Consider the following 57,072-nt stretch of genomic DNA (forward strand, 5'->3'; position numbering starts at 1 on the left):
GACCCTCCGGGCCGTCGTCCCATGGCGACATGGTGCGTCGAACGGCTTGCCCGATGTGCCGCATCGCGCTACGCCGTTCTCCTGCCCTGTCGCCATGGGACGACGGCGCAGGACGCAACGAGTGTGAGAAATGCGGGCTGACATGAGCCTTGCCGTCGCCATCCAGATGGATCCGATCGAGACCATCGACATCGGCGGGGATTCGACCTTCGCCATGGCGCTGGAGGCGCAGGCGCGCGGCCACCGCCTGTGGCACTACCTGCCGCGGGCCCTGACCCTGCGCGACGGCCGGCTGACCGCCAAGGCCCGGCCGCTGACGGTGCAGGCGGTGCGCGGCGCCCATTTCACCTTCGGCGAATGGGAGACGGTCGACCTCGGCGCCGTCGACGTCATCCTGATGCGCCAGGACCCGCCCTTCGACATGGGCTACATCACCGCGACGCATCTCCTGGAGCATGTCGCCGACCGTGTCCTGGTGGTGAACGACCCGAAGGAGGTGCGCAACGCGCCGGAGAAGCTGCTGGTCACGCACTATCCGGAGCTGATGCCGCCGACCCTGATCACCTCCGACCGCGACGAGATCCGCGCCTTCCGGCGCGAGCACGGCGACATCATCGTCAAGCCGCTCTACGGCAATGGCGGCGCCGGCGTGTTCCGGATCCGGCCGGACGACGAGAACCTGGTCGCGCTGCTCGAGGTCTATGAGCGGATGTACCGCGAGCCGATCATGATCCAGCGCTATCTGCCGGAGATCCGCCAGGGCGACAAGCGCATCATCCTGGTCGAGGGCGAGCCGGTGGGCGCCGTCAGCCGCATGCCGGCCGAGGGCGAGTCGCGGGCCAACCTGCATGTCGGCGGCCGGGCGCAGAAGACCACGCTGACCGAGCGCGAGCGCGAGATCTGCGCCCGCATCGGCCCGGACCTGCGGGCCACCGGCCAGATCTTCGTCGGCATCGACGTGATCGGCGACTGGCTGACCGAGATCAACGTCACCTCGCCGACCGGCATCCACGAGATCAACCGGCTGGACGGGGTGAAGATCGAGGCCACCCTGTGGGACGCGATCGAGGCGCGACGCGCCGCGATGAAGGGGTAGGGGCGGCTGCGGCCCGGCTTCGCGGCGGGATATCGGCCGGGCGGCACCGGGCGCGGTGGAACGACAGGGTTCCGGGGCCGTTCTCTCAGCGGACCTCCGCAGAGCTGCCGATGGAAGCCTTCTTCCTCTTCCTGTCCGTGGGTTTCGTGGCGCAAGCGATCGACGGGGCGATGGGGATGGCCTACGGCGTCATCTCCTCCTCGGTGCTGATGGCCTTCGGCGTGCCGCCCGCGGCGGCGTCGGCCAGCATCCATGCGGCCGAGGTGTTCACGACCGCGGCCACCGCCACCTCGCACATGGCCCACCGGAATGTGAGCTGGCGGCTGTTCTTCCCCCTGGCCGCGTCCGGGGTGGTCGGGGCCGTCCTCGGCGTGACGGTGCTGACCGGCATCCCCGGCGACGCCGTCAAGCCGTTCGTGGCGACCTATCTCGCCCTCGTCGGGCTGTTCATCCTGGCGCGGGCCATCCGCGAGATCCGGCCCCGCCGCCTGCGTCCCGCCTGGACCGCGCCGATCGGGGCGGCCGGGGGCTTCCTCGACGCGCTCGGGGGTGGCGGCTGGGGCCCGATCGTCTCCTCCACCATGGTCGGCGCGGGGGTCGAGCCGCGCCGGGCGATCGGCAGCGTGGGGGCCTCGGAATTCATCGTCACCTGCACCGTCTCGGCCGCCTTCGTGGCCGCGCTGCTGTCGGGGCGGTGGGAGGAGGCGGGCGACCTCCGGCAGCATGCGGTCGCCGTCGCGGGCCTCGTCGTCGGCGGCCTGGCGGCGGCCCCGTTCGCCGGGCTGATCGTCAGGCGCGTGCCGGCCAGGCCGATGACATGGGGCGTCGGGGTCGTGATCCTGTGCCTCGCCGGCTACCAGTTCACCCAGATCTTCGGGATCGCGCCATCGGCGGGCTGATTCGGTTCCCTTGCAGGCGCTTCCTCAGCCGGCGATCGAACGGATGACCCGCGCCGGGTTTCCTCCGGCCAGGCAGTTCGGCGGAACGTCCCTGGTGACGACCGACCCCGCCGCGACGACGGAATTCTCGCCGACCGTGACGCCGCCGATGATGGTCGCGCCGGCGGCGATCCAGGCGTTTCGCCCGATCACGATCGGCTTCGCGGTGACGAAGGCGCGCCGCCGGGACGGCGCGATCGGATGGCCGGAGGTGATGAGGCTCACATTCGGCCCGATCATCACGTCGTCGGCGATATCGAGCCCGCCGAGGTCGTAGAAGGTGCAATTCTGGTTCACGAAGACATTGCGCCCGACTTCGATATCGGGTCCGCCGGTCGTGTAGAATGGCGGGATCAGCAGGAAGCTGTCGTCCACCTTCTTGCCGATGAGCTCGCTGAACAGGGCCCGGACTTCATCCGCATCGTCGAGCGTCAGGCGGTTGAGAGCGGCGGTGATCGCCATCGCCCGCTTGACGCTTGCCAGCATGGCCGCCGATTCCGGCGTCCGCCTGGGAATTGTCCTGGTGCGGTCATCATTCGCCATTCGCTGCTTCCTCCGGTCATGTCGAGCGGGCCTCCGGCGCAGGATGCCGCGCCGGGATTCGGGGAGTGTAGCCGCGGGGGGCGCCAAAAAAGGCGATGATCGGGCCGGCGCCTCGACACCGGATGACTTCCGTCCATCTGCCGTCCGGCCTACCTTCGATCCCGCCATTTCGGCAGACGGCCGTCACGGCATGCCTGCAATCTGACAGATCGGTGGCGCCGGCCTCGAGGCGCTCCGTGTCGCCCGTATCCAAGCCTGTGGGGAACGCAATGAGCTTGTCCGGCATCTTTGCCCGAGTGGTCGCGCTGGTCGGCGCCGGGGCGATCCATCTGCGGCACCGGCACGATGGCCCGCAGGGGCCGGCCTTCGGCAGCACGCCGGCGATCCCGCCGGCGAAGCCCCAGGGCAGCATCCCGACCCTGAAGATGCCGACCGCCAGGGGATGGACCGCGGGGCGGACGCCGATCGCCGCGCCGGGGCTGCGGGTGAACGCCTTCGCCGCCGGCCTGAAGCATCCGCGCTGGATCCACGTCCTGCCGAATGGCGACGTGCTGGTGGCCGAGGCGCTGAGCGCGCCGGGGGGCGTCAGGTCCGTCTTCGACTATGCCATGTACAGCACGATGAAGCGTGCCGCCGCGGTGGGAGAAAGCCCGAACCGCATCACGCTCCTGCGCGATGCCGATGGCGACGGCGTCGCCGAGACCCGCGAGGTGTTCCTCGACGGGCTGAACCAGCCGTTCGGCATGGCGCAGCTCGGCGATACGCTCTATGTCGGCAACACCGACGGCGTGGTGGCGTTTCCGTACGCGCCCGGGGACACCCGCATCGGCGCGGCGGGGCGGAAGCTGAACGACCTGAAACCCGGCGGGCACTGGACGCGGAGCCTGCTGGCGAGCCCCGACGGGCGGAAGCTCTATGTCGGCGTCGGCTCGCTCAGCAACATCGCGGAACACGGGATGGCGGCGGAGGAAGGCCGGGCCGCCATCCATGAGCTGGACCTCGAGAGCGGCCGGGACCGCATCTTCGCCTCCGGCCTGCGCAATCCCGTCGGCATGGCGTGGGAGCCGACGACGGGGTCGCTCTGGACGGTGGTGAACGAGCGCGACGGTCTGGGTGACGAGACGCCCCCCGACTATCTGACATCGGTGCGCGACGGCGGCTTCTACGGCTGGCCCTACTGCTACTGGGACAGGATCGTGGACGACCGGGTGCCGCAGGACCCGGCGCTGGTCGCATCGGCCGTCACCCCGGATTTCGCGCTGGGCGGCCACACCGCGTCGCTGGGTCTGTGCTGGGTTCCGGCCGGCACGCTGCCCGGCTTCCCCGATGGTATGGCGATCGGCCAGCACGGGTCCTGGAACCGCAGCAAGCTCAGCGGCTACAAGCTCGTCTTCGTGCCGTTCGCGAACGGCCGCCCCGCCGGGCCCGTGCGCGACATCCTGACCGGCTTCCTGTCGCCCGACGAGCGCGTTTCCTACGGGCGGCCCGTGGGGGTGACGATCGGCCCGGACGGCTCCTCGCTGCTGATGGCGGACGATGTGGGCGACGTGATCTGGCGGGTCACGGGGGCGCCATGACCGCCGCGCCCGGTTTCCTGGGCTTTCCCGCCCGCCTCGCCGGCGATCGCAGCCCGCGGATCGTGATCTTCGGGGCCGGGCATGGCAGCACCTATCCTGCCGGGGACAGCAGCGGCCATGCCCTCGCGCCCGACGCCATCCGCGCCGCCAGCCGGGACGATGCGGACCTCGTCGAGCATTGGGACTTCGATCTCGGCGGTCCGCTGTTCGACGGCAGGCCGGCCTCGTGCGTCGATGCCGGCAATATCCCGACCGTGATGCGCGACAATGAGGGGAACCGGGCCCGGATCGAGGAGAAGACACGGGGCCTGCTGGCATCAGGCGCCGTGCCGATGCTGCTCGGCGGCGACGATTCCGTCGTCATCCCCTTCCTGGCCGGCTTTGCCGATCACGGGCCGGTCTGGATCCTGCAGATCGACGCCCATATCGACTGGCGCGACGAGCTGCACGGCGAGCGCCACGGCTATTCCAGCCCGATGCGCCGCGCGAGCGAGATGGCGCATGTCGCCGGGATGGTGCAGGTCGGGCTGCGCGCGGTCGGCAGCGCGCGGACGACGGAGATCGAGGCGGCCCGGCGCTACGGCAGCCGTTTCGTGACCGCCCGCGAGGTCCACGCGCATGGCGTCGAGGCGGCGCTTCGGCATGTTCCGGAGGGCGCCAGGGTCGTCGTCACCCTGGACTGCGACGGGCTCGACCCCGGCATCATGCCGGGCGTGGCGGCGCGGACGCCGGGCGGCCTCGGCTACACTCAGGCGATCGACCTGATCGCGGGCCTCGGCAGGCGGGCCAGGATCGCCGGCTTCGACCTGGTCGAGCTCTATCCTCCCGCGGATGTCGACGGCCTGTCGGCCCTCACGGCCGCGCGCCTTCTCGTCAACGCGATCGGCGCCGTCGTCCGGCAGGGCTGAGCCCCCTCAACACAAAGGCCCCGGACGCGTCCGGGGCCTTTGCGCTGTCGATGCCGGAGAGGGCCGTCCGGCAGGCTCACGCCGCCTTGCGTTCCTTGAGGAAGCGGAAGAACTCCACCCCCTCGCGCAGGCGGCGCTTCATCATCTCCGGGCTGCGCACCATCTCGCCGACGATCGAGGCGATCTTCGGGGCGCGGAAGTAGAAGCGCCGGTAGAAATCCTCCACCGAGTGGAAGATCTCGTCATGGCTCAGATGCGGGTAGTGCAGCGGCGCGATCTGCACGCCGCGCTCATCCACCAGCTCGGCATTGGCCGCGTCCAGCCAGCCGTTCTCCACCGCCTGGTTGTACAGGAAGGTGCCCGGATAGGGCGCCGCCAGCGACACCTGGATGGTGTGCGGGTTGATCTCGGTGGCGAAGCGGATGGTCTCCTGGATCGTCTCCTTGGTCTCGCCCGGCAGGCCCAGGATGAAGGTGCCGTGGATCTGGATGCCGAGCTCGTGGCAGTCCTTGGTGAACTGCTTCGCGACCTCGATCCGCATGCCCTTCTTGATGTTGAACAGGATCTGCTGGTTGCCGGATTCATAGCCGACCAGGAGCAGGCGCAGGCCGTTGTCGCGCATCACCTTCAGGGTCTCGCGCGGCACATTGGCCTTGGCGTTGCACGACCAGGTGACGCCGAGCTTGCCGAGCTCGCGGGCGATCGCCTCGGCCCGCGGCGCGTCGTCGGTGAAGGTGTCGTCGTCGAAGAAGAACTCGCGGATCTGCGGCATCGTCTGCTTCGCCCAGCGGATCTCGTCGATCACATGGCCGACGCTGCGGGTGCGGTAGCGGTGCCCGCCCACGGTCTGCGGCCACAGGCAGAAGGTGCAGCGCGACTTGCAGCCGCGGCCGGTGTAGATCGACAGATACGGGTGCTTCAGATAGCCGATGAAATAGTCCTCGATCACCAGGTCGCGATGGTAGACCGGGCTGACGAAGGGCAGCGCATCCATGTTCTCGAGCGTCGCGCGCTCCGGGTTGTGCACCACCACGCCCTCGGCGTTGCGGTACGTCAGGCCGTCGATCTTCGACAGGTCGCGGCCGTCGGCGACCTCCTTGATGGTGAAGTCGAACTCGTTGCGGGCGACGAAGTCGATCAGCGGCGACCCGGCCATGCTGCCGTTCGGGTCGACCGCCACCTTGGCGCCGACCAGGCCGGCCTTCAGGTTCGGGTTCACCGCCTTCAGCGCCTCGATCATCTTGACGTCGGAGGCGAAGGAGGGGGTGGAGGTGTGCAGGACCGCGAGGTCGTAATCCTTGGCCTGCGCGGCCACCGCGGCCGGGCTGGTGCGCGACGGCGGGCCGTCGATCAGCTTCGACCCCTCGACCAGCGCCGCCGGCTGGGCCAGCCAGGTCGGGTACCAGAAGGACTTGATCTCGCGCTTGGCCTGGTAGCGCGACCCGGCACCGCCGTCGAAGCCGTCGAAGGACGGCGCCTGCAGGAACAACGTCTTCATCGTCATGGGGAGGGAGGCCTCCGATCCGTCACCAAGGTGCCGTCTGGAACGAGTTGATACAGATGCCCCCGCCAGTTCACGCCGGAGCCGAGATAGCTCACGACGAAAACCGCGAAGGCCAGCAGATCGCGCGCCGGAATCAGCCAGTAGGGCCGCGGCGGCAGAGAGTAGGCGCGTTCGAAGCGGATGCACAGGGCGATCCGCAGGGCCAGCGCCAGCCCGGCCACGGCCAGGGCTGGCAGCCCGCCGTCCAGCGCCCAGGCGATCAGGGCCAGCGGCAGGGGATGGGTGATCAGCGACCCGGCATAGCCCCGCGGATCGATGCTCTTGATGGTGCGGGCCCAGCGCAGCTCATGCGCCCACATCGAGGCGGCCGAGGCCTCGCTGCACAGGTGGCCGATCAGCTGGGTCGACACCGCGACCTTGCGGCCTGCCGCCCACACCGCGGCGCCGATCGCATGGTCCTCGGCCAAGAGGTCGGCGAAGGCCCCAAGCCCGCCGATCCCGGCCAGCATGTCGCGGCCCATCACGATGGTGGTGCCGATGCAGGGCCGCGCCAGGCGCAGGCCCAGGCCGACGATCACGCTCGGGATGAAATGCGTGTCCATGCCCAGGGCGATCAGCCGCGACCATACGCCGCCGGTCGGCACGCCGTGATACAGGCAGGTGACGCAGCCGATTCCGGGGGCCTGCAGCTCCGCCGCCATCCGGCGCAGATGGTCGGCCGGCACCCGCACGTCGCTGTCGGAGAAGACCACGACCTCGTGGCGGATCCGCTCCGCCATGTTGATCAGGTTCGACACCTTGCGGTTGGTGCCGTGCCGGCGCGAATCGACCACCAGCTCCAGCGCCGCCCGGGGGAAGGCGCGGCGAATCGCTTCGACCACGGCGATCGCCGGGTCGCGCGGGTCGGCGACGCCCAGCAGGATCTGCACCGGTCCGGGATAGTCCTGGTTGCAGAACGAGGCCAGGTTCTCGAACAGCCCGGGCTCGGCGCCGTGCAGCGGCTTGACCACGGTGATCGAGGGGAAGGCGCCCGATTCCGGCGCGCGCCGCCGGGCATGGCGGCCGGTCAGCAGGATGGCCAAGCCCAGATAGAGGCACCCGAGCACCGCCAGGACCAGGATCGCGATCGCCAGGACATCCACCATACGTTCCGTGCCCGCGCGCTTCCGTGCAGCCGGCGCGCTCGCCGCCGCCGGCCGGGCCGGGGCGATGGCGTTCCGATCGTCCACGCCGGACCCCGGACCAATGCTCCGGCATCCGGAAGGATGATGCGCAAGCTAGGCGGTCGGTTCCCTTTAGGGAATCCCAAAATCGCCACAGTCGTCATATCGGCGCAGAGACCGTTCGGAAATGCGCTGGCGTGAGTCGGCTGGCGGTGGTTTCGAGAACCGGCGCGCAGCGGACGTTTGGGTCCGTGAGCACCGGAAGCGCTCGAGTCCGCCGTCAGATGGCCGCGCCAGCAGCAGTACCGAGCGGTCTCTCAGTTGCCGGCGGCGACCTTGTAGTCAGGCAGGGCGCCGAGGTCGCCCTTGTAGACGAAGGCCGGGTGGCCCTTCATCAGCACCGGCTCCAGCTGGCCGTAATCGGCCGCCACCAGCCGGCCGCCGACGCCCAGCGTGCCGCCGATGCGGACGATGGCCAGCAGCACCTGGCCGTTCGGCGCGATCACGAAATCGGCGATCTCGCCGATCGGGCGCTGGGCCGAATCGAGCACGTCGGATCGGATCAGCCGGGTCGCCAGCGAGCCATAGGCTGGGTCCTGCGGGTTGGCGATGGCCTGGTCGATCGCCTTGGCGGTGTCCTCATAGCCCTGCTGCACCCGGCGGCCGGCCTGGTCGAGGGCCTTGCCGGCCTGATCCAGCAGGTTCTGCATGTCCTGGGCGGGGGCCGGGCCGGCCAAGAGGAGCGCGGCTGCGGCGATGGCCAGGGGCAGGGAACGCATGATTGTCCTCCAGTCTCGCGGTCGCGGATGTGCGGACCGAGATAAGGGTCCGAGGCCGGACAATGTTCCGGAAATGCGGCGGGAGATAGAGCTTTTGATGCAGGCTCACTCCGGCGCGGAACTGCCCTCCAGCCAGTCGATCCGGTCCATCGCGCGGTCGGCCAGGCACCGGCTGCGCGCGGGCTCGCCCGACAGGCGCGCCGCGATCACGCAGTCGCTCTCGGAGAACTGCGTCCATCTCCGCTGCGCCGCCAGGAAGGCGTCGCGCCAGCGTGCGGCCTCGGCATCATCGACCGGCGGGTTGTCCGCCAGCTCGGCCGCGAAGGCCTTCAGCTTGCCGGCATAGATCCGGTGCAGGGTCTCGAACGGGTCGTCCGGGTCCAGCGCGTCGTTGTCGGCATCGGACAGCAGCAGCACCGTTTCCGGGTCGTGATTGGTGAAGCTGTTGTAATCGACGCGCAGGCTGACCCGCCGTTCCCCCGCTGCAGCCGACGGCCAGGTCAGCAGCAGGAAGCTGTCGGTGCCGCGGGTCTCCAGGATGCGGTAGGAATAGCGCGCGACCGGCGCGCTGTTCTCGGCGATGGTCACGGCGTAGCAGCCGGACGAGGCCTCGCCGATCCCGGGCAGCGCGCTGTCGCACTGCCCTTCGGGGCGCAGCACGCCGATGCCGCTGTCGTCGACCAGGCGCAGCAGCACGTCGGTCCGGTCCGGCGCCAGCTTCGCCGACAGCACCTCCAGCGTCAGCACCTGCTCCGCCCGCGCCGGCAGGGCCGGGAGCAGCAGAGCCGCCAGCAGCGCCGCGGCCCGCCTCACGGCCCGGCCTCGGCCAGGCCGCGCTTCAGCGCCGCCAGCTGGTCGATCCGCACCACCGTGTGCAGCGTCCGGCACTGGTCCGCCTCCACCGGGGTCGGCGCCAGGGGCGTCGCGCAATCGGCCTCCTTGAGCGTGATCCAGTCGCGCTCGGCCTTGACGATCAGCCGGCGCAGCTCCGCGTCGTCCGCGACCTTCGGGCTCGAGATCACGCCGTCATAGATCGCGTTCAGCCGCCGGTCCTGGAAGGCGTGGAGCGGCGCCCAGGGGTTGTCCGGGTCGGCGAAGGCGTCATTGGGGATGCCCTCCATGGCGATCTCCGCCGGGCGGTTCCGCACCACCTCGTCCCCCAGCCTGAAGGAGATGTCGATCCGCAGGGCGCGGGCGAAGCGCGGCTCGACCGGCGTGCGATAGCGCAGCGCCAGGGTGGTCGTGGTGCCGCGGTTGATGAGATGGTCGTAGGACAGACCGCTGACGGGCTTGCCGTTCTCGGTGATCGCGATCCTGTAGCAGCCGATCACCTGCGGGTCGTCGGTGCGGGCATAGCCGCTGCCGTCGCAGCTTTCCGCATCGATCGGCAGGGCGCTCGGGTCCACCCCGTCGCCGGTGACCATCAGCACCATTGCGACGTCGTCCTGCGGGCCGGTCCGCGCCGCGACCACCTGGGCGTCGAGCGACGGTGCCTCGGCCGCGGCGGCGGGATGGAGCGCCGCCAGGCACAGCAGCGCGGCGACGGTCGCCCTCATGACGTCCGGTCGCGCCTCAAGCCACGCTGCGCGGCCGCGGGGTGTCGCCGACCCCCTCCAGGTCCGGCGCCTGGCCGTAGCTCATGCGCCGCATCTGCTCGATCACCTGCGCCATCTCCGCCTCGGTCAGCCGCGGCGGCTCGCCGATCGCCAGCGCATGGACGTACATCCTGGCCAGCACCTCGACCTCGGTGGCCCGCCACAGCGCCTGGGCGAAGCTCTCGGCCAGCACGATCAGCCCGTGATGGCCCAGCAGGCAGGCGGTGCGGCCCTCCAGCGCCGTCAGCGCGTGGTCCGACAACTCCTGGGTGCCGAAGCAGGCATAGGGCGAGCAGCGGATGTCGATGCCGCCGGCCACCGCGACCATGTAGTGGAAGCAGGGGATGCCCTTCTCGTGCACCGCCAGCGTGGTCGAGAACACCGAATGGGTGTGCAGCACGACGTTGACGTCGGTGCGGTTCTTCAGGATGTCGCGGTGGAAGCGCCACTCCGAGGACGGCATCCGGCGGCCCTCGTAGCTGGCGTCGAACGCCATCTCGACGATGTCCTCGGGCTGCATCTGGGCATAGGGCAGGCTGGTCGGGGTGATCAGCATGCCGCCCTCGATCCGGTGCGACACGTTGCCGGAGGTGCCCTGGTTCAGCCCGCTGGCGTTCATCTCGCGGCAGGTGTCGATGATGCCTTGCCGCAGCGTGAGATGGTTGAGGGCGGACATCGGGGTTTCCTCGGCTGGTTTGGTTGGTGGGCGGCGAATACGTCCGATCTATAGCGCCGCGACGCCCGGCGCGCCAGCCAGCGTCCTCCACCTGTCGGCATAGGCGGCGAGGCCGGGCAGGGCCAGGGGCTCTGCCGGCCGCAACGGCACCCGGGCGGCCGCGCGGCCCCGGTTGCGGGCCCACAGCAGAGCCGCGCCGATGGCGCTGCCGTCCGATTCCGCCGAGGTCTCGACCCGGTCGCCCGGCCGCAGCGCGGCCAGCAGCGGCGCGAAGATCGGGTTGGCGGCGACGCCGCCGTCGACGATCACCCGGCCGCGCGCCTCCAAGAGGTCGAGCGCCGTGGCGCAGCCGAGCGCGGTGTACAGCGTCGCCAGGGCGGCGCGGCCGGCAGGGTTCGCCGGCGGCGGGCCGGTGATCTCGCCGCGCCCGGCGCGGCCGGGGAACAGCCCGTCGCCATCGGCGAAGCCGGGCAGCGCCATGGTGCCGGCGGCGACCAGGGCGGCGAGGTCCTCGGGCGTCGCCTCGGCCCGGTCCGGGCCGGCGATCCGCTCCCACTCCCGGCCGCCCATATGCAGGGTGCAGCCGATCGGCCGGCCGTCGACATCGACATTCGCGACCATGCCGCGGCGCGGGTCCAGCCGGTCCAGCGGCAGCCCCGGCCGGAAGCCGATGATCCAGGTCCCGGTCGACAGCAGCGGCACGTCGCCGAGGCCGGCGGCCAGGAAACGGTGGTAGTTGGCGTTGCTGTCGTGCACGCCGCACAAGAGGGCCAGATCCGGCGGCAGCCCATGCGCCACGGCCAGGTCCGGCCGGATCGTGCCCAGCACATCCCAGGCGTTGCGGCGCGGCGGGATCAGCCGGTCCCAGCCGCGGCGCCGGACGATGCCGGTGAAGTCCCCGGCGGCCGGGTTCCACAGATGGGTCTGGGCGGCCAGCGTGGTGATCTCGCTGGCCGGCGCGCCGCCCAGGCGCCAGGCGAAGTACTGCGGCAGGGTCAGCAGCCGGCGGGCGCGGGCGAAGCCGTCCGGGAAGTCGCGCTCCAGCCACAGCATCTGTTTGGCCAGGCGATGCGCGCCGGGGTCGACCAGGCAGCCGGTCTCGGCGAAGCCCGGCCCCTCGGCGGCGTAGGCTTCGTCCAGCCAGCCCGGCGCCGCGGCCTCGTAATCCATCATCGGCAGCACCGGGCCCTGATCGTCGACCAGCACGCCGCTGGTGCCATAGCCGGTGGCGACGAAGGCGGCCAGGCGGTGGCGGCGGGCCAGGTCGCCCAGCGCGCCCAGCAGCCAGGCCTCCATCGCCGCCAGGTCGACATGCAGATAGGGCGGGCCGGGCCGCGACAGGTTGCGGGTGCGCACCGCCTCCAGCACCTCGCCCTCCGGCGATGCCGCGAGCAGCTTCAGATTGGTCTTGCCGACATCGAGCACCGCGACGACGGACATGCGCTTCCTGCCCTGCTTGTGGCTCTCCCTTCAGCGGGGATGCCGCGGCAGTGTTACGCAAACCGCGATCGGAAGAATAGGTCCGACTTAGATCCCTATTCCACCATCGACCAGGCGAAGGGCTCGCCGCGGGCGAGGTCGCGGGCGGCGTGGCGGCCCAGCACCTCCGGCAGGTGCTTCGGCGCCAGGCCGTAGCCCGGGCGGATCGACCGGACATTGGCCTCGGTCAGCGCCTCACCGGCCCTGACGTCGCGGGTGACGTAGAGCGAGCGGCGATAGACGATGTTGCCGGCCTCCGACCCCTTCAGGTCGTAGCGGATGCGGCCCAGCGCGGCCCAGGCGCCCTTGCAATCCTCGACCAGCCGGGTGAACTCCGCCGGCTCCAGCGAGAAGGCCGAATCCGGGCCGCCATCGGCGCGGGCCAGGGTGAAGTGCTTCTCGATCACCGACCCGCCCAGCGCCACGGCGGTGACCGAGGCGGCGGTGCCCATGGTGTGGTCGGACAGGCCGCTGATCACGCCGAAGGTCTCGGCCAGGTTCGGGATGGTGCGCAGGTTCGCGTCCTCCATCGGCGCCGGATAGGCGCTGATGCAGTGCAGCACCACCAGCCCGTCGGCGCCGCCCTTGCGCGCCGTGGTGATCACGTCCTGGATCTCGCCGAGATTGGCGAGGCCGGTGGAGATGATCATCGGCTTCCGCTTGCTGGCGATGTACTCGACCAGCGGCAGGTCGACGACCTCGAAGGACGCCACCTTGTAGGCCGGGGCGCCCAGCCCCTCCAGCAGGTCGACCGCGGTCTTGTCGAAGGGCGTGGAGAAGATGGTGATGCCCAGCTCCCGCCCCTTGGCGAACAGCGCCTCGTGCCAGTCCCAGGGGGTCGAGGCCTCCTGGTACAGGTCGTACAGGCGCCTTCCGTCCCACAGCCCGCCCTTGATCCGGAACTGCTCGCCGTCATGGTCGAGCGTGATGGTGTCGGCGGTGTAGGTCTGCAGCTTGACCGCGTCGGCGCCGGTGGCCTTCGCCGCCTCCATCATCCGCAGCGCCCGGGCCAGCTCGCCATTGTGGTTGCCCGACAGCTCGCAGATCACATAGGGCGGGTGGTCGGAGCCGATCCTGCGGCCGGCAATGGAAATCTCCTGCATTCGGGCAACCCTATACGGCTCGGCTGAAACGGCGCCAGTTGAGCCCAGTCGGGTCCCGAGGTCCAGCGTCGTCAATGCGCTCCGCCGAGGTTCAGCCCGACGATGCCGGCGATCACCAGGGCGATCGAGGCCAGCTTCAGCACGGTCAGCGCCTCCTGGAACCACAGCACGCCGATCACCACGGTCAGCGCCGTGCCGATGCCCGACCAGACGGCATAGGCCAGGCTCAGCTCCATGCGCTTCAGCGTCATGGTCAGGAGCGCGAAGGCGGCGGCGTAGAACACGAAGATCAGCACCGAGGGCAGCGGGTTGCGGAACCCGTCGGACAGCTTCATGCAGACGGTGCCGGCGACCTCGAAGCCGATCGCGGCAAGCAGCAGGATCCAGGCCATGGGAACGCCTCGTGCGACGGTAGGAGGGGTACGAGGGTCGCTCAGAATGCGCTGGTGCGAGTCGGCTGGCGGCGGTTTCGAGAACCGGCGCGCAGCGGACGTTTGAGTCCGTGAGCACCGGAAGCGCAGAAACCGCCGTCGGACGGCCGCACCAGTAGCATTCTCAGCGGCCCTCAATGCGGGGTGACGAGCTTCAGCCCGATGATCCCGGCGACGATCAGGCCGATGCAGGCCAGTCGGGCGAAGTCGGCGGATTCGCCGAACAGGTAGATGCCGAGGATGGCGGTGCCGACCGCGCCGACGCCGGTCCAGATGGCGTAGGCGGTGCCGATCGGCAGCGTCTTCAGCGCCAGGCCCAGCAGCGCGAGGCTGACGATCATCGCCGCCGCGGTCGCCAGGCTGGGCCACAGCCGGGTGAACCCCTCAGTGTATTTCAGGCCGATGGCCCAGCCGATCTCGAACAGCCCGGCGATGATCAGGATCACCCAAGCCATGACAGGAACTCCTTGGATTGAAGGTCAGGCGCCGCGCGTCATCGCGTCCAGGCGCTGCAGCACCGCCGCCCGGTCCGCCGGGTCGACGGCGCGGATGCCGAACACCTCGTTCAGCCACAGCCCGTCCGCCGCCAGGCGGACGATGGCGGCCAGGACCGGGTCGATCCCGTCCGCCTGCTGCTGCGCCACCCAGCCGGCATATTGCGCGGCATAGGGGGCCAGCAGCGCCGGGTCGTTGCCCAGGGCGGCGATCAGCGCCGCCTCCCGCGTCGCATCCCGGTCCTCCGGGGTGCCCGGCGGCGGGAAAGCCGCGCCGAGATAGGCGCGGGTGCGGGTGCCCGGCCGGCCGTCGGCGGCGGAGAGGCGATCCATCCGCTCCTGCATGCAGGCGCCGATCCGCGCGATCATGGCGCGGATCAGCGCCTCCTTGCTGGCGAAGTGGTAGATCAGCCCGCCCTTGCTCAGGCCGGCGGCCTCGGCCACCGCGTCCAGCGTCAGGGCCGAAACGCCGCGCTCCAGCACCACCTGCTCGGCGGCGATCAGGATCCGGGTCTTGGTGTCGGGCGTGCTCATAGATGAGACTATACCGACTGGTCGGTATAGTCGCAATCGCTGGCGGGTCATGGCGGCCATGCCATGATGCCGCATGGCCCATCGCAACCGCGTCACGCCTTTCGGCGAGATCGTCGCCGACCCCGCCCGCGGCACCATGCTGGGCAATCGCGGCGTGATCCACGATGCCGAAGGCCGCATCCGCCGGCCCTGGTCGACGACCCGCTGGATCTGCTGCCGGCTGGCGTTCAAGGGCCGCTGGCGGCCGGTGATGCAGCCGGGCCGCTGGACCCATCTGTTCTTCCTGGACGAGGCGGTGGCGATCGCCGCCGGCCACCGGCCCTGCGCCGAATGCCGGCGCGAGGCCTACAACGCCTGGCGCGCGGCCTGGGTGCAGGCCCATGGCCTGGCCGATCCGCCGCGGGCCGAGGCGATGGACCGGGTGCTGCAGGCCGCCCGCATCGACCCCGCCACCCGCCGGCAGCGCACGGTGTCCCATCCGGCGGCGGACCTGCCGGACGGGGCGATGGTGGCGCTGCCCGACGATCCGGGCGGCGCCTGGCTGGTGCTGGGCAACGGGCTGCGCCGCTGGTCGCCGTCGGGCTATGGCGACGGCCGGGCGCGGCCCTCCGGCCGGGTCGGGCTGCTGACGCCGCTGCCCAGCGCCGCCGTCCTCGCCGCCGGCTACCGGCCGCAGCTGCACCCTTCGGTGGCTGCGTCGCCCCCTTGACTTCAAATGTAATTCACCTCGAACATTTGTCCGATCTAAATCCCGGCGACCCCGCCGGATCAAAACAGGTCGATGGGAGGCCGCAACGTGACCAAGAAGCTCTTGAGATATGCCCTGCCGCTGGCTGCCGCGCTGCTCGCGGGCCCGGCCGTGGCCCAGGACAAGCCCGAGGTGGTGACGGTGGTGAAGATCGCCGGCATCCCCTGGTTCAACGCCGTCGAGCAGGGCATCCAGAAGGGCGGCGGGGAGTTCGGCCTCGACGCCTCGATGGTCGGCCCCAACACGGTCGACCCGGCGCAGCAGGTGAAGCTGGTCGAGGACCTGATCGCCCGCAAGGTCGACGCCATCGGGCTAATCCCGCTCGACATCAACGTGATGGAGCCGGTGCTGCAGCGCGCCGCCGCCGCGGGCATCCCGATCATCACCCATGAGGCGCCCGAGCAGAAGACCAAGACCTGGAACATCGAGCTGATCGATTCGAAGGAGTTCGGCGAGGTCCAGATGGAGCGGCTGGCCCAGTCGATGGGCGGCGAGGGCGAGTACATCGTCATGGTCGGCACGCTGACCACGCCCCTGCACAACCAGTGGGCCGACGCGGCGATCGCCTATCAGAAGGCGAAGTACCCGAAGATGAAGCTGGTCACCGACCGCTTCCCGGGCGCCGACGAGGTCGACAGCGCCTACAAGGTCTCGATGGACGCGATCACCGCCTATCCGAACCTGAAGGGAATCATCGGCTTCGGCTCGAACGGCCCGATCGGCGCCGGCAACGCGGTGCGCGAGCGCGGCATGCAGGGCAAGGTCTTCGTCACCGGCACCTGCCTGCCCAGCCCGGGCCGGGCGCTGATCGCCGACGACGTGGTGCAGGAATGCTTCCTGTGGAACCCGATCGACGCCGGCTACGCCATGATGGCGGTGACCCGGCTGGTGCTGGACAAGAAGGAGATCACCGACGGCATGGAGATCCCGGGCGTCGGCAAGGTCGCGGTCGACCCGGCGACGCACAACATCCGCGCCAACCTGATCCTGCACATCAACAAGGACACGGTGGACAAGCTGGTCGACGCCGGCCTGTGAGGCTGTGGGATGAACGAGTGACGCTGGTTCGTGTTGCCTCTCCCGCCCCGCGGGAGAGGCAACGCAAAAGGCCTCCTCTGATTGGATTCGGTCGCCCCGCATGACGGATCTGTTCCTCGACCTCCAGGGCATCGGCAAGCGCTTCGGCGGCGTGCATGCCCTGCGCGAGGTCGATTTCGATCTTGCCGCCGGCGAGGTGCATTGCCTGGTCGGCGAGAACGGCTGCGGCAAGAGCACGCTGATCAAGATCATCGCCGGTGTGCTGGCGCCGGAGCCGGGCGGCCGCATCGCCATCGGCGGCGAGGCCACGGCGCACCTGACCCCGGTCGAATCGGTGCGCCGCGGCATCCAGGTGATCTACCAGGACCTGTCGCTGTTCCCGAACCTGACCGTGGCCGAGAACATCGGCATCGGCCACCATGTCGGCCGCAGCTTCACCCCGGTGCGCTGGGCCGCGATCAAGGAGTCGGCGCAGGCCGCGATGGCGCGGATCGGCGTCCGGCTGGACCCCGAGGCGCTGGTCGGGTCGCTCGACATCGCCAGCCGCCAGCTGGTGGCGATCTGCCGGGCGCTGGCCGCCGACGCCAGGCTGGTGATCATGGACGAGCCGACGGCGTCGCTGACCCGGACCGAGGTCGACGCCCTGCTGCGCCTGGTGCTGGACCTCAAGGCGCACGGCATCTCCACCCTGTTCGTCAGCCACCGGCTGGACGAGGTGATGGAGATCGCCGACCGGGTCACGGTGATGCGCGACGGCCGCAAGGTCGGCACTTGGCCGGCGGCGCAGATGGACGCCGGGCGCATGGCCTTCCTGATGACCGGCAAGGAGTTCCACTACGACGTGCCCGACTTTGACGAATCTGGCCCCGGCGCCACGCGGGCCGAGCCGGTGCTGGAGGTCAAGGGGCTCAGCAAGGCCGGCGAGTTCGCCGATATCGGCTTCACCGTGCATCGCGGCGAGATCCTGGGCATCACCGGGCTGCTCGGCTCCGGCCGCACCGAGATGGCGCTGTCGCTGTTCGGCATGAACCCGGCCGATGCCGGCGAGGTGCGGGTCGAGGGCAAGCCGGTGCGGATCGGGTCGCCGCGCCAGGCGATCCGCCGGGGCATCGCCTATGTGTCGGAGGACCGGCTGACGCTCGGCCTGGTCCTGCCGCAGTCGATCGCGCGCAACGCCACCGTCACCATCCTCGGCCGGCTGACCTCGGCCCTCGGCCTGATCCGGCGCCGCGCCGCCAACGACCAGGTGCAGGGCGCCATCCGGTCGCTGAACATCAAGGTGTCGGACCCGGAGAACCCGGTGCGCACCTTGTCCGGCGGCAACCAGCAGCGCGTGGTGCTGGCGAAATGGATCGCGACGAAGCCGAAGGTGCTGATCCTGGACAGCCCGACGGTCGGCGTCGACATCGCCAACAAGGACGGGATCTACGAGGTGGTGAAGCGCTTGGCCGCCGAGGGCATGGCCGTGGTCATGATCTCCGACGAGATCCCCGAGGTGCTGTATCACTGCCACCGCATCCTGGTGATGCGGCAGGGGCGGATCACCGGCGAGTATCGGCCGCACCAGACGTCGGAGGCGGAGCTGAGGCAGAGGGTCAATGGCTAGCACTGTCACCCTGGCGCCGGCGGACCGGCCGCCGCTGCTCGGCCGCCTGCTGCGGCGGACCGAATTCTACCTGGTGGTGGTGATCGCCGTGGCGGTGATCGGGCTCGGCTTGGCCACGCCGAACTTCCTGACGCTCGGCAACCTCTCGAACCTCGCCAACTCCTACGCCGTCACCGGCGTGCTGGCGGCCGGGCTGCTGGTGGTGCTGATCTCCGGCAACATCGACATCTCCTTCGCCGCCACCACCATGGTGTCGCAATATGTGGCGGCGCTGTTCGCGCTCAACCTCCTCGGCCGGGCCGGGACCGGCGTGCCGGTGCTGGACTGGGCCCTCGTCTTCGCCGTGGCGATGGCCGTGGGCCTGGCGCTGGGGCTGGTCAATGCCGCCATCGTCTACCGCTTCAGGGCGTCGTCGATCATCGTCACCATCGCGACGATGAACCTGTTCTTCGGCCTGCTGATGTTCTTCTCGCGCGGCAGGCAGATCTTCAACCTGCCGACCTTCTTCTTCAAGGGCGTGCTGGTGCAGCTGCCGCTACCGGACGGCAGCACCCTGCGCATCACCATCCAGATGCTGGCGCTGGTCGCGGCGCTGCTGACGACCTGGGCGCTGCTGAACCAGACCGCGATCGGCCGGCAGATCTACGCCATGGGCGGCAATCCGGAGGCGGCGAAGCGCCTGGGCTTCGGCATGGGCCGGCTGCACATGTTCGTGTTCGGCTATCTCGGCGTCATGGCCGGGGTCGCCGCCATCATCCACGCCCAGCTGCAGCAGCAGGTGGCGCCGAACGTGCTGGTCGGGCGCGAGCTCGACGTGCTGGCCGCCGTGGTGCTGGGCGGCGCCAGCCTGCTCGGCGGCGTCGGCACCGTGCTGGGCACGGTGCTGGGCATCGCGCTCCTGGCCGTGCTGCAGAACGGGCTGATCATGGTCGGCGTGTCCTCCTACTGGACCCAGGTCTGCACCGGCCTGGTGATCCTGGTCAGCGTCTGCATCACCGCCTCCAGCGACCGCATGAAGACCCGGAGGAAGAGCCGTGGCCCCCTCTAATTCAACGGCGTCTGAGACCTCCAGCCGACCGGGGCTTCGCCTCGACCCGGTGCTGGCCGGGCTGGCGCTGCTGCTGGTCGCGGTCGTCCTGGTGTTCTCGCTGCTGGTCGGCGACCGCTTCCTGTCCGCCGCCAACCTGCAGTCGATCGCCTTCCAGCTGCCGGAGCTCGGCGTGCTGGCGCTGGCGATGATGATCACGCTGGTCTGCGGCGGGCTGAACCTGTCGGTGATCTCCACCGCCAACTGCGCGGCGCTGCTGATGGGCTGGATCATGGTCCAGGGCGGCGGGGCGGAGGCCGGGGGCGGCACCATCCTGCTGGCGATCCTGGCCGGGCTGGCGCTGGCGTCCCTGTGCGGCGCGCTCAACGGCGTGATCATCGCCTATGTCGGCGTGTCGCCGATCCTGGCGACGCTCGGCACCATGATCCTGTTCAAGGGGCTGGCCATCGGCTTCACCCGCGGCAACGTCATCGGCGGCTTCCCCGACGGCATCCTGTTCCTCGGCAACGGCATGGTCGGGCCGGTGCCGATGCCGCTCTTCGTCTTCGCCGCCTGCGCCCTGCCGGTGGCGATCCTGCTGAACCGCACGCCCTTCGGCGTCAACCTGTACCTGATCGGCTCGAACGAGCAGGCGACGCGCTTCTCCGGCGTCGACACCCGGCGGATGCTGCTCTGGACCTACACCCTGTCCGGCCTGCTCTGCGGCGTCGCCGGGCTGGTGCTGATGGCGCGGTTCAACTCGGCCAATGCCAGCTACGGCGAGAGCTACCTGCTGGTCACCATCCTGGCCGCGGTGCTGGGCGGCACCGACCCGTTCGGCGGCTTCGGCAAGGTCGGCGGGCTGGTGCTGGCGCTGGTCATCCTCCAGGCCATCTCCAGCGGCTTCAACCTGCTGGGCTTCAGCACCCACCTGACCCTCGCCATCTGGGGCGGCATCCTGCTGCTGGTGATGGCGGTCGGCTATCTCCGCGCCCGGCTGACCCGGCAGTCGGGCTAGGCCTCGCCGCCCTCTGCCGCCACGGCGGCGAGCCAGCGCCGGATCACGGCCTCCTCCTCCGGCGACAGCCCGGCCGCGAGCTGCCGCTCCAGCACCTGCACGCGCTCGCGGCACCGGGCCAGCAGGGCCTTGCCGCTTTCGGTGATCTCCAGGGTCTGGATGCGGCCATGCATCGGGTGCGGCCGCCGCGCCACCGACCCGGCGCGCTCCAGATTGGCGACGATGAGGCTGACCGTCTGCGGCGTCAGCAGGGTCAGCCGCGCCAGGTCGGCGCCGGACAGGCCGGGATAGGCCGCGACCATGGTCAGGATCGTGAATTGCGGCGGCGTCACCTCCAGGTCGGCCAGGGCGCGCTCCATCCGCAGCCGGTAGGTGCCGCTGGCCTGGCGCAGCAGATAGCCGAAATACCCCGCCTCGCCCCGCTTGCCCTCGCCGGGGCGCGGAATCGCCGGCCCGTCGCCGCGCTTGACCATAGTATCAGAACTCTTATATGTTGTTCGCGCTCTGATATTATCGTTTTTCCCCGAAAGAGCCACTTCGAGTTCGTCGTCATGCCGTTCAGGATCTTTCTCGCCGGTGCTTCGGGCGCCGTCGGCCGCCGCCTGGTGCCGCTGCTGCGCGACGCCGGGCACGAGGTCTCCGGCACCACCCGCGACCCGGCCAAGGCCGAGGCGCTGCGCCGGCTGGGCGCCGAGCCGGTGGTGGTCGACGTGTTCGACGCCCGGGCCCTCTACCGCGCCGTGACGGCGGCGCGGCCGCAGGTGGTGATCCACCAGCTGACCGACCTGCCGCCCGGCCTCGACCCCGCGCGGATGGCGGAGGCCGCGCCGCGCAACGCCCGCATCCGCAGCGAGGGCACGCGCAACCTGGTCGCCGCGGCGCGGGAGGCCGGCGCCCGCCGGCTGATCGCCCAGAGCATCGCCTGGGTCTATGCGCCGGGCACGCCGCCCTATGCCGAGGACCAGCCGCTCGACCGGTCGCCCGACAACCCGCGGCGGGTCAGCATCGACGGCGTGATGGCGCTGGAGACGCAGGTGCTGCACACCCCGCCGCTCGAGGGCATCGTGCTGCGCTACGGCCCGTTCTACGGCCCGGGCACCGGCGCCGATGCGCCGCCGGGACCGGGCGCGGTGCATGTCGACGCCGCGGCGCGGGCGGCGCTGCTGGCGGTCGACCGCGGCCGGCGCGGCATCTTCAACGTCGCCGAGCCGGGCGGCCCGGCCCTGGTCGAAAAGGCGGTGCGCGAGCTCGGCTGGGACGCCGGGTTCCGGCTGCCCGACTGAGAGGGACGGGACCATGTCCGCCCTGCATCCCGGCCCGCAGCCGATGCGGCTGATGCTCCTGGTGGCCGGCGGCGCGGCCCTGGTCGCGCTCGCGGCTGTGTGGGGCGCCCGGCCGGCCGGCGGTCCCGCCACGGCTCCGGCGATGCCGGCCCATGTCCACGCCCAGGCCGGCGCGGTGCCAGGCGCCCGGCCGGCGACGGTGGTCAGGCCGCTGTCCTGCGAGGCGCTGCCGAACGTGCCCGGCAAGTCGATCACCACCGCCACGGTCGACTTCCCGCCCGGCGCCTACACCCCGGCGCACCGCCATCCCGGCTCGGTCACCGCCTTCGTGATCGCAGGCGCGGTGCGCTCCCAGTTGGCCGGCGAGCCGCCCAGGACCTTCGGCCCCGGCACCACCTGGTTCGAGCCGCCGGGCGCGCTGCATCTCTTCGCCGAGAACGCCAGCGCCACCGAGCCGGCCCGGATCCTTGCCGTCTTCGTCGCCGACGACAATTGCGGCCCGCTGGTGATCCCGGAGAGGTAGGAGAACGGCCGAGGCCGCCGTCCCGGCATTTCGCGGGGTTGACCCTAGGCCGCCGTCCGGAGCTACCTCGGTGTATCTGCGATTGTCAGGCCGATTGCGACCGATCAGAGTTCTGCGAGTGAGCTAAATGGAGATCTCGCATTCCTAACGACCGAACCGCCGAATAGGTGAGAGTATCTCCATCGAAACTGACAGCGAAAATATAATAATTGTCATCGCCTAATTCGTAATCAGTTTGTTTCCTGGGAGGGGGCATTGACCATCAGATCCGTCCTGATAACCGTCGGCGCGGCGCTGCTTTCAGCTTGCACAATGGTCGATAGACACTCATCTCCATCGATGCCGGCTGTTGATCAGCCACCCTCGCCTGGTGTCTCCTATTTCGCACCTTCACTCCGGGAACCATCAATCACGTGCAATTATACCGGGACTCCGAAGAAAGTTGCATTGATCAACGAATTTAATAATAGTTCGTATTCAATATTGTTTGGATTAGCGAAAGAGCCATCTCTATATCTGATTTCCAAGGAATCTCGGCCTACCGACTCCAGTACGCTCAGATTTACCTGGCGCCGGAGCTTCGACCCATTGATCATTATCAGAGTGGATTCTACAGGTTCTGCTGCGCCACGCCTGATCGCGAAGCAGATATCCGATGACTCGAGGAATATCGATCGCCGGATGGCAAGGAGTCTGAGTGTAGACGAGGCCAGGAAACTTCAAATACTGATTAATCAGAGTCGAATATTCGAACTCTCTGCTACAGAAGAGTGCGTGCTTCAGATGGATGGGTCCACGTGGGCTTTTGAGGCGGCCGACAAGTCTGGCTATCACTTTATCGAACGCTTGAGTCCTCAAAGCGGCCCGGCACGAGATGTCGGAGAGTACCTTCTCATGTTGACGGGATGGAATTTCGGGGACATCTACTGACAGAGTTCGTTTTCGGCCTAGCTACTGCGCTCGGACTTCCGCTTTCACCCTTTGCCGAAGAGCGCGCCGTGAGGGGGCTCGGAGCCATAGGGCGCCCGAGCTCCCGGCCATCACAGCACGAAATCCGCTGCCGTGAGGGCATGGTCGGCATAGACCGTGATGATCGAATCCTGGATCCTGTCGCCGTCGACGTCGAGATAGACGCCCTGGCGGCCGTCGCCGAAAGCCACCACCCGCAGCTCGCCCGCCGTGCCGGTGAAGCCGCCGGCGCCGAAGCCGAAGGCGGTGTCGCCGTTGGCGTCGTTGCCGTCGGCGTCGATCGCCGACAGGTCGATCCGGTCGCCGGCGGCGAAGTCCGTGATCGTGTCCTTGCCCGACGCGGCCACGGTGCTCTCGCCGACGCCGGTGTAGACGAAGCTGTCGTTGCCGGCCCCGCCCTTCAGCACGTCGGCGCCATTGCCGCCGGAGAGCTGGTCGTTTCCGGCGCCGCCCCAGAGGGTGTTGTTGCCGGCATCGCCCGACAGGACGTCGTTGAAGCCCGACCCGATCACCTGCTCGATCCCGGTCAGCGTGTCGCCCTCGGCATCGCCGCCGAGGGCGATGCCGGCCTGGAGGTGGACGGTCACCGCCCCGGCGGAACCGCTGTAGTTCGCGGTGTCGATGCCGGCCCCGCCGACGATGGCGTCGGTCCCGGCCCCGGCCTCGATGATGTCGTTGCCGTCGCCGCCGATCATCCGGTCCGCGCCCGCGCCGCCGCGGAGCATGTCGTCACCGGCGCCGCCATCGAGCACATTGGCGTCCGCGCTGCCGGTGAGGCGGTCTGCGGAGGCGGAGCCGGTGAGATTCTCGATCTCCCGCAACGTATCGCCTTCGGCATCGCCGCCGGCGCCGGTGCCGGCCGCGAGATTGACCGTTACACCCGCGGAGGAGCCGCTGTAATCGGCGGTGTCGATGCCGACCCAGCCGCTGAGCGCGTCGGCTCCGGCGCCGCCGGCGAGCCGGTCATCGCCATCCCCACCGTTGAGCGCGTCATTGCCGTCGTCGCCGCGGAGCAGGTCCGCGCCCGCGCCGGCATTGACCAGGTCGTCGCCCCCGGCGGCCGACAGGACGTCGTCGCCGTCCCAGCCCCAGAGCTGATTGTTGCCCGCATCGCCCCGCAGAGTGTCGCCGAAATTGCTGCCGTTCAGGTACTCGATGCCCGAATACGTGTCCCCGGCGGCATCGCCGCCGAGCCCGGCAGCGCCGGATTCGAGATCCACGGTCACGGCCGCCGGCGAGCTGAAATAATCGACGAAATCGTTGCCGTTTCCGCCATTGATCACGTCGGCCCCGGCGGCGCCGACGAGGGTGTCGTTGCCGTCGTCGCCGTATAGGGTGTCGCTGCCGTCCCCGCCGCCGACGGTGTCCTGGTCCGCCCCGCCGTGGAGGATATCGTCTCCGGCAGCGCCGGTGACGAGGTCGTCCCCGTCGTCGCCATTGACCGTGTCGTTGCCGCCGGCCCCTTCGAGCACATCGTTGCCGCCCAGGCCGCTGACGGCGTCGGCGTCGGCCGTGCCGGGATAATAATCGGCGCCCGCAGTTCCAGTGAAATTCGCCATCTCGAATGATCTCCACACAGATTCGCGCCCCGTGACGCGTCACGGATCGGCATGAGGTCGGAATGGGGTGAGGTGCTGTAAGCGCCGGCTGACCGACGCCGCCGGCCCAGGCATATCAGCCTGCCGGTCGAGAGCCCCTGAACCTCCGCTGCAGCATCTCTGGATGAGAGAGAACGCGACCTCGGGGCCGGAATCCAGCGGATTCGCGTGGGCACGGCGTCCGGCCCTCCGCGGGCTATTCCACGGCCGCGCCCGGTGAGGCCGACGCCTCCCGGCGACGCACCATCTCGGCGATCCAGACGGGAGCATAAGGCGGGGTACAGCCCGGCGACGCCGGATAGTCGATGAGGACCTGGAGCGTTTCGCCGATGCCGATGGCGCGGAGAGCGGCTGAGGCCGCCGTCCTGGCGGGGATCCGAGCGAACAGGGGGCGCGGCAGTCTTGTCGCGCCCCCTTATGGTCCGGATCGGCTCTTTGCTGATGTTGCTCGGTTGAACCCTCGGGCGACCGCCTCGTCTCCTGAGCGGACGTTTCGAGGCACGGTGGATATACCAGCCGCCGTGGCGGCTCCTGGCTACAACACGAAGTCGGCGGCCTGCAGCCTGCCGGCGTTCTGCAGCACGATGTTGAAGTCGGAAAGACCGTCGCCGTCGATGTCGCCGCCGATCACGGTTTCGCCACCGGAGACGGCGTAGCGCAGCTCGCCGGCGACGCCGGTATAGGCCGCGGTGCCGATGAAGGTGAAGCTGCCGTTTCCGGCCCCGCCGCTGTCGGCGTCGATCTGCGACAGGTCGATCCGGTCGCCTTGGGCGTGGCTGAAATCGGTGATCCGGTCGGCATTGGCCCGGCCCGCTGCGCTGTCGTCGACGGTGGCGAAGACGAAGCGGTCGGCGCCGTCCCCGCCGGTCAGCAGATCCTGCCCGGCCGAGCCTTTCAGGACATTTTCGGCGCTGCTGCCGATCAGGGTGTCGGCGTGGACGGAGCCGTTGACCGATTCGATCGCGATCAGCGTGTCGCCGGCGGCGGTGCCGCCGCTGCCGGTGCCGGTGGCGAGGTTCACCGTCACGCCCTCGGTGCTGTCGAAATAGGTGACGAGATCGGTGCCGGCGCCGCCGTCGAGAGTGTCCGCCCCGGCGCCGCCGCGGAGGATGTCGTCGCCGCCGGCGCCGCGGAGGGTGTTGGCGGCACCGCTGCCGATCAGGGTGTCGGCATAGGCGGAGCCGTTGACGGTCTCGATCGAGACCAGGATATCGCCATAGGCGGTGCCGCCGTCGCCGGTGCCGGCAGCGAGGTTCACCGTCACGCCCCTGGTGCTGTCGAAATAGGTGACGAGATCGGTGCCGGCGCCGCCGTCGAGGGTATCCGCCCCGGCGCCGCCGCGGAGGGTATCGTCGCCGTCGCCGCCTTGCAGGGAATCAGCGCCGCCGAGACCCACGAGAGTGTTGCTGCCGCCATTGCCGGTCAGACGGTCGTCGTGGCTGGAGCCGGTGAGGTTCTCGATGTCCCACAGGGTGTCGCCGGCGGCATCGCCCGCACTTCCCGTGCCGGCGAGGAGGTCGACCACGACAGCGGAGGACGAGCCGCTGTAGGACGCCGTATCCGTGCCGCTGTTCGAGTGGCTCGTGCCGTCGAAGACATCGCCATAGATCGTGTCCGCGCCTGCGCCGCCTTCGAGGACGTCGTCTCCATACCAGCCGCGGAGCTCATTCGCGGCCGCATCGCCGATCAGTGTGTCGTTGTGGTCGGAGCCGCCGACCCGCTCGATGCCGACGAGGGTGTCCCCTTCGGCCTCGCCGCCGCTGCCCAGGCCGGTGGCGAGATTGATCGACACCGCAGCCGTCGAGTCGGCATAGGTTGCGATATCGTTCCCATCGCCGCCGATGAGCTGGTCGGCTCCCGCACCACCGATCAGCCAGTCACTGCCAGCACTGCCATCGAGGACATTCGCCCCGCCATCGCCGACCAGGGTGTCGCCCTGGCTGCTGCCCGTCACATTTTCGATGCTGGTGAAGGTGTCCCCTTGGGCGTCGCCGCCGCTGGCCGAGCCGGTCGCGAGATCGACCACGACACCTGCGGCCGAGTACACATAGTTCACACGATCCGTCCCAGCCCCGCCATCGAGCACGTCGGCGCCCGCGCCGCCGCGAAGGTCGTCATTGCCGTCACCGCCGCTGAGGCTGTCGTTTCCATCGCTGCCGATAAGCTGGTTCGCAGCCGCGTTGCCGATCAGGATATCGTCGCCATAATTGGAGCCATAGAGATTCTCGATGCTGTCGAGGATGTCCCCGTCGGCTTCGCCTCCGCTTACAGCGCCGGTGGCAAGATTGATCGAGACGGCGGTGGTTGATAGATCATAGTAGGCCCAATCGCTCCCATTGCCGCCGGTGATACGGTCCGCACCCGCGTTGCCGCGCAGGTGGTCGTCGCCGCTCCCACCATCGAGGGTGTCGTTGCCGCCCCAGCCATAAAACGCATTGTTGCCAGCATCACCGACGAGCGTGTCGTTGAAGGCGCTGCCGGTCCAACCTTCAATGCCGGTCCAAGTGTCTCCGAGGGCGTCGCCTCCGCTGGCAGCGCCGGTGGCCACATTGATCGAGACGGCAGTTGGAGACGAATCATAGCGGACGAAATCGTCGCCATCTCCGCCATTGAGCACGTCGGCTCCGCCGGAACCGTACAGGTAGTCATTGCCACCCAAGCCATTGAGCGTGTCGTCACCGCTTGTGCCGGTGAGACCATCATTGCCCGCAGTTCCGTTGACAACTGCCATGGTCCATTCCCCTTCTCATGCTTGCGGCGCCGCATCTGCGGCGCAGTGGTCACAGTTGTGGACTGTCGCGCTTCGGCGTCCGGGTGGTCAGACGCGGTCTCGATGAGAAATGAAGGCGCCGAGATCGCGTTGGGATCGGCAGGAACGCTCCGACACTCTCTCCCAGCTGGGCATATGCGCAGCCTGCGCTCTCGACTGGCTGCAACGGTCCGCAATGCGTTCAAGGATCGATATGTCAGCAGTCACATCGGATTGGATAGATTGGATATATGAAGGTATTCATTATTGATAGTGGACGCAGGACTCCTATCACAGGCCATGGATGAGTCAACTGCTTCTTCAAGTCGTCTATATTGGGTTTTCTTCAATATTATTGTTTTTTCGGCGAAAAGGCGCTTGGCTGTCCATGGCCGCCGGGCAGGGCGAGCCCTGCGCTTTCCATATGGGCGGTAGCTTCGGCCCAGCTGCATCTCCGCCGAATGCGCCTGGGTCGCGATCCCGGTGAGGCTCCCGGCCTTGAGGCCGGGATGGAAGCCCGGCTGCAGATGGCCGATGTCGCGGACCTGATCGATACCGAGCTGCCGACCCTGGCCGCCGCCCGCCTCTGCCGCTCCCTCGGCGTCGACTTCGACAGCGACTACGTGGAGCCCGAGGAACCCGACACCGAGTGACCGGACGGCGGGCCGATCGGGCGGGTCTGGAATGCCGGCGCTCCCACTCGCTCCGGCCATCAATCCGCCACCGGCTGCGCTAGAATGGCGGGATGACGACGGCTCGGGGCATCTGGCGGCGGATCGCGATCGCGGCGGGGGCGGGCATCGCCCTCGCCGCGCTGCTCGTCGGCGCGGCGCTATGGCTCGACGCCCGCTACCCGCCGGCGCTCGATCGCTATCTCGACCGCTCCGCCATCGTCCTCGACAAGGACGGGCAGCTGCTGCGCGCCTTCACCGCCCGCGACGGCACCTGGCGGCTGCAGGCGACGGTGGACGACGTGTCGCCGCTCTACCTCGCCTTGCTGCAGGCCTATGAGGACAAGCGCTTCCGCCGCCATCTCGGCGTCGATCCGCTGTCGACCGCGCGCGCCTTCGGCCAGATGATCCGGCACGGCGGCGTCGTCTCCGGCGCCTCGACCCTGACCATGCAGGCCGTGCGGCTGCTGGAGCCGCGGCCGCGCACCTTCGGCTCCAAGCTGATCGAGATGGCGCGGGCGCTGCAGCTCGAGGCGCATTACTCGAAGGACGAGATCCTCGGCATCTACCTAACCCTGGCGCCGTTCGGCGGCAATCTCGAAGGCGTGCGCGCCGCCTCGCTGGCCTATTTCGGCAAGGAGCCGAAGCTGCTGACCCCCGGCGAGGCGGCGCTGCTGGTGGCGCTGCCGCAATCGCCCACCCGGCTGCGGCCCGACCGCTTCCCCAAGGCGGCGCGGGCGGCGCGCGACCGGGTGCTGATGCGCATCGCCGCCGCGGGGGCGCTGGCCCCCGAGGCGGCCCGTGAGGCGACCGAGCAGCCGACCCCCGCGTCCCGGCAGCCGCTGCCGTTCCGGGCGCCGCATCTGGCCGAGCGGCTGCTGGCCGAGAATCGCGGCCAGGAGGTGCTGCGCAGCACCATCGACGGCCGGCTCCAGGCGGGGCTGGAGGAGCTGGCCGACCGGTCGCTGCGCGGCCTCGACGCCAGCAGCAACCTGGCGGCGGCGGTGGTGGAGAACGCGACCGGGCGGGTGGTCGGCTATCTCGGCTCCGGCACCTTCTTCGAAGAGCGGCGCGACGGCCAGATGGACCTCGCCCGCGCCGTGCGCTCGCCCGGCTCGGCGCTGAAGCCCTTCATCTACGGCATGGGCTTCGAGGACCGGATCATCCTGCCGGAGACGGTGGTGCTGGACCTGCCGATGCGCTTCGGGGACTACGCCCCGACCAATTTCGACCCCGGCTATTCGGGCGAGGTCTCGGTGCGCGAGGCCTTGCAGCGGTCGCTGAACATCCCGGCGGTGCAGATGCTGGACCATGTCGGCCCGGCCCGCTTCGCCGCCCGGCTGCGCCAGGCCGGCGCGCCGCTGCGCTTCGACGACCCGACGGTGCTGCCCAGCCTGGCGGTGGCGCTGGGCGGCGGCGGCACCACGCTGCTCGACCTCGTCCGCCTCTATGCCGGCATCGCCCGCGGCGGCACCGTGCCCGACCTGGTCTGGCGCGCCGACGCCCCGCCTTCCGGCGGGGAGGGCCCGCGCATCCTCGACCCCTCGGCCGCCTGGTACGTCACCGACATCCTGGCCTCGGCGCCGCCGCCGGTGGCCATGGCCGATCCCGGGCTGATGCGCGACGGCCGCCGCATCGCCTTCAAGACCGGCACCTCCTACGGCTTCCGCGACGCCTGGGCGATCGGCTTCGACGCCGAGCACACGATCGGTGTCTGGGTCGGCCGGCCGGACGGGTCGCCCAGCCCCGACCGCTTCGGCCGCAACACCGCGGCGCCGCTGCTGTTCCGCGCCTTCGCCCTGCTGCCGCCGCCGGCCCGCGACGTGGTCGGCCCGGCGCCGTCCGGCACGCCGGTGCTGCGGGCGGAGGACCTGCCGCCGCGGCTGAAGCGGCTGCCCTCCGGCCCGGTCACGCTGGCGCCGCTGCCCTCGCTGGCCGGGATCGAGCCGCTGTCGATCGCCTTCCCGGCCGATGGCGCGGCGGTGGAGCGTCCGCGCGACGGCGACCGCTTCGGGTCGCTGTCGCTGGTCGCCACCGGCGGCCGCCGGCCGTTCCTGTGGATGGTCGACGGCCGGCCGATCCCGTCCTCGCCGCTGAAGCGCGACGCGGACTGGGCGCCGCCGGGGCCGGGCGCCGCGCAGATCACCGTGATCGACGCCACCGGCGCCACCGCCACGGCGCGGGTGTGGCTGCGCTGAGCTGAGCGCCTGGCCCGGCTGCCGCGCGAATTCCTGTCGGCAGCCCTGCGTTGCCCCCATGGATCCGTCGTTTGCGAGAGTCGGTCAGTGACCATATAGTAAGGCAGTTTACAATCAGGTCGCTTCATAGATGAGCGAGACCAAGCCTCTCGTCAGCCTCTACACCCTGATCAAGGACCTCGATCAGCTGCTGCGCCGCCGCTTCGAGGAGCGGGTGCGCGCGGCCGGGCTGGACCTGACCCGGCCGCAATACCGCGTGCTGCTGTTCATCGACCGCAACCCCGGCATCACCCAGGCACGGCTGGCGGAGATGCTCGACGTCGAGAAGATGACCGTCACCGGCCTGGTCGACCGGATGGAGAAGCGGGGCTGGGTCGAGCGCCGGCGCGACCCGCGCGACCGGCGCGCCCATGCGCTCCATCTGCTGCCGCCCGCCCGGCCGATCGTCCAGCAGCTCGATGCGATGATCGCGCAGTGGCAGGACGATTACAGCGCCCGGCTGCCGGCCGAGGTCATGGCCCGGCTGATCGGCGACCTGCAGATCCTGAAGACCAGGCTGACCTGTGACACGGACGAACCGGCGGCCGATGCCGCCAGGCGGTGCTGAGATGCCGGACGGAAGCAACGACACGACCCTGAAGCCTTCTCCGCAGCAGGCCGGCAACACGCCCGCGCCGGTGCCGCCGCCAGTCAGGCCGCGCCGGCGCGGCCTGCGCCTGGTGCTGCTGGCCGGCGTGCCGCTGGTGATCGCGGTGGTGGGCGTGGCCCTCTACGCCATGGGCGGCCGCTACGCGGGCACCGACAACGCCTATGTCCATGCCGACACGGTGTCGATCGCGCCCGAGATCTCGGGCCGGCTGGTCTCGGTCGACGTGTCGACCAACCAGCCGGTCCAGGTCGGCCAGGTGCTGTTCCGGATCGACGACCGGGCGCCGCGCTACGCGCTGGAGCAGGCGGAGGCCGACATGCGCCAGGCCGCCTTCGACTTCCAGGGCATCAAGGCCAATCTGGTGGAGCAGCAGGCGACGCTGGACCAGGCCCGCACCACCCAGGACTACCGCCAGAAGGATTACGACCGCATCGCCGCGCTGGCGAAGAACGGCAACGCCTCGCAATCCGCGCTCGACGACGCCCGCCAGGCGCTGGACATGGCCAAAAGCAGTGTCGACGTCGCCCAGTCGCAGATCGGCATGACCCTGGCCAAGCTAGGCGGCAATCCGGACCTGACGCTGGACGACTACCCGCCCTACCGCCAGGCCGGGGCGCGGCGCGACCAGGCGCAGCTCGACCTCGACCACACCCAGGTCAAGGCGCCGTTCCCCGGCATCGCCGCCAAGGCCGATGCGGTGCTGCCCGGCGCCTATGTCACCGCCGGGTCGCCGGTGCTGGCGCTGGTTCGCACCGACAAGGTCTGGATCGACGCCAACCTGAACGAGACCGACCTGACCAACGTCCAGGTCGGCCAGCCGGTCGAGGTCACGGTCGACACCTATCCGGGGACGACCTGGACCGGCAAGGTCGACAGCCTCAGCCCGGCCAGCGGCGCCGAGTTCTCGCTGCTGCCGCCGCAGAACTCCAGCGGCAACTGGGTCAAGGTCACCCAGCGCATCCCGGTCCGCGTCCTCGTCGACACCGCCGGCAAGCCGCAGCTGCGCGCCGGCATGAGCACCGAGGTCGCGATCGACACCGGCCATGCCCGCGGCCTGCCGTTCCTCGGAGGCACCGCTCTCGGAGCACAGTGATGGCCGCACCCGGCGAAACCATCCCCCATCGCGGGATGATCACGGTCTGCGTGATGCTGGCCACCATCATGCAGGCGCTGGACACCACCATCGCCAACATCGCGCTGCCCTACATGCAGGGCAATCTCGGCGCCAACCAGGACCAGATCAACTGGGTCCTGACCTCCTACATCGTCGCCGCGGCGATCATGACGCCGGTCACCGGCGCCCTGGTCAGCCGGATCGGCCGCAAGAACCTGTTCATGATCTCGGTGATCGGCTTCGTCGTTGCCTCGGTGCTGTGCGGCCTGGCCCAGAACGTCACCGAGATCGTCGGCTTCCGGCTGCTGCAGGGCGTGTTCGGCGCGCCGCTGGTGCCGCTGTCCCAGGCCACGGTGATCGACATCAACCCGCCGGAGCGGCGCGGCCAGGCCATGGCGATCTGGGGCGTCGGCGTCATGGTCGGGCCGATCCTGGGGCCGGTCCTCGGCGGCTGGCTGACCGACCATTATTCCTGGCGCTGGGTGTTCTACATCAACGTGCCGATCGGCGCCCTGGCGCTGGCCGGCGTGATGATCTTCATGTCGGACACCGGCAAGCAGGCGGCCAAGCGTTTCGACTGGCTCGGCTTCGCCTTCCTCAGCCTCGGCATCGGCGCCCTGCAGATGATGCTCGACCGTGGCCAGGACCAGGACTGGTTCAACTCGCTCGAGATCATCATCGAGCTGGTGCTGGCGGCGCTCGGCTTCTACCTCTTCGTCGTCCATCTGCTGACGGCCGACGCGCCCTTCGTCCGGCCGGCGCTGTTCACCGACCGCAACTTCGTGGTCGCCATGGTGGTGATGGCGATCGTCGGGTCGCTGTACTACTCGATCATGGCCCTGGCGACGCCGTTCCTGCAGACCATGCTGGGCTATCCGGTGGTCACCGCCGGCCTGGTGATGGGCCCTCGCGGTATCGGCACCATGGTGGCGATGATGGTGGTCGGCCGCCTGATCGGGAAGGTCGACACCCGCCTCCTGCTGCTGCTGGGCCTGGGCATGATCATCGGCTCGCTGTGGCGGATGAGCGGCTACAGCCTCGACATCTCCTCGACCGAGTTCATGCTCGACGGGCTGGTGCAGGGAGCCGGGTTGGGCCTCGTCTTCGTGCCGCTCTCGACCATGGCCTTCTCGACCCTGCCGCGGCTGTTTCTCGACGAGGGCGCCGGCATCTACAGCGTGTCGCGCAACCTCGGCAGCTCGATCGGCATCTCGGTCGTCACCGCGCTCCTGACCCGCAACACCCAGATCAACCACCAGCTTTTGGGCGAGCATGTCAACGCCTTCAGCCCGGCGGTGCAGCAGCTGCCGGACATGATGTCGCCGGGCACCGTAACCGGCCGCGCCCTGATCGATCAGGTGGTCAACCAGCAGGCCTCGCTGATCGCCTATATCGACGACTTCAAGCTCTTGATGGTGCTGGCGATCGCCGCTATCCCGCTGCTGCTCCTGCTGCGCAAGCCCAAGGGCGGCGGCAGCGCACCGGCGGTGCAGGTGCATGCGGATTGAGATCAGTACTGCAGCCGGGTCGGGCGATCGGTGTACAGACGCTGATGGCGCTCGCTGGCCTCCGCCCAGCTCTTCGGCATCCGGTAGCCGGCCAGCAGGATCGTCGCGGCAAAAACGATCTTCATCGCGAACCTCTTCCGGTTTGACCAGTGAAGCATACCGGCAACGCCGGCAATAAACCGCTTGCCTTGGAGGCGGTGCTACTGGGTGGTATGATGCGGCAGGAGGCGATCATGACCGTCAAGACATCAATCTCGCTGACTGACGACCAGGAAGCCTATGCACGTGCTCTCGTCGACAGTGGGCAGTATCCGAGCCTCAGCGCGGTGCTTCAGCGCGGGCTCGACATGCTGCGGCGCGACAACGAGATGCACGACGCGGAACTCCAGGCCCTTCGATCGCTGATTGATCAGCGCCGGGCGGGACCTTTTATTGACCTTGATGAGAGCGAAGCAGCAGTCCGAGCGCTGCTGCAGCGCAAGAGGAAGGCGCGTGCGCCACTATAGGGTTCGCCCTACGGTCGCGGTCGTGCGCGACTTCGACTCCATCGAGGATCACTTGGTTCGGGTCTATCAGGAATACGGAGACGACCTGGACAGCGCGATCGAGCGCGCTGCCATCCGAATCGACTCTGCACTCGCCTACATGCGAACGTTCGAAACCCACCCGCATCGGGGTACTGAGCATCCTCGCATCCGGCCCGGCGTCCGCAGCGTGACTGACAAGAGTTTCGTCTTCTATTTTGAGATCGACGAGCCAGGGTCCGAAGTCAGGATCCTGGCCGCCTTCTTCGGCGGCGCCGACCACAGGCGGCAGATCCTGGATCGACTTCGGCCCTGAAGCCGGCTAACCCGCGAACACCAGTCGCGTAGGTTGGGTTCGCGATCGCGAACCCAACATTTACGCAGCCCAGGCCGGTGTTGGGTTCGCCAAGCGAACCCAACCTACGAGCCGAACACCAGCCGGTACTTGGCGAAGCCGTCGCCGGCGTCGCCGGCGGGCTCGATGGTCAGGCCGGGCGGCACCGCCTGGGCGGCGGCCGGGGCGCCGGGGAAGGTGACGACGACGGTCTTCGGCAGCGGCGCGAAGCTCCAGTTGCCGTCGGCGGTCGGATTGATCCGGCCCTGCTCGTGGATGAAGCGCACCAGAACGTCGCGGTTGGTGTCCGGCGCCTCGAGCACGATGTTCTTGCCGTCGAGGCCGGGGAAGCTGCCGCCGCCCCCGGCGCGGTAATTGTTGGTGACGACGACGAAGTCCTGCTTCTCGTCGATCGGCTTGCCCTGAAACTGGAGGTCGACGATACGGTGCGCGTCCGGCGCCACCAGCTTGCCGTCGCCGTCGTAGCGCGAGGGCTTGGTCAGGTCGATGCGGTAGGTCACGCCGTCGATCACGTCGAAATTGTAGGAGGGGAAGCCGGGATCGATCAGCGGCTGCTCCTCGGTCTTCGCCGGGTCGATCCGGTTGAAGATGCCGGCGGAGCGCTCCAGCCATTCCCGCACGATGGCGCCGGAGACGCGCACCGCCCGCACCGTGTTCGGATAGAGGTACAGGTCGGCGACGTTCTTGATCGCGATCGGCCCGGCCGGGACGCTGGTGTAGTAGTCCGGCCCGCCGCGGCCGCCGGCCTTGAACGGCGCGGCGGCGGACAAGAGCGGCTGCCCCGCGGCCGGGGTGCCGGCCAAGAGCGGCGCGACATACCAGAGCTGGGCCTGGCTGACGATCTGCACCGACGGGTCGTCCGCCACCAGGGCGAAGTAGCTGGTGATCGGGGCGGAGATCTCGCCCACCGGCTGGCGCACATAGGCCAGGGTGGCGTCGTGCTCCGGCTGCGCCGCCGCGAGGATCTCCGGCCGCGAGTCGACCAGCGGCGTCACCTTGCGGTCGCGGCGCTCGTAGATCGGCCGCGCCTCGGACTTGAAGGCCGCGACCTTCCAGGTGGTGCCGTCGCGCTCGAGCTCCAGGTCGATGATGCCGAGATGGCTGCCCCAGAACCCGGCCATCACCGCCGGGATGCCGTGCAGCGTCCCGCGCTCGGCGTCGACGCCGTCGATGCCGGCGAAGTCGGGGCCGGGGAAGACCCGGTGCTGGTGGCCGGTCAGGATCACGTCGATGCCCGGCACCTCGGCCAGGAACAGGGCCGCGTTCTCCTCGCCGCCCTCGCGCTTGCCGCCGGCGATGCCGGAGTGGCACAGCGCCACCACCAGCTCGGCCCCGGCCTGGCGCAGCTCCGGCACGTACCGCTTCGCGGCGTCGACGATGTCGGTGGTGGTGACATGGCCTTCGAGATGGCCCTGGTCCCACTGCATGATCTGCGGCGGCACGAAGCCGATGACGCCGATCTTCACCGGCACCGCGGCGCCGCTGTCGTCCTTCAGATTGCGCTCCAGCACCTTGAAGGGCGGCAGATAGGGGCTGCCGTCGGTCTTCAGCAGGTTGGCGCAGACCAGGGGGAAGTTCGCCCCCTGCATCATCGCGCGGCCCAGGTAATCGAGCCCGTAGTTGAACTCGTGATTGCCCATGGTGCCGCAGTCATAGGCCAGCAGGTTCATGGCCTTGACGATCGGGTGCACCGCGCCGCCGTCCAGGCCGCGCTGATAGGCCATGTAGTCGCCCATCGGGTTGCCCTGGATCACGTCGCCGTTGTCGAACAGCAGCACGTTGCCGGCCTCGGCCCGGGCGGCGGCCAGCACCGCGGCGGTGCGGGCCAGGCCCATCGTGTCGTCGCCCTTGTCGCGGTAGTAGTCGTAGGGGAAGACGGCGACGTGCAGGTCGGTCGTCTCCAGGATCCGCAGCTTCAGCTTCGGCGCCGCGGCCCGCAGCGCGGCGGGGGCCAGGCCGATCGCGGCGGCGGCGACACCCGCCTTCAGGGTGGTGCGGCGGGTCAGGCGGTCGGTCATGCGGCGCTCCGGCGGCTGGGACGCTGCAGTCTAGAGCGAAGCCGATGACGGTTCCTAGGGCGGTGAAACGGCCGGACGGGCGTGGTGTCCGGCCAGGGCCACCGGGCGGGGCGTGGGCCGCCTCGCCCGGCTGCCGTGGTCAGCTGGCGGTGGTGTCGTCGGTCGGAGCGTCCGGACCGTTCTTCTTGATCGACTCGATGGCGTTCTTGGCCGAGGCCTTGCTGGCGTAGCCCTCGGTCGAGAAGATCGTCTCGGAATTGTACTTGAACCGCACCCGGAACTCGCCGGACTTATCCTTGTAGATCTCGAACTTGTGCGCCATGGGTCGCCCCTCCGGGAATCGAGACATTAGTCGGGCAGTGTGATCGCGATATCCCAATATTCGCAAGCGGCTTTGTTGATCGATGGCAAGTTCTTACGCCGCCGGGGTAAACTGATAGGGCGTGGCGCCGCGCAAATTCTCATCCACCGACAGCACATGGTTCAGCGGCGGGAAGGCACGCTGGTCGCAATCCGGCCGCTCGCACAGCCGGCAATGCAGCCCGATCGGCGCCGCCGCCTCGTCGGAGGCGAGGTCGATGCCGTCGGCATAGACCAGCTGCGCCGCATGGGCGATCTCGCAGCCCAGCGCCAGGGCGAAGCTCTGCCCCTGGGCGCGGAAGCCGGCGCCCGGCTTGGACACGGTGCGGGCGATGGTGAACCAGCGGCTGCCGTCCGGCAGCTCCGCCACCTGGGTCTGGATCCGGCCGGGCGAGCGGAAGGCGTCGGGCAGGATCCACAAGGGGCAGGCGCCGCCCATCCGGGCGAAGGCGGAGTTGGTGGCGCCCAGGCGCTTCGACACGTTGCCGGCCTTGTCGCTGCGGATCAGGAAGAAGGGCACGCCCTTGGCACCCTGGCGCTGCAGCGTGGTCAGGCGGACCGAGACCTGCTCGAACGACGCCTCGAAGCGGCTCTGCAGCACCTCGATGTCGTAGCGCAGCGCCGTCGCCGCCCGCCAGAACCGGTCGTACGGCATCATCACCGCCCCGGCCAGATAGTTGGCCAGGACGATGCGGCCGAGGCGCGACGCCTCGGGGCCGGAGAAGCCGACCGGCGCCACCATCTCGTCCAGCAGGGCCCGGTACTTGACCAGCGCGATCTGCACCGCCAGGTGGAAGCTGCGGCTGGGCAGGGGCAGCATCTCGGACAAGAGGATGCGGCGGCCGTGCCGGTCGTAGCGGCGGCGCACCGGCCCCATCACCTCGACCGGCATCACCTTGACCCGCAGGGTCAGCTCCTCGTCGAGATATCGGATCAGGCCCGGGAACAGGGCGCCGGGCTCGATCGCCCCGGCCTGCCAGATCTCCTCCGCCGCGGTCTCCAGCTCCGGGAAGTGATGGCCATGCGCCTGCACCCAGTCGCGCACCTCGTCCAGCGGCGACGAGCCCTCGGCGATGTCCGGCGCCGATCGCTGCTCGGCCAGGAGGCGCAGCGTCTCGCGCCCCTCGCGATAGGCCTGGTACAGGGCCAGCACCGCCTCGGCCGCCGCCGGCGCCTGGGCGGCCAGGTCGATGATGTCCTGCCGCTTCAGCCCGGCGGTGCCCGGCCGTGGCGTGGCGAACAGCGGGTCGCCGAACACCTCGGACAGGCCGCCGACCAGCCGCTCGCCCTCGTCCTCGGCGAAGCTGGCGAGGTCGAGGTCGAAGATCTGGCCCAGCTTCAGCAGGATCTCGACCGTCACCGGCCGCTGGTTGCTCTCGATCAGGTTGAGATAGGAGGCGGAGATGCCCAGCCGCTCCGCCAGCTGCGCCTGGCTGACCTCGCGGTCGCGCCGCAGCCGCCGGATCTTGTGCCCCAGCATCGGCTTGCGCGCGGCCATCGATCTTCTCCGATTTACAAAACTGGCATAAACAAACTTTACAACCTTTCCTTTTCACGCTCAACGCCGCGTTGACGTTGGGTGGAGCGCAACACAACATCCTTCTCATCTTCGCAGCGCAACATGACGCGCCGCTTTGTCGGACTTGAAAAGGATTTACAGGATGGCTCCCCTCGACTCTCCGACCTCGACCCGACACCTCGCCGGCCGCTTCGACGGCATCGTCCGGGACTACGCCCCGGCGGATGTCGACCGGCTGCGCGGATCGGTCCGGATCGAGCACACGCTGGCCCGGCTCGGCGCCGAGCGGCTGTGGGAGCTGATGCACAAGCGCGATTTCGTCAATTCGCTGGGCGCCACCAACGGCACCCAGGCGATGCAGCAGGTGCGCGCCGGGCTGGAAGCGATCTACCTGTCCGGCTGGCAGGTGGCGGCCGACGCCAACACCGCCGGCCAGATGTATCCGGACCAGAGCCTGTACCCGGCGGATTCGGTGCCGGAGGCGGTGCGCAAGATCAACCGCACCCTGCAGCGCGCCGACCAGATCGAGCATGCCGAGGGCGGGGCCAAGCGCCACTGGTTCGCGCCGATCGTGGCCGATGCCGAGGCCGGCTTCGGCGGCCCGCTGAACGCGTTCGAGCTGATGAAGGCGATGATCGAGGCCGGCGCCGCCGGCGTGCATTTCGAGGACCAGCTGGCGTCGGAGAAGAAGTGCGGCCATCTCGGCGGCAAGGTGCTGGTGCCGATGCGCAGCTTCATCCGCACCCTCAACGCCGCCCGCCTCGCCGCCGACGTCATGGACGTGCCGACCGTGCTGCTGGCCCGCACCGACGCCGAGAGCGCCAAGCTGATCACCAGCGACATCGACGAGCGCGACCATCCGTTCATCGACCGGACGCAGCGCAGCGAGGAGGGCTTCCATCCGATCAAGCCGGAGAACCGGATGGAGTATTGCATCGCCCGCGGCCTGGCCTTCGCGCCCTATGCCGACCTGCTGTGGATGGAGACCTCGAAGCCCGATCTCGGCCAGGCGAAGCGCTTCGCCGAGGGCATCCACCGGCACTTCCCGGGCAAGCTGCTGTCCTACAACTGCTCGCCCAGCTTCAACTGGAAGGCCAATCTCGACGACGCCACCATCGCCAAGTTCCAGCGCGAGCTGGGGGCCATGGGCTACAAGTTCCAGTTCATCACCCTGGCCGGCTTCCACAGCCTGAACTACGCCACCTTCGAGCTGGCGCGCGGCTACAAGGACCGGCAGATGGCCGCCTACTCCGAACTGCAGCAGGCGGAGTTCGCGGCTGAGGCCCAGGGCTACACCGCGACCAAGCACCAGCGCGAGGTCGGCACCGGCTATTTCGACGCCGTCAGCCTCGCCATCTCCGGCGGCAAGGCGTCGACCACCGCGCTCGGCGAGTCGACCGAAGCCGCCCAGTTCCACTGATCATCTGCGCCCAGGCGCGCCCCGACGGAGGACATGACCATGACGAACCGCTTCTGGATCATCGGCGGCGAATATGCCGATACCCGCTTCGACCGGCTGGTCGACGGCACCGAGAGCCTGCAGGGCCCGTTCGAGAACTACGACGAGGCGCTGCACGCCTGGCGGCAGCTGGCCTCGGCCACCACCAGCAACGCGCATCAGCGCTACACCATCGCGCATGAGGGCGCCCGCTGAGGCCGCGGCCGGCGCTCCTCGGCCGTCATGCCTGGCGCCCGCCCGACATGTCCTCGCGCATCCGGTGCAGATGGCCGTCGACGATCGGCTGCTCATGCGCCGCCGGTTGCGGCACGGCCAGCGAGTCCAGGCTGTAGGACCGCAGGCCGCCGATGGCCCCCTCGATGTGACGGATCGCCGCCGAGGTCGCGCCCTCGGCGGCGTCGGCATCCACACCCTCCAGGACCCGGCGGGCCTGCTCCAGACGACCGATCGCGGTTGCGACATGGGCGTTGAGGGACGGTTCGGCCTCCGCACCGCCGCTGCCGTGGGACCCGGCCATGAGCCGCAGGAGCCTGACGATTTCCGGAAGCCAGGCGCGGGCTTCGTTCAGGTCATGGTCGATGTCGTCCCGCAACTGCTGCTCATAAGGCCTGGCGTCGCGATCCGCACGCAGGGCATAGGCCCGGTTCCCGGCCGCCTGCAGCTTGCCGATGAGGGTGGCGAAATCCCCCCGGGACAGCTCGGCTTTCTGCTGCCCCAGCAGCTTGACGACCGCCCACACCTGATAGCTGAGCTGGACCAGCAGGCTCGGGCCGCCCTCCGCGTCCGGCGGGGGCCGGCGGAGAGGTTCGGCGGCGCCGTTGTCCGGGTCGGGCCTCGGGCCGGGCGAAGGGCGGTCGAACTCCGACGGGGCCGGCACGACCGAATCCCATAGATCGCGCAGCGTCGTGAGATAGGCGCGGCTCTCCGGGGCCAGGCTGTCCAGATCCCCCGGACGGCTGAAGCGGGTGTTCCACAGCACGTCGCGCAGGTCCCGGCCCAGCCGCAGCAGCTGGAGCTGCGCGGAGAACTGCCCTTCCCAGCTCTGCGGCCCGGCGAAGACCCGGGCAAGGTGCTCGCGCACCGCGGCGACCCGACCCCGCAGCCGGGCCATGTCCGCCGCCGCCAGGCCGTTCGGCGGAACGGGCTGGCCCGCCCCGGCCAGCTCCTGGAAGTGACGCTCCGCCCGATCGAGCTCGATATCGAAGGCCTGCAGCAGCGCCTCGCCCTTCGCCAGGCGGTCCAGCCGGCCGACCGGGCCGCCGGCCAGGCGGTCGAGCCGCGCGATCGTCCAGCGGATCGCCTCATCCGCGGCCCCGGCGGCCACGGCATGGCCGTCCTCCCCGGTCGGGCGTCCGGCGAAGGCCTGGCCGAGGCCCCGGACCAGGTCGCGGAAATGATCGCGGACCCGGCCGAACTCCTCCAGCTTGGCATGGAGGTCCCGGGTCGAGCGGGGCGGCTCGCGCAGGCCCTGGTTCAGGGCGTAATAGGCCTGGCCCGGCCCCGTCACATCGACGCCGGGGGGCAGCGCGCCGGACGCCTGCCACGCCAGGACCGAGCGGGATCCCGCGGCCTGCAGGGCCAGGCAGGCCCGGCCCAGGAACGCCCGCCGCATGTCGTCGATCTGCCGCTGTTCCGTGTCAAGGCGCCGCTGCTCCTGCCGGAACGCGTCATGGGCCCGCCGCGATCGCAGCTTCATCGGCCGGGCGACCACCGGGCGCGGATAGTGCAGCTCGCGGGGACCGTCGAGATTCGGCGCCCGCCATCCGAAATAGGGATAGAGGACCGGCCGGTCCTCTCCCACCGGCAGCTCCGTCTCGGCGCGCCGGGCCAGCTCGTCCAGCACACGGAGCTTCCGCTCGGCGTCGTACAGCTCGATCTCGGCCCGCGTCGCCGCCGGCCGGCCGCCGAACCGGCCCGCGAACGGTCCGGTCTCCCCGGCCGCGGGGGCCGGCTCAACCCCCCGCCGGCGCGCCAGATCCGTGAGGGGGCTGACAAGCGCCGCGTCGATCCACTCCTTCACCGCGTTGACGCCGATGGCGTTGGGCACCGCGTCGCCGCCGACGGCGCCGGGGTTCCGGGTCAGATGCACGGTGACGTCGATCAGCTCGTGCCGCAGGGCCCGGGCCCGGTCGGCCAGGGCGCGCAGCCCGGGGCGGTCCGCTTCCGGGGCGTCCCAGGCGCGGATCGACAGCCCGGCCAGGTCCGACAGCGCGGCCCGGGCCGCTTCGACATCCTCGCGGTCGCGGGCGCCCGCCAGCGTGGCCAGATGGCCGTCGACCTCGGTCCATATCGGGTCGGCTGCCGGGGGCGGCGCGGGCGGATCCGTGCGGTCGACCCCGACCGGCGGCGCCGCATCCCGGGGGGCGGGCGATCCGGGGGCTTGCGCCGGCCGCGGCGGCGCGGCGGCCCCGCCACCGGGCGGAACGCTCGGGGGCTCCGGATCGGTGCGCTGCACCCCGCCGCCGGGCGGGTCGTCGTCGGGCGGTGTCTCGTCCGTCCGGTCGGCGGCGAGCTTCTCCCGATGGGCGTCGATCAGCTGATCGACATAGTGGAGGGTCCGCCTGAACTGCTTCTGCTCCGAGGTCTCCCAGGGCACGAACTTCTCATCCCGGGAGAGCTGGCCGTAGTCCCACAGCTTGAATTCGCCGGTCTCCGGATGCACCAGGAACTCGATGTCGGAGATGTAGAGCCTCTGCTGCGCGAGATCGTGCAGGAACGCCCTGGTCGCGACGAGGCTGGACAATCCGGCTGCGGTGAAATCCGAGCTGTCGAACTGCCAGATCATGGTGCCGACGCCGTCGAGATCGGTCGTTTCCAAGAGGGATCGCAGCGTCCGGTCGCTGGCGGCATAGAGATCGGTGACGAAGGCCGATTTCCCGTGGATCCGGACGACGCCGAGCACGTCGACGACATGAGGCGCCCCGAGCTCCTTCAGGCGCTGCGTGATGTCGAGATAGTATTGCGGGTCGTTGAAGGGGGTTTCGACCTCGTTCATCTCGTCGCGGAAGACCACGGCCGCCTTGTCGTGCAGCCTGAACGCGGTCTTGAAGCCTCCGACCCCCAGCATCTCGCCCAGCATGTCCACGGGCGCGACCGTCCGGCGGCCGCCCTCGTCATCCACGAGGAGGAGCGTCCCGTCGTCCTGCGGGACGAGGCTTCCCTGCGGATCCTCGAGCGGCCGGGGCTTCGCCACCTCCCAGGGGCCGAGCTCGGCCGGCGTGGGCATCAGGATCTCCACGCCGATGATATCCGCGAGGCCCTGGATCTGCTGCCGCGCCGCCTCGTCCCGCGGGTCGATGTTCGCCGCGAAGGGCCGGCGCCTGTATCGCCAATCCTTGAACAGCTCGTCGTTCACCAGGACTTCATGCGGGCTCGAGCCGGCAAAAGGCCTGAAGTCGATGACGGGAACCTGCTCCAGCCCGCGCTCCCGCGCATAGGACCTGGGCGACCGATGCAGCTCGGGCTCCGATCGCTCCCCCGCCCCGGGCTTCGGCGCGGCATCGAGCGTCCCGTCCGGCGAAGCCGGCCCGGCCTCCTCATGCCTGCCGGTCGCAAGGGCCGATCCGTCCTCGTCGCCGGATGGCCCGCGCCGCTCGGCGCCGCCGCCCGGCGGCATGGTCGGGCGGGGCGAAGGCCCCAGAGCCCCGTCGCCTCCGGGAGGATCACCCCCGTCATCCGGCCGGTCATCGTCATCGGGCCGGCCGATGCCGTCGCCCTCACGTCCGGCCGGCGGCGGCGACAGCTCCCCGTCGCGGGCCACCTTCGCCTCGGCGACTTCGCGCAGCTGCCGGATGCCGTCCAGCTGGGACGATGCCGGTCTGACGCCGAAGCGGACGCCGCCCACGTCCCAGAGCGCGAAGCTTCCATCCAGCCCGGCCATCAGCTCCAGATCGCCGAAGCGGACGCCCTTTTCGATCATCAGCCTCTCGATCAGCGCGAGGCTGTCGACGCTGCGCCGGCTCAGCCGGGAATCGTCCAGCGTCTCGCCGTCGTATTCGATCTCCTTGCTGCTCTTCCACTGCAGGTCCGCGACCATGGCCGGCTTGTCGTGGATGCGCGTCAATCCGAGAACGCGGACCGTGGGGAATCCCTCCTCCTCCAGCCTGGCGAGATCCCGCATCTCCTCGAAGAGCGGCAGCGAATTGCCGTCCCGCTGCACCAGAACGATCTTGTCGCCGACCTGAAAGACGGTCTTGAAGGCGCCCGATCCGATGCGGGGGCCGAGCGCCTCCTGCAGCGTGATCGGCCGCCGCTGCCCGTCCGGACCGATCTCGATCGCCTCCGTCCCTTCGAACTCGATCGTCCTGTCTTCCCGGGGGGCGGTCGGCTCCACGACCTTCCAGCCCGTCTCCCCCTGCGGCACGATCACGTCGGACTGCGCGACATGGGCGAGGCTGGAAGCGAAGGCGTCGAGCTCCGGGCCGGCCGGCGCGGACGCCAGGACGATGGGCTGGGAGCCGGCCCATTCATCGCCGAGATCCGCGCCGAGAAACAGCTCGTGCACGCCGGCACGGGTTCCGTCGCTCAGGATCGCGCGACCGTCGCGGTCGATGCCGAGGATGTCGGGATACTCATACGCGGTCATCTCCTGCGTCTCGAGCAGCCGGTTGAGATTGATCCGGCGGGTCAGATCGCGCGCCTCCTCCGGCGAGACGTCGATCCCGGCAGGCAGCTTCCCGGTCTGGTCCGGCGCGTCCGGCTCCCGATCCCGGCTGACCGCGGGCGGCGCCCCTGCGGCGGCGGCCATGGCGTCGACCTGGTCGAGCGCGGAGGACAGCGCGGGATACGGGTCCGCCGATTGCCGCCCCGGCGACGGTGTCGCCAGGATGTGCTCCGGATCCGAAAGGTAGATCTGCCCGTCGAAGCCGATCAGGTACTCGGGATCGTTGAGGCTCTCGCGCTCCCCGGCCTCCAGGGCGAGCAGCTTCTCCCGGTGCGCGCGGAGATCGGCGAGGCTCCGCTCGTTCAGGACGGCGGCCAGCTCGGCGTCGACCGAGCCGTCCCGCCCGCGAACGTTCAGGCTGCTGCCGGCGTGGAGGTCGTAGACGATGCCGTCGTGGCCCAAGGCCTGGACGATGCCGTCATGCGGCACGACCTTGAACCCTTTCCTCTCCCACCGATCCAGCGCCGCCACCTCGTGCTCGAGATGCTCTCGACCCATGCCCGGCTGCAGCAGGCCGATCGCCTTGTTCCGGCCGAGGCGAAACAGGACCTTCGTGCTGCCGCCCCCGATCCGCTCGTGGAGGTGGTCCTCGATCTTCGCCTCGATCCACCGTCCCTCTTCATCTCGCGCGAACAGCTGCCCGTCGCGAAACTCCACCTCGGCCCCGCGGGGCAGGGGCTGCGGCGAGGACAGCAGCCAGCGTCCCTCGCCGGCCGGGTTGATGCTGTCGCGGCCCATGCGCAGCTCGAAATCGGGCGCCAGGACGTTGATCCCGAGGATGCTGGACAGGCGCGGGGCGAAGGCCTGGCCGGCGAAGTCGGCCGCGAGCAGGATCGGCCGGTCCTCGTCCCGGGGGAATTCGAGCCGCAGCGCGAGGTCGTGGGGCGTCAGCGGGTTGTCGTCGCGATCGAGGATCGTCCCCTCCTCGGTCCCCATCGCATGGATCGTGAAGGCGTCTTCCCCGCCCGCCTTCGGCGTCGGGATCGTGAGCCGGTCCAGCGGCGGCCCCAGCAGGCTGTACTGCACCGGCTTCTTCGGCAGCCGGTCCCAGGGCACGGTCTGGGGCGTTCCGGCCGCAGGCTCCGGCTGCCCGCCGTCGTCGCCCGGCGGCGCCGATGCCCTGTCCATGTCCAGCTCGGCCAGGGCCGCCTGGCGCTCGGCCGGGCGCTCCGCGGCCTCGCGCGCCAGCTTCGCCTGGGCCGCGCGCTCGACGTCACGCAGCAGCTCCAGCTCGAACCGATGATCGTAGGAGCCGCGGGCCAGGGACCGGATGCTCAGCGGATCGGCGAACAGGAGCCGCCCGTCCGACATGATCATCGGGGAGAAGTCGTTGAGCCGGAGCGGCCTGCCGGTGTCCGGATGGACCGGATGGTTCTCGAGAACGTCGCGGATCCGGCGGATGGATTCGAGGGTGGCCGCGTTCAGATAGGTGTCGTCGACGATGATCCGCGTGCCGCCGTCATACTCGACGATGTCCTTGAGGCTGAGGGCGCCCAGCTCATGGACCAGCGTCGGCTGGCCGAACGCCCGGGCCGGGCCGTCGGCCGCCAGCGTCGGCAATCCGATCCGGCGGCCGAGCTCGAGATTGTCGATCTCGGTCCGGGCCCGCGCCGGCGCGGTCGCCTCTTCCGGCGCGATGCCGAGCGTCGCGACCTCGTCGCGGAAGATCGCCACCGCCTTGTCGTAGCACCGGAACACGGTCTTGTGCTCGCCGCCGCCCAGCCGGCGCCCGAGATGCTCCTCGATCCGGATCTCGATGCGACGGCCCGGCTCGGCCAGGAACGCCTTGCCGTCGACGATCTCCAGCCTCTTGCCCGGATCGGGGGCGGCGTGGCCTGCCGGCGTGGCGCGCCGCCAGCTCGCCGGCGACCGATCGCCCAGCGGGTAGATGACGTCGACCCCGGCGATGTCGGCGACCCGCTGCGCAAACGCCGCCGCGTGCGGGCCGGGCTCCTGCAGGTTCAGGGCGATCCCGGCATTGTGCCAGCCCTCCGGCTCCAGGTCGTGCCGGACGAACAGCTCATGCGCGGCGACGATCCGGCCGTCGGGCAGGACGGCGTGCGAGCCGTCGAGCACGCGGGCGACGGGCATGTCGATGGCGTCGCCGAAATCCCGCGGCGCATGGGCCCAGGGCTGGCGGGCGGGATCCGGCGGGCCGACGGGGGATGCCAGTCGGGCCGAGATCCGCGGCCCGGCCCGATCGGGCGGGGCGCTGGTCCGGCCGTCGCGGTTCCAGATCGCCGCCGCATTCTCCGCGAAAGCCTGGCCGTAGGTCCGGCCCGAGGTGCCGCGAGGCTCGTCCCGGAACAGCTCGCCCAGCGCCCGGGCGGCATCCTCCCTGTCCCGCGTGGCCCTGTACCGATCCAGCACGGCCCGGCCGGCATCGGCCCCCGGGACGCCGGCCGGCCGGCCGGCATTGACGGCCAGCTCGTCGCCGACCAGGAGCTCGGTCAGCCGCGCGTCGCCTTCCTTGTCGAGACCGGCCCGGACGAAGGCTTCGGTGAACGCCTCCTGGCCGTCGAAATCCCGGGCCGCAGGGGGCTGCCCCCCATAGGCCGCATGCGCCAGCTCATGCGCGAGCAGGCGGGTCATCTCCGCGACGAACGCGTCGCCGGCCGGGCGCGCGTCCGGCCGGCTGCGCAGCACGGTCGGGTCGAGCGAGACCAGGCGCAGCCTGTCGCTGTAGGACGTGCCGGAGATCTGCCGGTCGTGCCCCAGCACGGCGAGGTCCGGATGCGCGGCATTGACCAGCCGGACCTGATGCCGGTCGGCCAGCCGGATCAGCCGCATCAGCTCCGGCGACCGGGCGCACTGGTCGATCAGGTCGGCGACCGTCATCTCCGGCATGCGCAGCGACTGGGGGGCGATGCGTTCGAAGATGGCGGCGGCCGCCCCGCGGTTCCGCTCGATCTCGGCCGGGCTCAGCCTGGCCGCGCCACGTCCCGGGCGTGCCGGGCCATCGCCCATGCCCGTCGGGGCGGCGCGGTCGTCGCCGAGGCTCGGCGGCGCCGCGGCCCGGTCCATGTCCAACTCGGCCAGGGCCGCGGCACGGTCGGCGGACCGCCGGAAGGACAGCGGTGCGACGACTCCGTCGTCCCGGCCAGCCGGGTCGTCCTCCGGCTGATCCCGGCGGGAGTCGCGGCCGCGACGGTTGCCGTCGCGCTGCACCGGCTCGATCGCCTCCAGCGACCGGCCGTCCGCCGCCTCGGCCTCCCGCGCCAGCTTCGCCCGGATGCCGCGCTCGAGATCGTCCAGCATCTCGACGCCGAGACGGCCGTTGCCGGTGCGGGCGGGGGCGCGCGGGTCGGCGGGATCGACCAGGGCGACGCGGCCGTCGCGCATCACCACCAGGGCGAAGCGCTCGACCGGGATCGGCCGGCCGGTGGCGGGATCGACCGGCCGGCCGGCCAGCACCTCCCGGATCTGGCGGATCGAGGCCAGGCTGGCGGCGTTGAACACGGCGTCGTTCAGCATCACCTGCCGGCCGCCGGCCGGGGTGACCAGCTCCCGCAGGGCGACCGCGTTGCCGTCATAGATCACCGCGGGCCGCTCGAAGACGGAGAGGCGGTTGCCGGCCGGCAGCACCGGCAGGCCGGCGGCCCGGGCCGCCGCGGCGTCGGTCGCCCGCACCAGCCCGGCCGGGGCATCGGCGCCGTCGCGCGTGAATGCCACCACCTTGTCGTAGAGGGCGAAGGCGGTCAGCCGCGGGCCGGCATCGACCCGCCGCCCCAGATGCTCCCCGATCTCGATCTCGGCGCGGCTGCCGTCGGCCTCGACCAGGAAGGCCCGGCCGTCCGCGACCTGCATGGTCCGGCCCGGCGTGGGGGGCGCCGGCGGGGTCGGCGTGACCCGCCGCAGCTGCGGCTCCGTCGTCGTCCGCCCGGCCGGTCCGTGCACCACGTCGACCCCGGCCACCTCGGCCATCGTCCGGGCGAAGGCGGCAGCCTGCGGGCCGCGCTCCCGGACATCCAGCACGATATGGGTGTTCCGCCAGCTTTCCGGGCCGCGGTCGTGCCGGGTCACCAGCTCATGGGCGCTGACGGTCCGGCCTGTCGTCGTCACGGCGCGGGACTCGTCGAGCACCCGGGCGAGGCGGATCTCGATCGGGGTGCCGGTCCGGGGCGGCGCGGAGGCGACGTCGCGGCTCGCCGGGATCGCGCCGGCACCCGTCGCCGCACGGCTGCCCGCCGGCGCGTCGGAGGCGACCGGCCGGCCGGGAGAGACGGCCACCCGGGCCTCCGGCGCCTCCGCCCGGCCCGTCGTGCCGGGCCGGGTGCCGGCAGGCGCGGCCGGCGTTTCGGCATCGGCCAGAGGCTCACGCAGCGTCAGCGGCACCGACGGGTCGGTTGCCCGGGGCAGGCCCGGCGCCGTGCTCTGCCGGAGGGAGGGGGCGTCCGGCGTCTTCGGACGCATCGCGATGTTCATCGCCGTGCCGGGCAGCGCCCCCAGGCTCGCGGCGATGACCTCTCCCTGGTTCATGTGCCGGCCTTCGGTCCACAGGGCCGTCAGCTCGGCGCCGCCGAAATTGGCCGCGAGATCGTTGCCGAACTGGGCGGCCAGCCCCGGCGCCCACAGGCGCTGCGGCGTGGCGGCGGCGTTCGGGCCGGAACCGGGCGCGCCGGTCCTGGGGTTGCCCGTCGTCGTCCCGGCCGCGGTGTTGCCGGCCACGTCGTCGACCGCGCCCGCGGTGCCGGTCGTGGCGGTCGTGCCCGTTCCGGCCGCCGTGGTGGTGCCCGCGGCGGCGGTGCCGGTGGCGCCGGTGCCGGCATTGATGACATCGTCGGCCATCGTCGCGGCGGCCCCGACCCGGGTGGCGCCGGTGCCGGTCGTGGCGAGATCGTCGGTCGCGCCGGCCAGGTCGTCGACGCTGCCGGTAGCGGTGGCCGTACGGCCGCCGACGGCAGGAACGGCGTCGTCGGCGGCCGTGACAGCCCGGTGGATGGGGATGGCGCCGGCGGCGAATCCGGCGAAGAAGGATGTCCCGAGATTGATGCTCTCCCGGACCACCGCCTTCAGCATCTGGTCACCGCCCTCGCCGGTGAACAGCTTGTTGTCGAAGGCCAGCCGGATGGCATCGGAGGAGATCTGGCCGGTGCCGTTCACCACCTGCCCGCCCATCCCGCCTATCGCCGTGCCCAAGCCGCGCTGCATCAGGGTCGGCGCGTTGCCGCCGATCTTGAAGGTGAGGGCGGTGCTGATCCTCATGCCGGCGGTGGTGGCTCCGGCGGTGCTGATCGACGACACCGAATCGAGCAGGGTGTCCTTCAGCGCCGCCTTGCCGTGGTCCCAGGAGATGCCGGCGCCGTCGCCCTTGGCGCCGTCGAGCCCGACCGCATCCATCAGGACGCCAACCTGCGACGTGTGGCCGTCGGCATACATGTCGTTGCCCTGGACCACGTCGGCGACGTCGCCGACCGAATCGATCAGCTCATAGGTGCCGTAGGCCGCGGCGAAGCCGGCCGCGACATTGCCGCCGGTGGCTGCCGTGGCGATGATGCCGGCCGTGGTCGCCACCACCATCCGGCCGACCTCGTCGATGGTGTTCCAGGTCTCCTCGCTGTCCTGGAAGTCGTCGGCATGGCGCTTGAACTCGGATTCGAAGTCGCCCATCGCCGCCTTCATCTCGGCGGCATAGGCCTGCTGCGACATCGGGCTGGCCTCGTCCTTCCGGCGCAACCCGTTCAGGGCGTCGAGCCTGCCCTGGAGGAACCCCTCGAAGTCGTCGCCCGCCCCGCCGCCGGTGACCAAGTCCCAGCCCTTGTGCAGCAGGCTGTGGTCGCTGACGGTGCTCCTGACCTTGGCCAGCGTGCCCTCGATCTGGTCGATCGTCTGGCCCAGCTGCTCGTGGCGCATCTCGGTGTCGACATCGGTCAGCGCCTCGCGGCTCGCCTGCGCCAGCCGGTCGGTGCCGGCGGCCCAGCCGTTGACCAGCTGCAGCTTGGCCTGGTCCTCCGGCTTCAGGTTCAGCTTGCCGGACTCGTCGGTGTTGGCCTTGATCGTCCGGCGCAGCTCGTCCGCCAGCGCCGTGCGCACCGCGCTCCAGTTGGTGCGGCTCGCCTCCCTGTCCGGGTTCGGGGCCAGGTCGTACCGGACCGCCGTGGTGATCAGCGCCGTGGTCTCGGCGCGGATCGGCAGCGCGGCCAGCGCCGACGGCGTGGCGCGGGCCCGCTGCACCGCGCCGGCGAAATGGGCCTGGCGCGGGTTGGCATAGGGGCTGGTGACCGGCGCGGGACCGGTGTTGCGGTCGATGCGGGGCGGCATGGAGCGATGCTGTCCGCGAAAAGCGGTCGGAGCGGGGCGGAAGATGGCCTCTGGGCCGGCAGGCGCGATTGCCGCGACTCTCGTTCAGACGGCCATCCGGCGCTGAAGGCGAATGGCGCGCCGACGGGGGCACGCCCTCTTCACGGCGGGGACGATCCTCGGCCTGAAGGCCTCTCCGCTCAATCCTTGACGTCCTTGTTGATGTTGGGGATGTCGCCGCGACTGAACTTGAGCTCCTTCGCCACGGCCAGGATATCGGTGTCGATCTGGACGTCGATGCTCTGGTTGTTGCCGTTCTTCCAGTCGTGCTCGGCCAGAGCCCTGAGAGTCTTCAGCTGCTCGCCGCCGTTGTCCCCGGCGACCTTCTTGACATAGGCGCGGATGATCTGCTGCCGGTTGGCGGCGTTGTCCTTGCCGTAATCCAGTTTCAGCAGGGCCTCGGTCACATCCTTCGGCTTCTCGGCGCCGTTGATGTAGTCGCTGATCCACTTGTTGCGCGTCGCCTGATCCGGCGCCTTGTCCAGGAGGCTGGATCCGAAGGCCTGCGGCGACGAGGTGTCGGGCTTGGGCTGCGCCGCCGGCGGCTCCGTGTTCGGTGTCCTCTGCGGCTCGGGCACGGCCGACTTCGCGACATAGACGAAATCGGCGTCGACATCGCCTTCGTCGAACTTCTGGATCAGGTTCGGGTTGGCCGCGTATTGCTGGTTGACGTCGACGATATTGGTCTGGATCTGCCGGTCGTTGAGACCCAGCTGATAGCCGGTTCGGTATTGCGAATCGCCGGCGACGTCCGGCACCGCCACCTCGTACTGGCTCAAGGTCTTGGACGCCCGCTTCTGGAGCTCGTCCTGTGACAGCTTGGTGGGGTCTTCGTTCGGGTTCTGGACGCTGGCCAGGCTGATCATCCACGCCTGGGTCTGCTCGGTGGTCGCTTCCCGGGCCTTGCCGCCCTTCTCCCGGCTGGTCAGGACGATCTTCCCGTTGTTGTCGATGCTCAGGGTGCTGACCATAGGCGCTATCCTCGTGTCGATATCGGCTGTGGTGGGACGTTCCTGCTGGGGACGGTCTCGTCCTTCGTCGCGGCGGACAGCGGCGGCGAACAGTGGCCGCGGACATCGCCCGGTGCGCGACGACGCCAGTGGCACTCTGCCGGCCTTGCGAATGGATTCCTCTCCCCCCAACCCTCTGCACGAACCCCGAAGAACGGCAATTGTTCCGCAACGTTTATGTCACCCGACCGCAACCGGATTGAAACTTTTGTCCTGCACTGCGACCGGCCGCTTCTCGATCGTCGCCGGAAGACCGATGGGGTCTCGGCCCGTGACTTGGCGCCTCCAGCTCCAGAGGGAGCTTCGACAGACCCGGTCGGGACGAGTGCCTCGACCATCGAGCCGCGGCGTCTTGCCGGACAAATATCGTGAATTGCGGCTGTGCCGCAGGCCTGCGACCGAACACTTGCCGGCCCATGGTCCGACGTCACGGCGGCCCTTATCCGTGCGACCGGCTATTGCAATCGATCTTGAGGCAAAAGCTAAACATCGCCTCAAAGTCACTTTATTGCGCGCGATTACATAATACTATATCTTGGCTGCTTGATTCTCTTCGCCACCAGCGGCGGTAGGAGATCGAATGGAGGGAACCTCTATGCTCAAGCGAGTCCTTGCGGAGGTTGTGGGGACGTTCTGGCTCGTCCTCGGCGGCTGCGGCACGGCCGTCCTGGCGGGTCAATACGTCGGATTTCAAGGTGTCGCCCTGGCCTTCGGGCTGACGGTCGTGACCGGGGCCTATGCCCTCGGCCGCGTCTCCGGCGGCCATTTCAACCCGGCGGTCACCGTCGGGCTGTTCGCCGCCGGCCGGACCCCGGCCGGGGACGTGGTGCCCTACATCATCGCCCAGGTCGTCGGCGCCATCATCGCCGCGGCCGTCCTCTACGCCGTCGCCAGCGGCGCCCCCGGCTTCGAACTGGCCAAGGGCTTCGCCTCGAACGGCTATGCCGAGCACTCGCCCGGCGGCTACGGCCTGACCGCAGCGGCGATCAGCGAGGTGGTGCTGACGGCGGTGTTCCTGGTGGTGATCGTCGGCGTGACCGGCAGCAGTGCCACGGCGCCCTTCGCGCCGCTGGCGATCGGCCTGGCGCTGACCCTGATCCACCTGATCTCGATCCCGGTCACCAACACCTCGGTCAACCCGGCGCGCAGCCTGGGCCCGGCCCTGTTCGTCGGCGACTGGGCGCTGGGGCAGCTCTGGCTGTTCATCGTGGCGCCGCTGGTCGGCGGCGTCATCGGCGGCCTGATCGGGCGTTTCGTGACCGAGCCGGAAGCGTCGATCGGCGCGGCCGCGACCCCTCCGGGAGCTCCGGCGGAATGAGCTGAGGCCGGACTGACGTCCCGGGTTCCGCCGGGGCGTCAGTCCAGCGCCTTCTCCATGAACAGGCTCAGCGGGTCGGGCCCGTAGCCGCCGAACGGGCCGCGATCCCGGTATCCGAAGCGGCGGTACAGCCCGATCGCCTCCGGCTGGTGGATCCCGGTCTCCAGCTGGATCAGGCGGACGCCGAGGGCGCGGGCCTCGTCCTCGATCCGGGCCAGCAGGTCGCGGCCGACCTTGAGCCCCCTTGTCGCCGGATCGACGAACATCCGCTTCAGCTCGGCCCGGCCGCCGGTGCCGACCGTCAGCGCGCCGCAGCCGACCACCCGGCCTTCGCGCCGGGCCACGAAGAAGCGCACCTCCGGCTGCTCCAAAGATTCGATGTCCAGCATGTGGTTGCTCTCGGCCGGATACAGGCTCGCCATCAGGGCGTCCGACTGGCGGATCAGGTCGAGCACCGCGTCCTGGCGCGGCGGCTCCGGGGCGATGAGGGTGGCGGTCACGATGCGGAACCTCGGTGGTTTCGATCCGACTATAGCCGGCCGCGGCGGCGCGCGAAGGGCTTTCCTCTTGCCTGGCCGCGGGTGGCTATGTTCTTGTCTTGTTCATGGCCGACTCCACCCCGCTCACCATCCGCAATGCCGACGCCCGGCGCCTGTTCCTCGACCTGCACGCCCTGTCGGACCCGCCGCTCGGCCGGCTGACGGCGGATGGGTGCCAGGCGGTGGTGGACCGCATCGGTTTCGTCCAGGTCGACAGCATCAACACGGTCGAACGGGCGCATCACATGATCCTGTTCGCCCGCCGCCACGGCTATGCCCAGACCCAGCTGCCGCGGCTGGTGGAGAAGACCCGCGGCCTGTTCGAGGGCTGGACCCACGACGCCTCGCTGATCCCGACCCGCTTCTTCCCCTACTGGTCGCGGCGCTTCGCCGATGTGCAGGCGCGCGCCGCCACCAGCCGCTGGTGGACCGAGGCCGGGCCGGATTTCCCGAAGGTGCTGGAGCAGGTGCGCGAGCGGGTGGCGGCGGAAGGGCCGCTCCTGACCCGCAGCTTCGAGGAGGAGCGGCAGCGCCCCTCCGGCGGCTGGTGGGACTGGACGCCGTCGAAGATGGCGCTGGAATTCCTGTGGCGCACCGGCGTGCTGGCGGTGGCGCGGCGCGAGGGCTTCCAGAAGGTCTACGACCTGACCGAGCGGGTGATCCCGGAACCGCATCGCGGCCCGGCGCCCGACCCGGAGGCGGTGGTCGACTGGGCCTGCCGCTCGGCGCTGGAGCGGCTGGGCGCCGCCCGGCCCGGCGAGATCGCCGGCTTCTGGGACCTGATCACCATCCGCGAGGCGGAGCAGTGGTGCGACCGGCTGACCCGCCGCGGCGATCTGCACGTGGTCCATGTCCAGGGCGCGGACGGCAAGACCACCGCCGCCTTCGCCTTCGCCGACATCGAGGACCGGCTGGCCGCGGCCGCGCCGGCGCCGGATGTGCTGCGGGTGCTGTCGCCCTTCGACCCGGTGATCCGCAACCGGCAGCGGCTGGAGCGGCTGTTCGGCTTCGACTACCGCTTCGAGGCCTTCGTGCCCGAGGCGAAGCGCCGCTGGGGCTATTACGTCTTCCCGATCCTGGAGGGCGACCGCCTGGTCGGCCGGATCGACATGCGGGCCCGGCGCGACAGCGGCGACCTCGCCGTCGCCGGCCTGTGGTGGGAGCCGAAGGTGCGGTCCAGCAAGGCGCGGCTGCGCCGGCTGGAGAATCAGCTCGACCGCATCCGCCGCTTCGCCGGGGTCGAGCGCGTGGTCTGGCCGGACGCCAAATCGTCGCTGTCACCCGGGAGTCATCAAATGGTCGCAAAGCTCGGGGCATAAGGGCGCCGCGCGGGGCCGGGTTTGCGATGCCGGCCCGGCTGCCCATATGAGGGCCGCGGGGGGCGTACCCGCCGGACCGATCGTTGCGAAGTAGGAGAAGGACTGGGTATGGCGGGGGATCTGATCGTCGCCCATGCGCGGATCGTGACCGCGGAGGCCGTGCTGACCGGCAGCCTCGCCGTCGCCGGCGGGCGGATCACCGATCTCGACCGGGACGCGGTCAGCCCGCCCGGCGCGGTCGATTTCGAGGGCGACTACCTGCTGCCCGGCCTGGTCGAGCTGCACACCGACCATCTCGAGCGGCACTACACGCCGCGGCCCGGCGTGCGCTGGCCGGCGGTGACCGCGGTGATGGCGCATGACGCCCAGGTCGCCGCGGCCGGCATCACCACGGTGTTCGACGCGCTGGCCCTGGTCGGCGGCCGCAACGGCGAGGACCGGATGGAGACGCTGCGGCCGATGGTCGACGGCATCCGTCAGGCCCAGGCCGGCGGCATGCTGCGGGCCGAGCATTTCCTGCATCTGCGCTGCGAGGTCACCGAGGCGCATGTGCTCGAACTGTTCGAGCCGTTCCGCGATGACCCGCTGGTGCAGTTCATGTCGGTGATGGACCACGCCCCCGGCCACCGCCAGTTCTCCGACCTCGCCAAGTACCGCGAGATCTACAAGGGCATGCTGGGCCTGACCGACGAGCAGATCGACGCCCAGACGGCGGAGCGGATCGCCGCCTCGCGCACCCACGGCGTGACCAATCGCGACGCCCTGGCCGCGATCGGCCGCGGCCGCGGCCTGCCGATCGCCAGCCATGACGACGAGACCGTCGCCCATGTCGAGGAGGCGGCGGCGCTGGGCATGGTGGTGTCGGAGTTCCCGACCACCCTGACCGCCGCCCGCGCCGCGCGCCAGCATGGGCTGCAGATCCTGATGGGCGCGCCGAACTTGGTCCGCGGCGGATCCCATTCCGGCAATGTCTCGGCCGGCGAGCTGGCGCGCGAGGGGCTGGTCGATATCCTGTCCTCGGACTACGTCCCGGTCAGCCTGCTGCACGGCGCCTTCACCCTGGCCGAGGGCGGCATCGGCCTGCCGCAGGCGCTGGCGACGGTGACGGTCAACCCCGCCCGCGCCGCCGGCCTCGAGGACCGCGGCCGGATCGAGCCCGGGTTGCGCGCCGACCTGCTGCGGGTCCGGCTGGTCGACGGTGTGCCGGTGATCCGCGCCGTCTGGCGCGAGGGCGAAAGGGTCGCATGACCCCGGAATAACAGGCTAGGGCGAAGGATCGAGTTATAAGGGCTGAGTCGCCTGTTCGCGTTCCGGAGGCCAGCATGCGTCCGTTCCCGGTTCTCATGGCTCTGTGGCTCGCCCTCGGGTCGGCTGCCGCGGCGCAGACGGCCGACCCGGCCGCGCCCAAACCGGCCTCTCCCGATCCGGCCTCATCCGACCCGGTGGCGCGCGGCGCCTATGTCTTCGCCGCCGGCGGCTGCGCCGCCTGCCACACCGCGGCCGGTGACGCCGCCAAGCCGCTGGCCGGCGGCCGGGCCCTGAAGACCGCCTTCGGCACCTTCTACACGCCGAACATCACCCCGGACCCCGAGACCGGCATCGGCAGATGGAGCGAGGAGGATTTCCGCCGGGCCCTGCGCGAAGGCGTGTCGCCGTCGGGCGAGGATTTCTATCCGGCTTTCCCCTACACCGCCTATACCGGCATCACCGACCGCGACCTCTCCGACCTCTGGGCCTATCTGCGCAGCGTCCCGCCGGTGCCGCAGGCGAACAAGCCGCACGAGCTGGGCTGGCCCTATTCCTGGCGGTCGCTGCTGCCGGGCTGGCGCCTGCTGAACTTCACCGAGGGGCCGTTCCTGGTCCCGGCCGGCCAGTCCGCCGACTGGTATCGCGGCGCCTATCTCGTCCGCGTGCTCGGCCATTGCGGCGAATGCCACACGCCGCGCGACATGCTGGGCGGGCTGAACTGGTACAGCCCCTTCGCCGGCACCCCCAAGGCGCCGGAAGGGCAGGGCAAGATCCCGAACATCACCCCGGACCCGGAGCACGGGATCGGGGAGTGGAGCGACAAGGACATCAGCTATTACCTGGAGGCCGGCATGACGCCCGACGGCGACTTCGCCGGCGGCGCCATGAGCGAGGTGATCCGGGACAACACCAGCAAGCTCG

Annotated in this window: 46 protein-coding genes (1 of these 46 only partly in view); 24 read left to right on the forward strand and 22 right to left on the reverse strand. The window is 70.1% G+C overall.

Going from position 1 to position 57,072, the window contains the following annotated elements; all coding sequences use genetic code 11:
- Positions 1–142: 142 nt before the first annotated feature.
- Complete coding sequence (gene gshB, locus ACFW16_RS16335; RefSeq protein ID WP_380306782.1) at positions 143–1,096, forward strand: glutathione synthase; 954 nt, start codon at positions 143–145, stop codon at positions 1,094–1,096.
- Between the two features lie 110 nt (positions 1,097–1,206).
- Positions 1,207–1,995: a sulfite exporter TauE/SafE family protein gene (locus tag ACFW16_RS16340; protein WP_380306784.1), complete on the forward strand. Its 789-nt coding sequence runs from the start codon at positions 1,207–1,209 to the stop codon at positions 1,993–1,995.
- A 24-nt stretch (positions 1,996–2,019) separates the two neighbouring features.
- Here the strand turns inward: ACFW16_RS16340 and ACFW16_RS16345 are convergent, their stop codons facing one another.
- Positions 2,020–2,664, reverse strand: a complete 645-nt coding sequence (locus tag ACFW16_RS16345; protein ID WP_380306786.1) for a sugar O-acetyltransferase — start codon at positions 2,662–2,664, stop codon at positions 2,020–2,022.
- A gap of 182 nt (positions 2,665–2,846) precedes the next feature.
- Between ACFW16_RS16345 and ACFW16_RS16350 the strand changes: the two genes are divergently transcribed.
- Positions 2,847–4,154 carry a PQQ-dependent sugar dehydrogenase gene (locus ACFW16_RS16350; protein WP_380306788.1) on the forward strand — a complete coding sequence of 436 codons (1,308 nt, stop codon included), beginning with the start codon at positions 2,847–2,849 and terminating at the stop codon, positions 4,152–4,154.
- Complete coding sequence (locus tag ACFW16_RS16355) at positions 4,151–5,062, forward strand: agmatinase (protein WP_380306790.1); 912 nt, start codon at positions 4,151–4,153, stop codon at positions 5,060–5,062. The genes ACFW16_RS16350 and ACFW16_RS16355 overlap by 4 nt, the downstream gene beginning before the upstream one ends.
- Before the next feature lie 76 nt (positions 5,063–5,138).
- On the opposite strand, the gene hpnJ is transcribed toward ACFW16_RS16355, so the two are convergent.
- The 11 genes from hpnJ to ACFW16_RS16410 form a co-directional block, all read right to left on the reverse strand.
- Complete coding sequence (gene hpnJ, locus ACFW16_RS16360; protein ID WP_380306792.1) at positions 5,139–6,566, reverse strand: hopanoid biosynthesis associated radical SAM protein HpnJ; 1,428 nt, start codon at positions 6,564–6,566, stop codon at positions 5,139–5,141.
- Positions 6,563–7,711: a bacteriohopanetetrol glucosamine biosynthesis glycosyltransferase HpnI gene (gene hpnI, locus ACFW16_RS16365; RefSeq protein ID WP_380306794.1), complete on the reverse strand. Its 1,149-nt coding sequence runs from the start codon at positions 7,709–7,711 to the stop codon at positions 6,563–6,565. The genes hpnJ and hpnI overlap by 4 nt, the downstream gene beginning before the upstream one ends.
- 335 nt (positions 7,712–8,046) lie before the next feature.
- Positions 8,047–8,508: a hypothetical protein gene (locus ACFW16_RS16370; protein WP_380306796.1), complete on the reverse strand. Its 462-nt coding sequence runs from the start codon at positions 8,506–8,508 to the stop codon at positions 8,047–8,049.
- A 105-nt stretch (positions 8,509–8,613) separates the two neighbouring features.
- Positions 8,614–9,321: a lysozyme inhibitor LprI family protein gene (locus ACFW16_RS16375; protein WP_380306798.1), complete on the reverse strand. Its 708-nt coding sequence runs from the start codon at positions 9,319–9,321 to the stop codon at positions 8,614–8,616.
- A complete protein-coding gene (locus ACFW16_RS16380) occupies positions 9,318–10,064 on the reverse strand; it encodes a lysozyme inhibitor LprI family protein (protein WP_380306800.1) in 747 nt (248 codons plus the stop codon). The genes ACFW16_RS16375 and ACFW16_RS16380 overlap by 4 nt, the downstream gene beginning before the upstream one ends.
- A gap of 16 nt (positions 10,065–10,080) precedes the next feature.
- Positions 10,081–10,779, reverse strand: coding sequence for a class II aldolase/adducin family protein (locus ACFW16_RS16385; RefSeq protein WP_380306802.1), 699 nt, complete (start codon positions 10,777–10,779; stop codon positions 10,081–10,083).
- A 48-nt stretch (positions 10,780–10,827) separates the two neighbouring features.
- The gene (locus ACFW16_RS16390) at positions 10,828–12,219 is read right to left on the reverse strand and encodes an FGGY-family carbohydrate kinase (RefSeq protein ID WP_380306804.1); all 1,392 of its coding nucleotides are present in this window, start codon (positions 12,217–12,219) and stop codon (positions 10,828–10,830) included.
- A 95-nt stretch (positions 12,220–12,314) separates the two neighbouring features.
- Complete coding sequence (gene pseI / locus ACFW16_RS16395) at positions 12,315–13,361, reverse strand: pseudaminic acid synthase (protein ID WP_380306806.1); 1,047 nt, start codon at positions 13,359–13,361, stop codon at positions 12,315–12,317.
- Positions 13,362–13,432: 71 nt separating this feature from the next.
- Positions 13,433–13,753 carry a DMT family transporter gene (locus ACFW16_RS16400; protein WP_380306808.1) on the reverse strand — a complete coding sequence of 107 codons (321 nt, stop codon included), beginning with the start codon at positions 13,751–13,753 and terminating at the stop codon, positions 13,433–13,435.
- Between the two features lie 173 nt (positions 13,754–13,926).
- Positions 13,927–14,247 (reverse strand): quaternary ammonium compound efflux SMR transporter SugE, encoded by a 321-nt coding sequence (sugE, locus tag ACFW16_RS16405; RefSeq protein WP_380306810.1) that lies wholly within the window; start codon positions 14,245–14,247, stop codon positions 13,927–13,929.
- A 24-nt stretch (positions 14,248–14,271) separates the two neighbouring features.
- Positions 14,272–14,820: a TetR/AcrR family transcriptional regulator gene (locus tag ACFW16_RS16410; protein ID WP_380306812.1), complete on the reverse strand. Its 549-nt coding sequence runs from the start codon at positions 14,818–14,820 to the stop codon at positions 14,272–14,274.
- Between the two features lie 73 nt (positions 14,821–14,893).
- Between ACFW16_RS16410 and ACFW16_RS16415 the strand changes: the two genes are divergently transcribed.
- From ACFW16_RS16415 to ACFW16_RS16435, 5 genes are all read left to right on the forward strand, one after another.
- A complete protein-coding gene (locus tag ACFW16_RS16415) occupies positions 14,894–15,529 on the forward strand; it encodes a hypothetical protein (RefSeq protein ID WP_380306814.1) in 636 nt (211 codons plus the stop codon).
- An 87-nt stretch (positions 15,530–15,616) separates the two neighbouring features.
- Positions 15,617–16,606, forward strand: a complete 990-nt coding sequence (locus ACFW16_RS16420; RefSeq protein WP_380306816.1) for a substrate-binding domain-containing protein — start codon at positions 15,617–15,619, stop codon at positions 16,604–16,606.
- Positions 16,607–16,706: 100 nt separating this feature from the next.
- Positions 16,707–18,212, forward strand: a complete 1,506-nt coding sequence (locus ACFW16_RS16425; protein ID WP_380306818.1) for a sugar ABC transporter ATP-binding protein — start codon at positions 16,707–16,709, stop codon at positions 18,210–18,212.
- The gene (locus tag ACFW16_RS16430) at positions 18,205–19,260 is read left to right on the forward strand and encodes an ABC transporter permease (RefSeq protein ID WP_380306820.1); all 1,056 of its coding nucleotides are present in this window, start codon (positions 18,205–18,207) and stop codon (positions 19,258–19,260) included. Before ACFW16_RS16425 ends, ACFW16_RS16430 begins: the two co-directional genes overlap by 8 nt.
- Positions 19,247–20,257, forward strand: coding sequence for an ABC transporter permease (locus ACFW16_RS16435; protein WP_380306822.1), 1,011 nt, complete (start codon positions 19,247–19,249; stop codon positions 20,255–20,257). The genes ACFW16_RS16430 and ACFW16_RS16435 overlap by 14 nt, the downstream gene beginning before the upstream one ends.
- Here the strand turns inward: ACFW16_RS16435 and ACFW16_RS16440 are convergent.
- Complete coding sequence (locus ACFW16_RS16440) at positions 20,254–20,730, reverse strand: MarR family winged helix-turn-helix transcriptional regulator (protein ID WP_380306824.1); 477 nt, start codon at positions 20,728–20,730, stop codon at positions 20,254–20,256. The genes ACFW16_RS16435 and ACFW16_RS16440 overlap by 4 nt on opposite strands.
- A gap of 78 nt (positions 20,731–20,808) precedes the next feature.
- On the opposite strand from ACFW16_RS16440, the gene ACFW16_RS16445 reads away from it, so the two are divergent.
- Together ACFW16_RS16445 and ACFW16_RS16450 are read left to right on the forward strand one after the other, a co-directional pair.
- On the forward strand, positions 20,809–21,540 hold the full coding sequence (locus tag ACFW16_RS16445) for an NAD-dependent epimerase/dehydratase family protein (protein WP_380306826.1): 732 nt from the start codon (positions 20,809–20,811) through the stop codon (positions 21,538–21,540).
- A gap of 13 nt (positions 21,541–21,553) precedes the next feature.
- On the forward strand, positions 21,554–22,063 hold the full coding sequence (locus tag ACFW16_RS16450) for a cupin domain-containing protein (RefSeq protein WP_380306828.1): 510 nt from the start codon (positions 21,554–21,556) through the stop codon (positions 22,061–22,063).
- A gap of 1,040 nt (positions 22,064–23,103) precedes the next feature.
- On the opposite strand, the gene ACFW16_RS16455 is transcribed toward ACFW16_RS16450, so the two are convergent.
- The gene (locus ACFW16_RS16455; RefSeq protein ID WP_380306830.1) at positions 23,104–24,591 is read right to left on the reverse strand and encodes a calcium-binding protein; all 1,488 of its coding nucleotides are present in this window, start codon (positions 24,589–24,591) and stop codon (positions 23,104–23,106) included.
- Between the two features lie 574 nt (positions 24,592–25,165).
- Positions 25,166–27,361, reverse strand: a complete 2,196-nt coding sequence (locus tag ACFW16_RS16460) for a beta strand repeat-containing protein (RefSeq protein ID WP_380306832.1) — start codon at positions 27,359–27,361, stop codon at positions 25,166–25,168.
- Between the two features lie 527 nt (positions 27,362–27,888).
- Between ACFW16_RS16460 and ACFW16_RS16465 the strand changes: the two genes are divergently transcribed.
- From ACFW16_RS16465 to ACFW16_RS16485, 5 genes are all read left to right on the forward strand, one after another.
- Complete coding sequence (locus ACFW16_RS16465) at positions 27,889–28,032, forward strand: hypothetical protein (protein WP_380306834.1); 144 nt, start codon at positions 27,889–27,891, stop codon at positions 28,030–28,032.
- A 92-nt stretch (positions 28,033–28,124) separates the two neighbouring features.
- Positions 28,125–30,248 (forward strand): penicillin-binding protein 1C, encoded by a 2,124-nt coding sequence (gene pbpC / locus ACFW16_RS16470; protein ID WP_380306836.1) that lies wholly within the window; start codon positions 28,125–28,127, stop codon positions 30,246–30,248.
- A gap of 130 nt (positions 30,249–30,378) precedes the next feature.
- Positions 30,379–30,855 carry a MarR family winged helix-turn-helix transcriptional regulator gene (locus ACFW16_RS16475; protein ID WP_380306838.1) on the forward strand — a complete coding sequence of 159 codons (477 nt, stop codon included), beginning with the start codon at positions 30,379–30,381 and terminating at the stop codon, positions 30,853–30,855.
- 1 nt (position 30,856) lies between these two features.
- Positions 30,857–31,990, forward strand: a complete 1,134-nt coding sequence (locus ACFW16_RS16480) for an HlyD family secretion protein (protein ID WP_380306839.1) — start codon at positions 30,857–30,859, stop codon at positions 31,988–31,990.
- Positions 31,990–33,519 (forward strand): DHA2 family efflux MFS transporter permease subunit, encoded by a 1,530-nt coding sequence (locus ACFW16_RS16485; protein WP_380306841.1) that lies wholly within the window; start codon positions 31,990–31,992, stop codon positions 33,517–33,519. Before ACFW16_RS16480 ends, ACFW16_RS16485 begins: the two co-directional genes overlap by 1 nt.
- 2 nt (positions 33,520–33,521) lie before the next feature.
- On the opposite strand, the gene ACFW16_RS16490 is transcribed toward ACFW16_RS16485, so the two are convergent.
- Positions 33,522–33,644 carry a hypothetical protein gene (locus ACFW16_RS16490; RefSeq protein ID WP_380306843.1) on the reverse strand — a complete coding sequence of 41 codons (123 nt, stop codon included), beginning with the start codon at positions 33,642–33,644 and terminating at the stop codon, positions 33,522–33,524.
- Positions 33,645–33,752: 108 nt separating this feature from the next.
- On the opposite strand from ACFW16_RS16490, the gene ACFW16_RS16495 reads away from it, so the two are divergent.
- Together ACFW16_RS16495 and ACFW16_RS16500 are read left to right on the forward strand one after the other, a co-directional pair.
- The gene (locus tag ACFW16_RS16495; protein WP_380306845.1) at positions 33,753–34,025 is read left to right on the forward strand and encodes a type II toxin-antitoxin system ParD family antitoxin; all 273 of its coding nucleotides are present in this window, start codon (positions 33,753–33,755) and stop codon (positions 34,023–34,025) included.
- Between the two features lie 22 nt (positions 34,026–34,047).
- Entirely contained in the window at positions 34,048–34,359 is a 312-nt protein-coding gene (locus tag ACFW16_RS16500; protein ID WP_380306847.1) for a type II toxin-antitoxin system RelE/ParE family toxin, read from the forward strand.
- Positions 34,360–34,463: 104 nt separating this feature from the next.
- On the opposite strand, the gene ACFW16_RS16505 is transcribed toward ACFW16_RS16500, so the two are convergent.
- The 3 genes from ACFW16_RS16505 to ACFW16_RS16515 form a co-directional block, all read right to left on the reverse strand.
- Positions 34,464–36,416 (reverse strand): bifunctional 2',3'-cyclic-nucleotide 2'-phosphodiesterase/3'-nucleotidase, encoded by a 1,953-nt coding sequence (locus ACFW16_RS16505; protein ID WP_380306849.1) that lies wholly within the window; start codon positions 36,414–36,416, stop codon positions 34,464–34,466.
- Between the two features lie 139 nt (positions 36,417–36,555).
- On the reverse strand, positions 36,556–36,738 hold the full coding sequence (locus ACFW16_RS16510; RefSeq protein WP_380306851.1) for a YegP family protein: 183 nt from the start codon (positions 36,736–36,738) through the stop codon (positions 36,556–36,558).
- 93 nt (positions 36,739–36,831) lie between these two features.
- Complete coding sequence (locus ACFW16_RS16515) at positions 36,832–38,274, reverse strand: short-chain fatty acyl-CoA regulator family protein (protein ID WP_380306853.1); 1,443 nt, start codon at positions 38,272–38,274, stop codon at positions 36,832–36,834.
- A gap of 163 nt (positions 38,275–38,437) precedes the next feature.
- On the opposite strand from ACFW16_RS16515, the gene aceA reads away from it, so the two are divergent.
- Both aceA and ACFW16_RS16525 read left to right on the forward strand, forming a co-directional pair.
- Positions 38,438–39,715, forward strand: a complete 1,278-nt coding sequence (aceA, locus tag ACFW16_RS16520; protein ID WP_380306855.1) for an isocitrate lyase — start codon at positions 38,438–38,440, stop codon at positions 39,713–39,715.
- A gap of 39 nt (positions 39,716–39,754) precedes the next feature.
- On the forward strand, positions 39,755–39,949 hold the full coding sequence (locus tag ACFW16_RS16525; RefSeq protein WP_380306857.1) for a DUF4170 domain-containing protein: 195 nt from the start codon (positions 39,755–39,757) through the stop codon (positions 39,947–39,949).
- Positions 39,950–39,974: 25 nt separating this feature from the next.
- Here ACFW16_RS16525 and ACFW16_RS16530 read toward each other — a convergent pair whose 3' ends face one another.
- Positions 39,975–50,678, reverse strand: a complete 10,704-nt coding sequence (locus ACFW16_RS16530) for a hypothetical protein (RefSeq protein WP_380306859.1) — start codon at positions 50,676–50,678, stop codon at positions 39,975–39,977.
- A gap of 179 nt (positions 50,679–50,857) precedes the next feature.
- The gene (locus ACFW16_RS16535) at positions 50,858–51,688 is read right to left on the reverse strand and encodes a hypothetical protein (RefSeq protein ID WP_380306861.1); all 831 of its coding nucleotides are present in this window, start codon (positions 51,686–51,688) and stop codon (positions 50,858–50,860) included.
- A gap of 634 nt (positions 51,689–52,322) precedes the next feature.
- On the opposite strand from ACFW16_RS16535, the gene aqpZ reads away from it, so the two are divergent.
- A complete protein-coding gene (aqpZ, locus tag ACFW16_RS16540) occupies positions 52,323–53,045 on the forward strand; it encodes an aquaporin Z (RefSeq protein ID WP_380306863.1) in 723 nt (240 codons plus the stop codon).
- A gap of 38 nt (positions 53,046–53,083) precedes the next feature.
- On the opposite strand, the gene ACFW16_RS16545 is transcribed toward aqpZ, so the two are convergent.
- Complete coding sequence (locus tag ACFW16_RS16545) at positions 53,084–53,545, reverse strand: GNAT family N-acetyltransferase (RefSeq protein ID WP_380306865.1); 462 nt, start codon at positions 53,543–53,545, stop codon at positions 53,084–53,086.
- A gap of 104 nt (positions 53,546–53,649) precedes the next feature.
- Between ACFW16_RS16545 and ACFW16_RS16550 the strand changes: the two genes are divergently transcribed.
- From ACFW16_RS16550 to ACFW16_RS16560, 3 genes are all read left to right on the forward strand, one after another.
- Positions 53,650–54,903, forward strand: a complete 1,254-nt coding sequence (locus tag ACFW16_RS16550; protein WP_380306866.1) for a winged helix-turn-helix domain-containing protein — start codon at positions 53,650–53,652, stop codon at positions 54,901–54,903.
- Positions 54,904–55,011: 108 nt separating this feature from the next.
- Positions 55,012–56,151 (forward strand): alpha-D-ribose 1-methylphosphonate 5-triphosphate diphosphatase, encoded by a 1,140-nt coding sequence (locus tag ACFW16_RS16555; protein ID WP_380306868.1) that lies wholly within the window; start codon positions 55,012–55,014, stop codon positions 56,149–56,151.
- Positions 56,152–56,225: 74 nt separating this feature from the next.
- Positions 56,226–57,072, forward strand: the 5' portion of a protein-coding gene (locus ACFW16_RS16560; RefSeq protein ID WP_380306870.1) for a c-type cytochrome. It continues 65 nt past the right edge of the window; 847 of the gene's 912 nt are visible here — the first part of the coding sequence; it begins with the start codon at positions 56,226–56,228; its stop codon lies off the right edge, out of view.

This window comes from Inquilinus sp. NPDC058860, assembly GCF_042743185.1.
GTDB lineage: Bacteria > Pseudomonadota > Alphaproteobacteria > DSM-16000 > Inquilinaceae > Inquilinus.

What these genes read in the sequence shown, in the direction of transcription:
- hpnI (WP_380306794.1), bottom strand. Translation starts at nt 7,711, where the DNA reads ATGGTGGATGTCCTGGCGATCGCGATCCTGGTCCTGGCGGTGCTCGGG.
- ACFW16_RS16510 (WP_380306851.1), bottom strand. Translation starts at nt 36,738, where the DNA reads ATGGCGCACAAGTTCGAGATCTACAAGGATAAGTCCGGCGAGTTCCGG.
- aqpZ (WP_380306863.1), top strand. Translation starts at nt 52,323, where the DNA reads ATGCTCAAGCGAGTCCTTGCGGAGGTTGTGGGGACGTTCTGGCTCGTC.
- ACFW16_RS16350 (WP_380306788.1), top strand. Translation starts at nt 2,847, where the DNA reads ATGAGCTTGTCCGGCATCTTTGCCCGAGTGGTCGCGCTGGTCGGCGCC.
- ACFW16_RS16460 (WP_380306832.1), bottom strand. Translation starts at nt 27,361, where the DNA reads ATGGCAGTTGTCAACGGAACTGCGGGCAATGATGGTCTCACCGGCACA.
- ACFW16_RS16485 (WP_380306841.1), top strand. Translation starts at nt 31,990, where the DNA reads ATGGCCGCACCCGGCGAAACCATCCCCCATCGCGGGATGATCACGGTC.
- hpnJ (WP_380306792.1), bottom strand. Translation starts at nt 6,566, where the DNA reads ATGACGATGAAGACGTTGTTCCTGCAGGCGCCGTCCTTCGACGGCTTC.
- ACFW16_RS16370 (WP_380306796.1), bottom strand. Translation starts at nt 8,508, where the DNA reads ATGCGTTCCCTGCCCCTGGCCATCGCCGCAGCCGCGCTCCTCTTGGCC.
- ACFW16_RS16430 (WP_380306820.1), top strand. Translation starts at nt 18,205, where the DNA reads ATGGCTAGCACTGTCACCCTGGCGCCGGCGGACCGGCCGCCGCTGCTC.
- ACFW16_RS16385 (WP_380306802.1), bottom strand. Translation starts at nt 10,779, where the DNA reads ATGTCCGCCCTCAACCATCTCACGCTGCGGCAAGGCATCATCGACACC.
- ACFW16_RS16390 (WP_380306804.1), bottom strand. Translation starts at nt 12,219, where the DNA reads ATGTCCGTCGTCGCGGTGCTCGATGTCGGCAAGACCAATCTGAAGCTG.
- ACFW16_RS16550 (WP_380306866.1), top strand. Translation starts at nt 53,650, where the DNA reads ATGGCCGACTCCACCCCGCTCACCATCCGCAATGCCGACGCCCGGCGC.
- pseI (WP_380306806.1), bottom strand. Translation starts at nt 13,361, where the DNA reads ATGCAGGAGATTTCCATTGCCGGCCGCAGGATCGGCTCCGACCACCCG.
- aceA (WP_380306855.1), top strand. Translation starts at nt 38,438, where the DNA reads ATGGCTCCCCTCGACTCTCCGACCTCGACCCGACACCTCGCCGGCCGC.
- ACFW16_RS16400 (WP_380306808.1), bottom strand. Translation starts at nt 13,753, where the DNA reads ATGGCCTGGATCCTGCTGCTTGCCGCGATCGGCTTCGAGGTCGCCGGC.
- ACFW16_RS16475 (WP_380306838.1), top strand. Translation starts at nt 30,379, where the DNA reads ATGAGCGAGACCAAGCCTCTCGTCAGCCTCTACACCCTGATCAAGGAC.
- ACFW16_RS16445 (WP_380306826.1), top strand. Translation starts at nt 20,809, where the DNA reads ATGCCGTTCAGGATCTTTCTCGCCGGTGCTTCGGGCGCCGTCGGCCGC.
- ACFW16_RS16490 (WP_380306843.1), bottom strand. Translation starts at nt 33,644, where the DNA reads ATGAAGATCGTTTTTGCCGCGACGATCCTGCTGGCCGGCTACCGGATG.
- ACFW16_RS16450 (WP_380306828.1), top strand. Translation starts at nt 21,554, where the DNA reads ATGTCCGCCCTGCATCCCGGCCCGCAGCCGATGCGGCTGATGCTCCTG.
- ACFW16_RS16410 (WP_380306812.1), bottom strand. Translation starts at nt 14,820, where the DNA reads ATGAGCACGCCCGACACCAAGACCCGGATCCTGATCGCCGCCGAGCAG.
- ACFW16_RS16380 (WP_380306800.1), bottom strand. Translation starts at nt 10,064, where the DNA reads ATGAGGGCGACCGTCGCCGCGCTGCTGTGCCTGGCGGCGCTCCATCCC.
- ACFW16_RS16480 (WP_380306839.1), top strand. Translation starts at nt 30,857, where the DNA reads ATGCCGGACGGAAGCAACGACACGACCCTGAAGCCTTCTCCGCAGCAG.
- ACFW16_RS16525 (WP_380306857.1), top strand. Translation starts at nt 39,755, where the DNA reads ATGACGAACCGCTTCTGGATCATCGGCGGCGAATATGCCGATACCCGC.
- sugE (WP_380306810.1), bottom strand. Translation starts at nt 14,247, where the DNA reads ATGGCTTGGGTGATCCTGATCATCGCCGGGCTGTTCGAGATCGGCTGG.
- ACFW16_RS16425 (WP_380306818.1), top strand. Translation starts at nt 16,707, where the DNA reads ATGACGGATCTGTTCCTCGACCTCCAGGGCATCGGCAAGCGCTTCGGC.
- ACFW16_RS16555 (WP_380306868.1), top strand. Translation starts at nt 55,012, where the DNA reads ATGGCGGGGGATCTGATCGTCGCCCATGCGCGGATCGTGACCGCGGAG.
- ACFW16_RS16415 (WP_380306814.1), top strand. Translation starts at nt 14,894, where the DNA reads ATGGCCCATCGCAACCGCGTCACGCCTTTCGGCGAGATCGTCGCCGAC.
- ACFW16_RS16495 (WP_380306845.1), top strand. Translation starts at nt 33,753, where the DNA reads ATGACCGTCAAGACATCAATCTCGCTGACTGACGACCAGGAAGCCTAT.
- ACFW16_RS16440 (WP_380306824.1), bottom strand. Translation starts at nt 20,730, where the DNA reads ATGGTCAAGCGCGGCGACGGGCCGGCGATTCCGCGCCCCGGCGAGGGC.
- pbpC (WP_380306836.1), top strand. Translation starts at nt 28,125, where the DNA reads ATGACGACGGCTCGGGGCATCTGGCGGCGGATCGCGATCGCGGCGGGG.
- ACFW16_RS16505 (WP_380306849.1), bottom strand. Translation starts at nt 36,416, where the DNA reads ATGACCGACCGCCTGACCCGCCGCACCACCCTGAAGGCGGGTGTCGCC.
- ACFW16_RS16515 (WP_380306853.1), bottom strand. Translation starts at nt 38,274, where the DNA reads ATGGCCGCGCGCAAGCCGATGCTGGGGCACAAGATCCGGCGGCTGCGG.
- ACFW16_RS16340 (WP_380306784.1), top strand. Translation starts at nt 1,207, where the DNA reads ATGGAAGCCTTCTTCCTCTTCCTGTCCGTGGGTTTCGTGGCGCAAGCG.
- ACFW16_RS16355 (WP_380306790.1), top strand. Translation starts at nt 4,151, where the DNA reads ATGACCGCCGCGCCCGGTTTCCTGGGCTTTCCCGCCCGCCTCGCCGGC.
- ACFW16_RS16465 (WP_380306834.1), top strand. Translation starts at nt 27,889, where the DNA reads ATGGAAGCCCGGCTGCAGATGGCCGATGTCGCGGACCTGATCGATACC.
- ACFW16_RS16535 (WP_380306861.1), bottom strand. Translation starts at nt 51,688, where the DNA reads ATGGTCAGCACCCTGAGCATCGACAACAACGGGAAGATCGTCCTGACC.
- ACFW16_RS16455 (WP_380306830.1), bottom strand. Translation starts at nt 24,591, where the DNA reads ATGGCGAATTTCACTGGAACTGCGGGCGCCGATTATTATCCCGGCACG.
- gshB (WP_380306782.1), top strand. Translation starts at nt 143, where the DNA reads ATGAGCCTTGCCGTCGCCATCCAGATGGATCCGATCGAGACCATCGAC.
- ACFW16_RS16530 (WP_380306859.1), bottom strand. Translation starts at nt 50,678, where the DNA reads ATGCCGCCCCGCATCGACCGCAACACCGGTCCCGCGCCGGTCACCAGC.